Annotated in this window: 54 protein-coding genes (1 of these 54 only partly in view); 35 read left to right on the top strand and 19 right to left on the bottom strand. The window is 67.2% G+C overall.

The window, feature by feature from the left end; all coding sequences use genetic code 11:
• Positions 1–919 carry the 3' portion of a LacI family DNA-binding transcriptional regulator gene (locus BACI349Y_RS19570; protein ID WP_159634876.1) on the top strand. The gene continues 125 nt to the left of window position 1, outside the view, so the window shows 919 of its 1,044 coding nt (coding positions 126–1,044); its start codon lies beyond the left edge, outside the window; the stop codon is at positions 917–919.
• Positions 920–948: 29 nt separating this feature from the next.
• Here BACI349Y_RS19570 and BACI349Y_RS19565 read toward each other — a convergent pair whose 3' ends face one another.
• Positions 949–2,058, bottom strand: coding sequence for a LacI family DNA-binding transcriptional regulator (locus BACI349Y_RS19565; protein ID WP_159634873.1), 1,110 nt, complete (start codon positions 2,056–2,058; stop codon positions 949–951).
• A gap of 173 nt (positions 2,059–2,231) precedes the next feature.
• On the opposite strand from BACI349Y_RS19565, the gene BACI349Y_RS19560 reads away from it, so the two are divergent.
• The 5 genes from BACI349Y_RS19560 to BACI349Y_RS19540 all read left to right on the top strand — a co-directional run bounded on the left by BACI349Y_RS19560 (position 2,232) and on the right by BACI349Y_RS19540 (position 6,999).
• Entirely contained in the window at positions 2,232–3,095 is an 864-nt protein-coding gene (locus BACI349Y_RS19560) for an ABC transporter substrate-binding protein (RefSeq protein ID WP_159634870.1), read from the top strand.
• Between the two features lie 97 nt (positions 3,096–3,192).
• A complete protein-coding gene (locus tag BACI349Y_RS19555; RefSeq protein ID WP_159634867.1) occupies positions 3,193–3,981 on the top strand; it encodes an amino acid ABC transporter permease in 789 nt (262 codons plus the stop codon).
• Positions 3,978–4,757, top strand: coding sequence for an amino acid ABC transporter ATP-binding protein (locus BACI349Y_RS19550; protein ID WP_159634864.1), 780 nt, complete (start codon positions 3,978–3,980; stop codon positions 4,755–4,757). The genes BACI349Y_RS19555 and BACI349Y_RS19550 overlap by 4 nt, the downstream gene beginning before the upstream one ends.
• Positions 4,757–5,800: a Gfo/Idh/MocA family protein gene (locus tag BACI349Y_RS19545; RefSeq protein ID WP_159634861.1), complete on the top strand. Its 1,044-nt coding sequence runs from the start codon at positions 4,757–4,759 to the stop codon at positions 5,798–5,800. The genes BACI349Y_RS19550 and BACI349Y_RS19545 overlap by 1 nt, the downstream gene beginning before the upstream one ends.
• A gap of 77 nt (positions 5,801–5,877) precedes the next feature.
• Positions 5,878–6,999 (top strand): NAD(P)/FAD-dependent oxidoreductase, encoded by a 1,122-nt coding sequence (locus BACI349Y_RS19540; protein WP_159634858.1) that lies wholly within the window; start codon positions 5,878–5,880, stop codon positions 6,997–6,999.
• A 61-nt stretch (positions 7,000–7,060) separates the two neighbouring features.
• On the opposite strand, the gene BACI349Y_RS19535 is transcribed toward BACI349Y_RS19540, so the two are convergent.
• On the bottom strand, positions 7,061–8,512 hold the full coding sequence (locus BACI349Y_RS19535; protein ID WP_159635970.1) for a SulP family inorganic anion transporter: 1,452 nt from the start codon (positions 8,510–8,512) through the stop codon (positions 7,061–7,063).
• Between the two features lie 231 nt (positions 8,513–8,743).
• Between BACI349Y_RS19535 and BACI349Y_RS19530 the strand changes: the two genes are divergently transcribed.
• Positions 8,744–9,145, top strand: a complete 402-nt coding sequence (locus BACI349Y_RS19530) for a MerR family transcriptional regulator (protein WP_201302543.1) — start codon at positions 8,744–8,746, stop codon at positions 9,143–9,145.
• Positions 9,146–9,294: 149 nt separating this feature from the next.
• Entirely contained in the window at positions 9,295–10,920 is a 1,626-nt protein-coding gene (mptB, locus tag BACI349Y_RS19525) for a polyprenol phosphomannose-dependent alpha 1,6 mannosyltransferase MptB (RefSeq protein WP_159634852.1), read from the top strand.
• 24 nt (positions 10,921–10,944) lie between these two features.
• Here mptB and BACI349Y_RS19520 read toward each other — a convergent pair whose 3' ends face one another.
• Positions 10,945–12,201 carry a glycosyltransferase 87 family protein gene (locus BACI349Y_RS19520; protein ID WP_159634849.1) on the bottom strand — a complete coding sequence of 419 codons (1,257 nt, stop codon included), beginning with the start codon at positions 12,199–12,201 and terminating at the stop codon, positions 10,945–10,947.
• Positions 12,202–12,229: 28 nt separating this feature from the next.
• On the bottom strand, positions 12,230–13,519 hold the full coding sequence (locus tag BACI349Y_RS19515) for a glycosyltransferase family 87 protein (RefSeq protein WP_201302542.1): 1,290 nt from the start codon (positions 13,517–13,519) through the stop codon (positions 12,230–12,232).
• A 356-nt stretch (positions 13,520–13,875) separates the two neighbouring features.
• Between BACI349Y_RS19515 and BACI349Y_RS19510 the strand changes: the two genes are divergently transcribed.
• Positions 13,876–14,079 (top strand): hypothetical protein, encoded by a 204-nt coding sequence (locus BACI349Y_RS19510; RefSeq protein ID WP_159634846.1) that lies wholly within the window; start codon positions 13,876–13,878, stop codon positions 14,077–14,079.
• A gap of 143 nt (positions 14,080–14,222) precedes the next feature.
• On the opposite strand, the gene BACI349Y_RS19505 is transcribed toward BACI349Y_RS19510, so the two are convergent.
• Positions 14,223–14,483: a DUF3072 domain-containing protein gene (locus BACI349Y_RS19505; protein WP_159634843.1), complete on the bottom strand. Its 261-nt coding sequence runs from the start codon at positions 14,481–14,483 to the stop codon at positions 14,223–14,225.
• 138 nt (positions 14,484–14,621) lie between these two features.
• On the opposite strand from BACI349Y_RS19505, the gene BACI349Y_RS19500 reads away from it, so the two are divergent.
• From BACI349Y_RS19500 to BACI349Y_RS19485, 4 genes are all read left to right on the top strand, one after another.
• Positions 14,622–15,494 (top strand): NAD(P)-dependent oxidoreductase, encoded by an 873-nt coding sequence (locus tag BACI349Y_RS19500; protein ID WP_159634840.1) that lies wholly within the window; start codon positions 14,622–14,624, stop codon positions 15,492–15,494.
• 188 nt (positions 15,495–15,682) lie between these two features.
• Positions 15,683–17,059, top strand: a complete 1,377-nt coding sequence (locus BACI349Y_RS19495; RefSeq protein WP_159634837.1) for an MFS transporter — start codon at positions 15,683–15,685, stop codon at positions 17,057–17,059.
• 147 nt (positions 17,060–17,206) lie between these two features.
• A complete protein-coding gene (locus tag BACI349Y_RS19490) occupies positions 17,207–17,869 on the top strand; it encodes a GntR family transcriptional regulator (protein ID WP_159634834.1) in 663 nt (220 codons plus the stop codon).
• Positions 17,866–19,035, top strand: coding sequence for an MFS transporter (locus BACI349Y_RS19485; protein ID WP_159634831.1), 1,170 nt, complete (start codon positions 17,866–17,868; stop codon positions 19,033–19,035). The genes BACI349Y_RS19490 and BACI349Y_RS19485 overlap by 4 nt, the downstream gene beginning before the upstream one ends.
• Before the next feature lie 157 nt (positions 19,036–19,192).
• Here BACI349Y_RS19485 and BACI349Y_RS19480 read toward each other — a convergent pair whose 3' ends face one another.
• Positions 19,193–19,993, bottom strand: coding sequence for an IclR family transcriptional regulator (locus BACI349Y_RS19480; RefSeq protein WP_159634828.1), 801 nt, complete (start codon positions 19,991–19,993; stop codon positions 19,193–19,195).
• A gap of 120 nt (positions 19,994–20,113) precedes the next feature.
• Here BACI349Y_RS19480 and BACI349Y_RS19475 point away from each other — a divergent pair, with 120 nt between their 5' ends.
• From BACI349Y_RS19475 to BACI349Y_RS19390, 18 genes are all read left to right on the top strand, one after another.
• The gene (locus tag BACI349Y_RS19475; protein ID WP_159634825.1) at positions 20,114–20,617 is read left to right on the top strand and encodes a tripartite tricarboxylate transporter TctB family protein; all 504 of its coding nucleotides are present in this window, start codon (positions 20,114–20,116) and stop codon (positions 20,615–20,617) included.
• Between the two features lie 2 nt (positions 20,618–20,619).
• Positions 20,620–22,122 (top strand): tripartite tricarboxylate transporter permease, encoded by a 1,503-nt coding sequence (locus tag BACI349Y_RS19470; RefSeq protein ID WP_159634822.1) that lies wholly within the window; start codon positions 20,620–20,622, stop codon positions 22,120–22,122.
• 49 nt (positions 22,123–22,171) lie between these two features.
• Positions 22,172–23,179 carry a tripartite tricarboxylate transporter substrate binding protein gene (locus BACI349Y_RS19465; RefSeq protein ID WP_159634819.1) on the top strand — a complete coding sequence of 336 codons (1,008 nt, stop codon included), beginning with the start codon at positions 22,172–22,174 and terminating at the stop codon, positions 23,177–23,179.
• A gap of 26 nt (positions 23,180–23,205) precedes the next feature.
• Positions 23,206–23,832, top strand: coding sequence for a methyltransferase (locus BACI349Y_RS19460; RefSeq protein ID WP_159634816.1), 627 nt, complete (start codon positions 23,206–23,208; stop codon positions 23,830–23,832).
• Between the two features lie 45 nt (positions 23,833–23,877).
• On the top strand, positions 23,878–24,657 hold the full coding sequence (locus BACI349Y_RS19455) for an NAD(P)-dependent oxidoreductase (protein ID WP_159634813.1): 780 nt from the start codon (positions 23,878–23,880) through the stop codon (positions 24,655–24,657).
• A gap of 79 nt (positions 24,658–24,736) precedes the next feature.
• Positions 24,737–26,074 (top strand): TRAP transporter large permease subunit, encoded by a 1,338-nt coding sequence (locus BACI349Y_RS19450; protein WP_159634810.1) that lies wholly within the window; start codon positions 24,737–24,739, stop codon positions 26,072–26,074.
• Positions 26,075–26,083: 9 nt separating this feature from the next.
• Positions 26,084–26,341 (top strand): hypothetical protein, encoded by a 258-nt coding sequence (locus BACI349Y_RS19445; protein ID WP_159634807.1) that lies wholly within the window; start codon positions 26,084–26,086, stop codon positions 26,339–26,341.
• Positions 26,338–27,318 (top strand): cyclase family protein, encoded by a 981-nt coding sequence (locus tag BACI349Y_RS19440; protein WP_159634804.1) that lies wholly within the window; start codon positions 26,338–26,340, stop codon positions 27,316–27,318. The genes BACI349Y_RS19445 and BACI349Y_RS19440 overlap by 4 nt, the downstream gene beginning before the upstream one ends.
• Positions 27,319–27,514: 196 nt before the next feature.
• Positions 27,515–28,204, top strand: coding sequence for an HD domain-containing protein (locus BACI349Y_RS19435; RefSeq protein ID WP_159634801.1), 690 nt, complete (start codon positions 27,515–27,517; stop codon positions 28,202–28,204).
• Positions 28,205–28,300: 96 nt separating this feature from the next.
• On the top strand, positions 28,301–29,095 hold the full coding sequence (locus BACI349Y_RS19430) for an IclR family transcriptional regulator (protein WP_159634798.1): 795 nt from the start codon (positions 28,301–28,303) through the stop codon (positions 29,093–29,095).
• 121 nt (positions 29,096–29,216) lie between these two features.
• The gene (locus BACI349Y_RS19425; protein WP_159634795.1) at positions 29,217–30,494 is read left to right on the top strand and encodes a cytochrome P450; all 1,278 of its coding nucleotides are present in this window, start codon (positions 29,217–29,219) and stop codon (positions 30,492–30,494) included.
• A 5-nt stretch (positions 30,495–30,499) separates the two neighbouring features.
• Complete coding sequence (locus tag BACI349Y_RS19420) at positions 30,500–31,579, top strand: PEP/pyruvate-binding domain-containing protein (protein ID WP_159634789.1); 1,080 nt, start codon at positions 30,500–30,502, stop codon at positions 31,577–31,579.
• Between the two features lie 61 nt (positions 31,580–31,640).
• Positions 31,641–33,509: a PEP-utilizing enzyme gene (locus tag BACI349Y_RS19415; RefSeq protein WP_159634786.1), complete on the top strand. Its 1,869-nt coding sequence runs from the start codon at positions 31,641–31,643 to the stop codon at positions 33,507–33,509.
• A 37-nt stretch (positions 33,510–33,546) separates the two neighbouring features.
• Entirely contained in the window at positions 33,547–34,290 is a 744-nt protein-coding gene (locus tag BACI349Y_RS19410) for an SDR family NAD(P)-dependent oxidoreductase (protein ID WP_159634783.1), read from the top strand.
• 49 nt (positions 34,291–34,339) lie between these two features.
• Positions 34,340–34,660 (top strand): 2Fe-2S iron-sulfur cluster-binding protein, encoded by a 321-nt coding sequence (locus tag BACI349Y_RS19405; protein WP_110542213.1) that lies wholly within the window; start codon positions 34,340–34,342, stop codon positions 34,658–34,660.
• A gap of 2 nt (positions 34,661–34,662) precedes the next feature.
• Positions 34,663–35,964 (top strand): NAD(P)/FAD-dependent oxidoreductase, encoded by a 1,302-nt coding sequence (locus BACI349Y_RS19400; protein WP_159634780.1) that lies wholly within the window; start codon positions 34,663–34,665, stop codon positions 35,962–35,964.
• Between the two features lie 30 nt (positions 35,965–35,994).
• On the top strand, positions 35,995–36,774 hold the full coding sequence (locus BACI349Y_RS19395; RefSeq protein ID WP_159634777.1) for an HD domain-containing protein: 780 nt from the start codon (positions 35,995–35,997) through the stop codon (positions 36,772–36,774).
• Complete coding sequence (locus BACI349Y_RS19390; RefSeq protein ID WP_159634774.1) at positions 36,771–38,300, top strand: aldehyde dehydrogenase family protein; 1,530 nt, start codon at positions 36,771–36,773, stop codon at positions 38,298–38,300. Before BACI349Y_RS19395 ends, BACI349Y_RS19390 begins: the two co-directional genes overlap by 4 nt.
• A 153-nt stretch (positions 38,301–38,453) precedes the next feature.
• Here the strand turns inward: BACI349Y_RS19390 and BACI349Y_RS19385 are convergent, their stop codons facing one another.
• Positions 38,454–39,026, bottom strand: coding sequence for an MOSC domain-containing protein (locus tag BACI349Y_RS19385; RefSeq protein WP_159634771.1), 573 nt, complete (start codon positions 39,024–39,026; stop codon positions 38,454–38,456).
• A 60-nt stretch (positions 39,027–39,086) separates the two neighbouring features.
• Here BACI349Y_RS19385 and BACI349Y_RS19380 point away from each other — a divergent pair, with 60 nt between their 5' ends.
• The gene (locus BACI349Y_RS19380) at positions 39,087–40,061 is read left to right on the top strand and encodes an alpha/beta hydrolase (RefSeq protein WP_159634768.1); all 975 of its coding nucleotides are present in this window, start codon (positions 39,087–39,089) and stop codon (positions 40,059–40,061) included.
• Positions 40,062–40,077: 16 nt separating this feature from the next.
• Here the strand turns inward: BACI349Y_RS19380 and BACI349Y_RS19375 are convergent, their stop codons facing one another.
• The 3 genes from BACI349Y_RS19375 to BACI349Y_RS19365 all read right to left on the bottom strand — a co-directional run bounded on the left by BACI349Y_RS19375 (position 40,078) and on the right by BACI349Y_RS19365 (position 43,424).
• Positions 40,078–42,447, bottom strand: coding sequence for an ATP-binding cassette domain-containing protein (locus BACI349Y_RS19375; protein WP_201302541.1), 2,370 nt, complete (start codon positions 42,445–42,447; stop codon positions 40,078–40,080).
• 111 nt (positions 42,448–42,558) lie between these two features.
• Positions 42,559–42,978: a VOC family protein gene (locus tag BACI349Y_RS19370; RefSeq protein WP_159634762.1), complete on the bottom strand. Its 420-nt coding sequence runs from the start codon at positions 42,976–42,978 to the stop codon at positions 42,559–42,561.
• The gene (locus tag BACI349Y_RS19365; RefSeq protein ID WP_159634759.1) at positions 42,975–43,424 is read right to left on the bottom strand and encodes a helix-turn-helix transcriptional regulator; all 450 of its coding nucleotides are present in this window, start codon (positions 43,422–43,424) and stop codon (positions 42,975–42,977) included. Before BACI349Y_RS19365 ends, BACI349Y_RS19370 begins: the two co-directional genes overlap by 4 nt.
• A gap of 257 nt (positions 43,425–43,681) precedes the next feature.
• Between BACI349Y_RS19365 and BACI349Y_RS19360 the strand changes: the two genes are divergently transcribed.
• Both BACI349Y_RS19360 and BACI349Y_RS19355 read left to right on the top strand, forming a co-directional pair.
• A complete protein-coding gene (locus BACI349Y_RS19360; RefSeq protein WP_159634756.1) occupies positions 43,682–44,071 on the top strand; it encodes a CBU_0592 family membrane protein in 390 nt (129 codons plus the stop codon).
• Positions 44,072–44,204: 133 nt separating this feature from the next.
• Entirely contained in the window at positions 44,205–45,227 is a 1,023-nt protein-coding gene (locus BACI349Y_RS19355; RefSeq protein ID WP_159634753.1) for a sugar phosphate isomerase/epimerase family protein, read from the top strand.
• A gap of 21 nt (positions 45,228–45,248) precedes the next feature.
• Here the strand turns inward: BACI349Y_RS19355 and BACI349Y_RS19350 are convergent, their stop codons facing one another.
• From BACI349Y_RS19350 to BACI349Y_RS19325, 6 genes are all read right to left on the bottom strand, one after another.
• Positions 45,249–45,884, bottom strand: a complete 636-nt coding sequence (locus BACI349Y_RS19350; RefSeq protein ID WP_159634750.1) for a PAS and ANTAR domain-containing protein — start codon at positions 45,882–45,884, stop codon at positions 45,249–45,251.
• A 175-nt stretch (positions 45,885–46,059) separates the two neighbouring features.
• Positions 46,060–46,983 (bottom strand): NAD(P)-dependent oxidoreductase, encoded by a 924-nt coding sequence (locus BACI349Y_RS19345; RefSeq protein WP_268891554.1) that lies wholly within the window; start codon positions 46,981–46,983, stop codon positions 46,060–46,062.
• Positions 46,980–48,329 carry an MFS transporter gene (locus tag BACI349Y_RS19340; RefSeq protein WP_159634747.1) on the bottom strand — a complete coding sequence of 450 codons (1,350 nt, stop codon included), beginning with the start codon at positions 48,327–48,329 and terminating at the stop codon, positions 46,980–46,982. Before BACI349Y_RS19340 ends, BACI349Y_RS19345 begins: the two co-directional genes overlap by 4 nt.
• Positions 48,330–48,487: 158 nt before the next feature.
• On the bottom strand, positions 48,488–49,285 hold the full coding sequence (locus BACI349Y_RS19335) for an IclR family transcriptional regulator (protein WP_159634744.1): 798 nt from the start codon (positions 49,283–49,285) through the stop codon (positions 48,488–48,490).
• A 91-nt stretch (positions 49,286–49,376) separates the two neighbouring features.
• Positions 49,377–50,114, bottom strand: a complete 738-nt coding sequence (locus tag BACI349Y_RS19330; RefSeq protein ID WP_159634741.1) for a fumarylacetoacetate hydrolase family protein — start codon at positions 50,112–50,114, stop codon at positions 49,377–49,379.
• A 13-nt stretch (positions 50,115–50,127) separates the two neighbouring features.
• The gene (locus BACI349Y_RS19325) at positions 50,128–51,180 is read right to left on the bottom strand and encodes a D-2-hydroxyacid dehydrogenase (protein ID WP_159634738.1); all 1,053 of its coding nucleotides are present in this window, start codon (positions 51,178–51,180) and stop codon (positions 50,128–50,130) included.
• A 197-nt stretch (positions 51,181–51,377) separates the two neighbouring features.
• Here BACI349Y_RS19325 and BACI349Y_RS19320 point away from each other — a divergent pair, with 197 nt between their 5' ends.
• A complete protein-coding gene (locus BACI349Y_RS19320; RefSeq protein ID WP_159634735.1) occupies positions 51,378–52,283 on the top strand; it encodes an MBL fold metallo-hydrolase in 906 nt (301 codons plus the stop codon).
• 9 nt (positions 52,284–52,292) lie between these two features.
• On the opposite strand, the gene BACI349Y_RS19315 is transcribed toward BACI349Y_RS19320, so the two are convergent.
• Genes BACI349Y_RS19315 through BACI349Y_RS19305 form a run of 3 tightly spaced genes read right to left on the bottom strand, consistent with a single transcriptional unit; the run spans position 52,293 to position 55,410 of the window.
• The gene (locus tag BACI349Y_RS19315) at positions 52,293–53,273 is read right to left on the bottom strand and encodes a homoserine dehydrogenase (protein WP_159634732.1); all 981 of its coding nucleotides are present in this window, start codon (positions 53,271–53,273) and stop codon (positions 52,293–52,295) included.
• A 6-nt stretch (positions 53,274–53,279) separates the two neighbouring features.
• Positions 53,280–54,386, bottom strand: coding sequence for a GTP pyrophosphokinase (locus BACI349Y_RS19310; RefSeq protein WP_159634729.1), 1,107 nt, complete (start codon positions 54,384–54,386; stop codon positions 53,280–53,282).
• Positions 54,387–54,420: 34 nt separating this feature from the next.
• Positions 54,421–55,410 (bottom strand): LacI family DNA-binding transcriptional regulator, encoded by a 990-nt coding sequence (locus BACI349Y_RS19305; protein ID WP_442858430.1) that lies wholly within the window; start codon positions 55,408–55,410, stop codon positions 54,421–54,423.
• Between the last annotated feature and the right edge of the window lie 176 nt (positions 55,411–55,586).

Here is a 55,586-nt window from a genome sequence, read left to right as displayed (position 1 = left end):
GGCGCGGATCCTCGCGGTACTGGAGCAGGCGGGGTACCAATCGCCCGTGCAGCGCCGCGCAGCCGCGGAAAGTTCCACCGTGGTGGAAGTGGTCATCGACGTCCTTGATTCCGCCTACACCATCCAGGTCCTGAACGGCATCCTGCAGTTCGCGGCCGGCGCCGACGTCGAAATCCTCGTGAGTGTGACCGGCCAGTCCACCGTTGGGCCGCACAGCCCCGAACGCCGCGCCCAGCGCATCCTGGAAGAGGGCAGGGCGGGAATGATCGTGGTCACCTCAGCCTTCAGCGAGGCCCAGCTGAATGCGTTCCGGCGCCGCCAGATTCCGGTGGTGGTCATCGACCCGCTCAATCCGCCCTCCGCTGACGTGGTCAGCGTCGGCGCGACGAACTGGGCCGGCGGCAAGGCGGCCACCGAGCATCTGTTGGGGCTGGGGCACCGCCGCATCGCCTACATCGGCGGGATCGAGAGAGCTGAATGCAACCAGGCGCGGCTTCACGGTTACATGGCCGCCCTGATGGCTGCCGGCGTGCCGGTGGACCCCCGGTACATTGTCTCCGGGGGCCGGTTCCGGACCGAGAGCGGGGTCAGGGGACTCAAAGCACTGCTGCAGCTTGATGAACTTCCCACCGCCATTTTTGCCGGAAGCGACGCGATCGCCCTGGGCGTCCTGAGTGAGGCGCGGCACCACGGGATCAGGGTTCCCGAGGACATCAGCCTCATCGGTTTCGACGGCACCAACCAGGGCGAGCAGTCCGTCCCTTCCTTGAGCTCGGTGGCCCAGCCCCTTGAGGAGATGGGACGGGCTGCCCTGAGGTCGCTGCTGCGCCAGGCGCGCGGTGAGGTCCTCGATTCGCACCGGGTGGAGCTGGCCACCCACGTGATTGTCCGCGAGTCCACCGCCCCTCCCGCCGCCTGAGTGAGTGCGGGGGCGGGGCGCCCGGGGCGTCAGGCGGGCTTCCCCGCCAGCTGTTCGCGCCCGGGTTTCCCGGTAGTGGCCGGGCGCGGCCCCACTGACCCACGCCGCACCAGGGTTGCCGTGAACTGTGCGGGAGCGGCGGGCGGGAGCCCCTCCATTTGCCGGATCAGCGCCTTCGCTGCCGCCACTCCCATGTTGTAGACGGGCTGGGCGATGACTGTGAGGGGCGGGGTTGTCAGCCTGGTCCACGCAAAGTCGTCGTACATCAGGAATGAAACATCCGCTGGAATGGACAGGCCCAGTTCCTGGATCGCTTCCACAACGCTGAGGGCGATGAGGCCGTCGGACGCCACCGCGGCCGTGGCCCGGTCCGGACCCCTGAGCACTTCCCGGGTAATGCTGCGGATGGAGTCTTCATCGCCCGCGTTCAACCGGACCAGGTCCTCCGGAAAAGCCAGCCCGGATTCCAGGAAGGCCTCCCGCATGCCTTCGATACGGTCGGCAATCTGTGAGGACTCCAGCGTCATTCCGGGGGTGTACGGGGCATTAGTCCTCAACGTGGAAATGAAGGCGATCCGGCGGTGGCCCGCATCCAGCAGGTACCGCGTAGCCTCGCGCGAAATCCGTGCCATGTCCACGGCCATGGTCTCAACCGGCATGTCCCCGGCAGTGCGGTCGATGAAGACCATGGGCCGGCCTGACCGGTGCACCTCCTGGAGGTGTCCGGTGTCCACCGAGGACGCAGGAGCGACGATCAGCCCGTCCACGCGCTTGTCCAGCAGCACCCGCACTGCGTCCACTTCCGCCTCGCGGTCCTCGTCCGTATTGACCAGGATGACGTTGTAGCCGGCCTTCTTTGCCGTGTCCGTGATGCCCCGGGTCGCCAGTCCGAAGTGGGGGTTTTCGATGTCACCCACCACCACGCCGATGGTGTGCGATTTGCCCGTGTTCATGCTGCGCGCAAGCTCATTGGGCCGGTAGGAAAGGGCCTCCGCCGCGGCCTGGACGCGCTCGCGGACGTCGTCGCTGACGGCGCCGTAATTGCCCAACGCGCGGGCTGCCTGGGCCTTGGAGACCTGGGCTGCCTTTGCGACGTCTGCTACGGTGACGTCCCGCCGCCGTGCTCCTTCAGCGCTCATCTTCACCTTTCGAAGAGGCTGTTGACGCCCCCTGTGACTTCCGCTACATTTCTATCCATCGATGTGAGTCCGGTCTCAATCCTAAGGTGTGAGACCGGACTCAACAAGAGCATCGGCGACTTTCTTCGGCGGCCCTGACAGCACCGCCTCCCTCCCAACGATTGGACAATGCTGTGAAGAAAAAGAACCTCCGCCCGGCCGGAATCGCCGCCGCAGCACTGGCTGCGGTCCTGGCGCTCTCCGGCTGCAACTCCACCTCCGCCGCTTCCACCACTGAGAACAACCCTTACGGCCTGATCCAGCCGGGCACCATCCGCGTGGCCAGCCTGGGCGACTCCAAGCCGTACACCTTCGCCGACGCGTCCGGTAATTTCACCGGCTTCGACGTCGAACTGTTCAAGGATGTGGCCCACCGGGCCGGTGTGGACAACGTGGTCTTCACCGGACAGGACTTTTCCGGCCTCCTGGCCGCAGTGGCCAATGGGCAGTTCGACGCCGGTGTGGCCGCGATCGGCATCACGGACAAGCGGAAGGAAACCGTGGACTTCTCGGACGGCTACCTGGCCGGCTACCTGACGGTGATCACCACCAAGACGTCGGGCATCACAAGCGCTGAGGGCCTGGCCGGCAAGCGCCTGGGCGTGGTCCAGGGAACCCTGCAGGAAGCGTACGCCGTCAAGAACTTCACCTCGGCCAGCCTGGTCCGCTTCCCGGACAACAACACCGCCATCGCGGCCGTGAACAGCGGCAGCGTGGACGCCCACTTCCTGGATTACGAGGCAGCGAAGGCCTACGAGGACCAGCACGGCCTGGTCAGCGCCGCGGACATCCCGTCCTTCGACGCTCCGGCCGGGTTCGCCGTCGCCAAGGGCAAGACCGCCTTCAAGGAAGCCCTGAACAAGGGCTTGGCCGCAGCCATGGAGGACGGCACCTGGAAGAAGCTCTACCAGAAATGGTTCCCGGGCTCCCCGATGCCCAAGCAGTACCTGCCCAAGGCCGAACAGGCCGCCTCCGCCTCACCCGCGCCCAGCAAGTAGCCCGCGCGCACCAGCCCTCCGGCTTCACTGCCGGGGCGGGCCCCGCTGGCCGCGGCCCGCCCCGGCACCTCCACCCAATCTACGTCTGAGAGCAACCATGGACTGGTTCAACACCATCATCCGTACTTTCTTCGACTTCGGCGCTATGGCCGAGGTCCTGCCCCAACTGTTGGCGGTCGGCCTGCTGAACACGCTGATCATCTCCATCGCCGCCACCGTCCTTGGCACGGTGCTGGGGATGGTGGTGGCCGTAATGGGCATCTCACCCTCGAAATGGCTGCGGGTTCCGGCCCGGATCTACACGGACCTTTTCCGGGGCCTGCCGGCCATCCTGACCATCCTGCTGATCGGCCAGGGCTTCGCCCGGCTCAGCCAGTCGATCTTCGGGCCGTCCCCTTACCCGCTGGGCATCATCGCGCTGAGCCTGATCGCCAGCGCCTACATCGGGGAGATCTTCCGCGCCGGCATCCTCAGCGTGGACAAGGGCCAGGGCGAGGCCTGCCGCGCCCTGGGGATGAGCTACGCCAAGTCCATGGCCCTGGTGGTGGTGCCCCAGGGCGTACGCCGGGTGCTTCCGGCCCTGGTGAACCAGTTCATCGCGATCGTCAAGGACTCCTCCCTGGTGTACTTCCTGGGCCTGCTGGTCACTGAACGCGAACTCTTCCGCGTGGGCCAGGACGCCGCCGTGCTCTCCGGCAACCTCTCACCCCTGGTCGCGGCAGGCCTGTTCTACCTGGTCATCACCGTCCCGCTGACGCACCTGGTAAACCACTTCGACAACAAGTTCCGCACCGGACGCCGCCGGGCCGCGCCACCCACCAGCGGGCTGAAGGAAGTCAAGGAACTCGACGCGGCCTCGCCGCTCACCACCGGGAGCAATACATGAACACCCCCACCACCACCAAAAACACCACCGGGCAGGAAGTCCCGACATTCCACGGTTCCAGCCTGGAACTGCGCAACCTGACCATGGCCTACGGCGAGATCGAGGTCCTGCGCAACGTCAGCCTCGCCGTTGCACCGGGCACCACTACCTGCATAATCGGCCCCTCCGGCTCCGGCAAATCAACCCTTTTGCGCGGCATCAACCGGCTGCATGAACCCAAAAGCGGTGACGTGCTCCTGGCCGGGGACAGCATCCTCGGCACCAACCCGGACACCCTGCGCACCCGCATCGGCATGGTCTTCCAGCACTTCAACCTCTTCCCGGACCACACAGCCGAAGAGAACGTTGCCCTGGCACTCTGGGCCGTGAAGGGCATGCCCAAGGCCCAGGCCGCGGCCAAAGCCCGCCAGCGCCTTGCCGAAGTAGGCCTCGCTGAACGCGCCGACCACCGCCCCCGCGACCTCTCCGGCGGCCAGCAACAACGCGTCGCCATCGCCCGCGCCCTGGCCATGGAACCCGAAGTCATGCTCTTCGACGAAGCTACCAGCGCCCTGGACCCCGAACTGGTCAAGGGCGTCCTGAACCTCATGGCGGGCCTGGGCCGCCGCGGCATGACCATGCTGGTGGTCACCCACGAAATGGGCTTCGCCCGCAAAGTCGCCGACCAGGTGGTCTTCATGGACGAAGGTGAAGTGGTCGAAGCAGGAACCCCCACCCAACTCTTCGACAACCCCCGCAGCGAACGCCTCCAGCGCTTCCTCTCCGAGGTGCTCTAATGGGTACGGTTCCCGCTGCACCCATCCGGACCGCCGTCGTCGGCTTCGGCATCTCGGGCAAGGTGTTCCATGCCCCGCTGGTCACGGCCAACCCGGATTTCTCGCTCGACGTGATCGTCACGGCCCAGCCCGGGCGCGCGGCCGAGGCGACGCGCCTCTACCCACGGGCACGGATCGTTGGAACTCCAGAAGAGCTTTTCGCCCTGTCCGCGGACCTGGACCTGGTCATCCTGGGCACCCCGCCGCACACCCACTTCGGACTGGCCGCGACGGCCATCGCTCATGGCCTGCACGTGGTGGTGGACAAGCCGTTCGTGCCCACGTCCGCCCTGGGTGGGGAACTGCTCAGCAGGGCGGACGACGGCGGGGTGCGGCTTACGGTGTTCCAGAACCGCCGGTGGGATGCAGACTTCCTTACCCTCCGGAAGATCCTGGCCTCGGGAGCGCTGGGGCAGGTCAGCAGCTTCGAATCACGGTTCGAGTGGTGGCGGCCGGAAGGGTTTGGGAACTGGCGGGACACCGTGTCCCTTGCCGAGGGCGGCGGCATCCTGCACGACCTGGGAGCCCACCTGATCGACCAGGCCATCCAGTTGTTTGGCCCGGTGGAACGGAGCTACGGCGAGACGGCCAACCGCGGGAAACATCCGGACGCTGCCGACACTGAGGCCTTCGTGTCACTGCTGCATGCCTCCGGAGTACGCTCCCGGCTGTGGATGAACGGCATGGCCGCCCAGGCGGGCGCCCGCTTCCACGTCCTCGGCTCCGCGGCCGGATACACCAAGTGGGGTCTTGACGGCCAGGAACCTGCGCTCGTAGCGGGTATGCCGCCGTCGGATCCGGCATATGGCCTCGATCCCCAGGAGTCTTGGGGGCTCCTGGGCATCGATGGTGCAACGTCCCCCGTTCCTGCCGAACGCGGCGCCTACCCGCAGTTTTACGTGCAACTGGCCGCAGCCCTGCACGGGGAGGGGTCGCTGCCCGTCGACCCCGCCGGCCCCCTCGAAGTACTGAAAGTCATCGAGGGGATCCACGCCCTGGCCTGAGGCTCCCCCCAACTCTTCTCCATGACGCACCGTTCGCGTCCAACCCAGAACCACGAATTCCACAGAAAGGGACACCAATGTCCTCTGCCACAGCCACCAAGCGCGTCGCCATTATCGGCGGCGGAATCCTGGGCGTTTCCACCGCCGTGCACCTGCTCCGCGAAGGCGCCTCCGTGATCCTGCTGACCGAGCGCGGCCTGGCCAGCGAAGCCAGCGGCCGTTCCCTGTCCTGGCTCAACTCAGCGGGCGAACGGTCCACCCCGTACCACCAGCTGCGGGTTGCCGGCGTGGACCGCTACCGCACGCTCTTCGCCTCGGACCCCAAGCGGGAGTGGCTCCAGTTCGGAGGCGGACTCATGTGGAACGCGGACGGGCAGGCTGAAACGACCGAGGCGCGGCACGCTTACGAGAAGTCCATCGGTTACGACTCCAAACTGCTGGCTCCGGAAGAGATTGCAACAGCCACCCCCGGTATCGATTCCAGTGCCGTACCGGACAACGCCATCTTCAACCCCGGCGAAGGCTGGGTCAGCCTTCCGGACCTGATCGACTTCCTGATGGAGGAGTTCCACTCCCGTGGCGGCGAACTGGTCCTCAATGCCGGCAAGGCCTCCGTCATGGTGAAGGGCGGCCGCACCACCGGCGTGGAGACTTCGTCCGGTGGGACCTACCCGGCCGACGCCGTCCTGGTGGCGTGCGGGGCAGCGACGCCCGCCGTCGTCCAGCCCCTGGGCGTGCACATCCCCAATGGTTCGCCGGTGTCCATGCTGGTGGTGACCAAACAGGTGCAGCACGACGTCACCGCCGTGATGAATACCCCGCGCGCCGCGCTCCGGCCCAACCCCGGCGGCACGTTCGCGCTGGACCACGACTGGTACGAGGAACACATCACCGAGCACGCGGACGGTTCCTTCACCGTCCCGGAAGAAGTGGTGCAGGAACTGGCTGATGAAGCCTCCAGGCTGGTTGCCGGCAATCCGGAACTCAAGCCGGCCTCCTGGAAGATGGGCTACAAGCCGATCCCCGGTGACGGCGAACCCGTCCTGGGCGAACTCGGCCAGGTGCCGGGCTGCTTCGTTGCCTTCACGCACTCCGGTGCCACCCTGGGCCTTATCGCCGGCGAACTTCTTGCCGGTGAAATCCTGACGGGCCGGAAGCATCCGATGCTGGCGACGTTCCGGCCGGGGCGGTTCTCCTAGGTCATGCGCGGAGGAGCGGGACCGCAGACGTGCGGCCCCGCTCCTGGACGCGCGCCGAAAGTCAGGCGCCCAAATGGCCGGTGAGGCGCCGGTGGAAGCCGGTGCTGCGCTCATCCAGGCCCTCAATGGCCACCGCGGCGCCGTGGTGCCCGTACTTGGTTTCGATGGAGTCCAGGGCCGCCACTGTTGACGCGTCCCAGATCTGGGCGCGGCTAAGGTCGATGGTCACCGAGGCGGGATCGTCGGCGTACGCGAAATGCTCCACGAGGTCATTGCTGCTGCCGAAGAACAGCGGCCCCACCACCTCGTAACGCACGCTTCCGCCGTCGTCCGCCAGGTTCCGCTCGACGGTGATGACGTGGGCCACCCGGCGGGCGAACAGCACCATCGCCAGGATGACGCCCACCAGCACTCCGTAGGCCAGGTTGCCGGTGAACACCACCACGGCGACTGTGACGCCCATGACGATCGTCTCCGGCAGCGGCATCCGCTTGAGGGTGGACGGCTTGACGCTGTGCCAGTCCACCGTGGTGACCGCCACGACCATCATCACCGCGGCCAGGGCCACCATGGGGATCTGCCCCATGATCGGGCTCAGCCCCGTCACCAAGGCCAGCAGGAACACCCCGGCCACAACAGTTGAGATGCGGGTCCGGGCCTGGCCGGTCTTCACATTGAGGACGGTCTGGCCGATCATGGCGCAGCCGGCGATGCCGCCGTAGAACCCGGCAAGGATGTTCGAGACGCCCAGGCCCCAAGACTCGCGGCCCTTGTGCGAGGGCGTCTCAGTGATGTCATCGACCAGTTTCGCCGTGAGGAGGGTTTCCATGAGGCCGACGAACGCCACGCTCAGCGCCGTGGGCAGGACCAGCTTGAAGGTCTCAACATCAAACGGAACCAGGAACGGGGTGAATCCCGGCATCTGGCCGGTCAGGGGCCCCTCGTCGGCGACGTTGGGAACAGCAAGGCCCGCAAGGATGGCGATCGCCGTGACGACGACGATGGCCACCAGCGGTGACGGGACCACCTTGGTGAAGCGGGGGAGGACGAAAATAATGGCCAGCGTCAGGGCAAACAGGACGTAGGCGAGCCAGGGGACATTGAGGACATGGGGCACCTGCGCCATGAAAATCAGCACACCCAGGGCGTTGACGAACCCGATCATCACGGATCGCGGGATGAACCGCATCAGGCGGGCAAGCCCGGCCAGGCCAAAGACCACCTGGATCACCCCTGCAAGCAGCACCGTGGGCAGGACGTACTGGACACCGTGCTCGTGCACCAGCGGTGCGATGACCAGGGCCACGGAGCCCGCAGCCGCCGTCACGACGCCGGGCCGTCCGCCAAGGATGGACATCGCCAGGGCAAGCACGATGGAGGCGACAAGGCTGACCATCGGATCCACCCCGGCCACGATCGAGAACGAAATGACCTCCGGGACGAGCGCGAGGGTGGTGACCATGCCGGCGAGGACTTCGCGGGTCAGCTGCCGCGGAGAGCGCAGGGCGGCCATGACGGTGTTCGGCTGCCGGGTGGGGCGGGGGCGGTCGGCGACGGCCAAGGAGCGGCTCCAGGGACTTGGCTCTCAGGAAAGAGCGGGTGGGCAACGTTGTGCGCGCCACGGTGCGCAAGGGTCCAGCCCTGCCATGGAAGACAATTGGGGTGGAGAGAAAAGGCGCCGGTGACTGCCGGCTGCGCATGCAACACTACCCTAACGTGAGGGTTGAGCCGGATGGGTGACGTGATGGTGAAAGAGATGACCGCCGAAGAAGTGGTGGCCACAATGCATATCGGCGAACTCGCGGACCGTTCGCAGATGTCCCTGCGCACCATCCGCCACTACGACGAGGTGGGCCTGCTCAAACCGTCCGGCCGCACCGACGGCGGATTCCGCCTCTACACCGAGCGCGATTTCGCGCGCCTGCTGCTGATCCGCAGGATGAAACCGCTGGGGTTCACGCTCGAAGCCATGGCCGGGCTCCTGAAGGTCATTGACGCCCTGGAGGCGGCCGCGCCGGGCGAGGATGTTACGGCCATCAGGACTGAGTTGAACGGTTTCATTGAAGAAGCAGCGCGGCGCCGTGCGAAGTTGGAGGAACAACTCGGCATGGCAGACGAGTTCCTGGCGCTGCTGCGCGCTCGGTAGGGGACCCGCCGCTGTTGCCAAACTGTGCCTTGCCGCGCGGCCATGGCCCCGGGGCAGCAGTAAGCACGGCTGATAAAATGACCGGGTTGCAGGGCGGCCCAGAGAGCCGGTGCAACCAGTGCCGTAACAAAGTAGGGGACCACACAATCATGACGGCAGGCGGGTCACACCTTGAGACGTCGGAGAGCCGGCCGGGCAAACCGGTCGACGCCTCCGCGCCCGCCAGGGGCCGCGCCTACCTCGCCACCATCGAAGGTTTCATCGGCGCCCTCATGATGTTTGTCGGCTCCATCGGCACGGGCTGGATCGCCAACGGCTCGCCCATGATCCGCCAGCCGGTGGTCATCGCGCTCCGCACCGAGGGGTGGGGTGTTGCCGTATCCACCGTGCTGCTGACAGCCGGCGCCATGCTCCTGATGCGCTCCTGGCTGAGGCTGGGCCAGCGCCTGGGGGACTGGGGGCAGTCCTCGCTGCGGTCCGTGGTGGTGGCCATCTCCGCCTGGTCCCTGCCGCTGCTGTTCTGCGTCCCGGTCTTTTCCCGCGACGTCTACGCCTATACCGGCCAGGGCCGCCTGGTCCAGGAGGGCCAGAACCCGTATGAGGTGGGCATTTCCACCCTCAACAACTGGTTTTCGCTGGGCGCCGACCCCGCCTGGGCCGAGAACCGGACCCCCTACGGGCCGTACTTCCTGTGGCTGGCGCGCGCCGTCGTGGGGCTGACCGGCGCCCAGCCCGACGCGTCAGTCCTGCTCTTCAGGCTCCTGGCCGGCGTCGGCGTCCTGCTCTGCGTCATCTACGTCCCCAAGCTGGCCGAACTGCACGGCATCAACGGTGCTCGGGCCCTCTGGATCTCCGTGGCCAACCCGTTGTTCCTCATCAGCTTCATCGCCAGTGCCCACAACGACGCACTCATGGTGGGGCTCGCCGTCGCCGGTGTCTACCTGGCCGCCACCCGCCGCTACCTGCCGGGCATCCTCCTGGTCACCGCCTCCATCGGCATCAAGCCCATCACCGTGCTGCTGCTGCCGTTCATCGGGGTCATGTGGGCGGGCCCCTCTGCTTCGTGGCCGCGCAAGTTCCTGATGTGGGGCGCGACGGCGGGCATCAGCTTTGGCGTGCTGGCCCTCAGCGGCATCCCCTACAACCTGGGCATCGGCTGGACCTGGGCCATCATGGACCCCACCCCCGGCTACACGGGGTACTCGCCGTCGGGCTTCCTGGGCCAGCAGGTGGAGATGCTCGCCAACGCCCTGGGCCTGCCCGGGGGAACGCTGGCCACCTGGCTGAGGACGGCCATGAAGTGGGCCGCCATCGCCCTGGTCCTGCTGCTGATGTTCCGCGGCGACTACTCCCGTGCGGTGCGCCGGATGGCCCTGGCGTTCACCGCCGTGGTGATGCTCTCACCCATCATCCAGCCCTGGTACATCCTGTGGTTCCTGCCGTTCCTGGCCGTCACCGGCATCCGGGACGACTGGCAGATCCGCTCGCTGTACGTGGGCGTGACGTTCTTCGTGGTGTTCGGCGCGCAGGACCAGCTCTCGGTCTGGTCCTTCGTGGAACTGCCCATCGACGCGTCTTCCCTGGCGTTCTTCACCGCCCTGGCCTTCACGTTCTACCTGCTGGTGCTGGACGTCCACACCCGGAAACTGCTCATCGAGGGAAAGCCCCTGGACCTGGCCCGGCGCGGGTGGCAGTGGGCTTTGGAACGGCGGGCGGTACGCCGCACCCGCGCACCCCAGGCCCCAGCCGCCGTCGACCGGTCCGAAAGCCGCTAGCCGGGCGGCCGGCCACATAAAAAGCTAGGCTTCCGCCGGCACCCGCGTGGAGGTCTTGCGGCCCAGTTCCGCCGTGCGCTTCACCGACCACCACAGCAGCACCACCAGGAGCACGTTACGGGTGGTGAGGATGGCCGCCATGACCGGGTGGGCGTGGATCAGGGGCGTGTAGAACAGCGGGTAGATCACGAACGTTGTCATGGCAATGCCCATCAGCAGGGCCGCGGGCACCTTCCAGCGCTCCCAGTCGTGGGCCAGGCCGGCGATGATCACCGGGGCCAGCCAGATGATGAACTGCGGCGAGCCCACCTTGTTGAAGACGATGAACGCGGTGACCATCATGAGGGAGCCCTCAAGGAACAGTTCCTCGCGCTCGGCGCCCCGCCGCATGGCACGCACCAGCAGGATGGCGGCGGTCACGGCGGCGAGGACCAGCAGCGGCTGCATCAGGAACGCTGCGGTACTGGCTCCGGGGCCGTAGACCTCGGTGGAGTTGATGGCCGTGTTGTCCGCCATTTTGGAGCCGGCGATGTGGAAGACGCTCAGCCAGACCCACGGTGTGGAGAAGGTGGCCTCGAGCTGCATGCCGCGCTCGCCCTGGTTGAGCAGGAAGTCCATGATGTGCGGCAGCCCGCCGGTCAGCCAGGTCCCCAGTCCAACGACGGCGGTCACGGCGGCACCGGCGAGCACCACCTGGACCCGCTTGTGGCTCGCGATGACGATGGGTACCAGCACGGCTGCAGGCCACACCTTGATCCAGGTGGCCACGCTGAGCAGGACGCCCGCCACCACGGGCCGGTCAGCCGCGTAGAGCAGCGCGATCAGCACGATCGGTGCGGTGATGCCTTCCACCCGGGCGAAGCTCAGGTAGCCCATGAAGACGGTGAAAAACAGCCACCACCAGGCCGGCGCAACGCCCGTCACCTTCCGCGGGCCGCGGGTGAGGTAGAGCAGGCCGACGGCGTTGAGCGCCGTGATGATCAGGAACCACACCAGGAGGTAGAGGCTTGGCCCGGCGATGTTCGCCAGGAAGATGGGGATCTGCGCCAGCACGGGGTAGACCCAGGGGCTGATCTTCCCGGTCAGGTCCGCCGGGTTGTACCCGGCCATGGCCCACTGCCGGTACTGCTCGGTGTCGCTGAACGTATCGCCGTTCAGGAAGAAGGACGCCATCCAGCCCAGGAAGTACAAGTGGACGACGGCGAAGCCCCACCACACGCTGGACGGACGGGCGAACCAGTCCACCACCTTGGCTGGCAGGACTTTGCTGCGGACCGTCACCAAACGGTCAAAGAACCTTGTGGAAATCTCAGGTCTCCTTGAGCGCGGGGGCGGGTGCGGCGGTCTTCTTGCCCAGTGAGTACAGGCGCCGGACGCTCCACAGGAACAGGACCACCAGCAGGATGTTGCGGATGGTCAGCACCAGTGCCATCCACGGGTTGTTGTGGCTGAGGGCGTCGTAGAAGAGGGGGTAGATGAAGTAGGTGGCCACGGCGATGGCGATCAGCATCAGTGCCGGGACGCGCCATTCGCGCCAGCTGTGCGCCAGGCCGACGGCGACGGCGGGGCCCAGCCACACCATGAACTGGGGCGAGCCCACCTTGTTGAACACCACGAAGGCGGCGGCCAGGGCGAGGGCGCCGGCCAGAAGCAGCTCGGTCCGGTCCACGCCGCCGGCCACCTTGTGCTGCTTGCCGTTGTGGAGCGCCCAGAAGGCCAGGCCTGCCACCAGCAGGGCGGCCAGGACCAGGAGCGGCTGCATCAGCACGGACATGGTGGCGGTGCCGGGGCCGTCCACCTGCATGGAGTTGATGTCCGTGTTCATGTACATCCGGGAGCCGCCCACGTTCAGGACGGAAAGCCAGAGCCACGGGGTGGTGAAGGTGGCCTCGAGCTGCATGCCGCGGTCGCCCTGCTGGGTGAGGAAGTTCAGGAGCTTGGGGACGCTGCCCAGGGCTGCCGCCAGCGCAACGACGCCCGCCGTCGTCGCGATTCCTGCCAGCACCACCAGCAGGCGGTTCTTCACGACGGCGAACAGGGCCAGCATGATGGCCGCCGGCCAGACCTTCACCCAGGTGCCGATGGCCAGCAGGACCGAGGCGATGAACGGGCGCTGGACGCCGTATGCCAGGGCCACGAGGACCAGCGGGGCGGTGAGGCCGTCAACGCGGGCGAAGCCGAGCCAGCCCATGAGGAACGTGAAGGCCAGCCACCACCAGCCCGCGGGGATGGCGTTGGCGTTGCGGCCGCGCCCGGTGAGTTTCAGCAGCGCCCAGCCATTGAGGACGGTTGTCATGAGGACCCAGAGGAAGAAGAACGGTCCAGGGCCTGCGAGGCCCGCAATAGCCATGGGGATCAGGGCCAGGATGGGATAAACCCAGGGGCTGGGGCCGCCCCGGAGGTTGGCGTCGTTGAAGCCGGCCATGGCCCAGTCGCGGTAGATGAAGGTGTCGCTGAACGCCTCGCCGCGCAGGGAGAGCGAAGCTGCGAAGACCAGGAAGACCAAATGGACCACGATGAAGCCGCCCAGCAGTCCGCGCCCGGAGTTCAGGCCGCTCCGCACGGGCGCGGGGAGGATGACATTGCGGATCCTGGTCAGATTGCCGAAGAGAGCGTCGGTGGAAATGGCGGAATCCTTGTCAGGTCGTTGCACAGTCAGCGGTCGCGCAATAATGGCTCGGGTGGGCCGCGAGGCGGGTTTCGGAGGCAGATGGAAGCCCCGGAAAACGGCTCCCACTCCCTTTCAACTCTAATTGACAGCGCCCTGCGGCCAGTAATTGTCAGGACAAAGGGTGGCGCCCAAGGCGCTGACCTGCGTCATTTATCTAAAGTTGCTGGCACATTTTTGCTCAGGCACCATGGGTCGAGGCGCGAAAGCGCCAACCGCCTATGCAGCCAGGGGGAGCGCTGGGCGGGGTATGCCCACCCATCCCCTGAAAGACACAGGCAACATCCATGAACTTCCCCCTGACCCTCACCGTCTCCGACCGCCACAGCATGGACACCGAGCTGGACGCCGCGGTCGCAGCTGCTAAGGCCCATGCACTGATCGGCCGCCGCCACGGCATCCTGGTGACCCGCCATGGCGCCGACAAGTTCACGGTGGACCTCAGCGACGCCGTCCCCTTCGGCCTCACCCGCGAACACCAGGCCTGGTAGGCCCCTTCAGCCGGCGGCTGACACAGCCGGCCCCCTGGCACAAAGCCGGTCGTCGAACTTACCCTGCCCCTGACGGCGGCGCCCGCTTGCCGCGTCTAGCTGCCGGCGCTGCCGTCAGTGCCGGCGTCGCCCGCTTGCCGCGTCTAGCTGCCGGCGCTGCTGTCCCCGCCGCCGCCCACGCGGTTGCTGCGCTGCTGCAGCCGGTCGATGTGCTTTGACGCCTCCGCCTTGCTCAGGTCAGCGGGAAGTTCCTCCCCCGCCTCGCGTGCAAGGGTATCGAGGTAGCTGCGCTGGGCTGCCGTCATGGGCTCGTCCCCGGTCACCCAGTCTTCCGGGTCCCTGTTGAGCCCTGCGTTAGGTTCGGGTTCCGGGCTGCCGATCGTTTCCTGGTTGCTGTCGCTCATGGGTACGAGTCTAGGCCGGGGCGCAGACATTCCACTGGAGCGTGCGCTCTGGAGTGCCTCCGCTTGAATAAGTCGGGGAATCATGGAGACGTTGAGTAGGTAGACGCCGGACATCAACGCAGCCAGGAGAATGACTCGATGGATACCAAGCTCAAAGTCGCAGTGCTCGGGACGGGAATCATGGGAGCGGCCATGGCCCGGAACCTCGTGCGGGCCGGTCACGAGGTTTCCGTGTGGAACCGGGATGCGGCCAAAACGGAACCCCTGGCTGCTGACGGCGCCCGGCGTGCCGCCAGTCCCGCCGACGCCGTGGAAGCGGCCGACGTGGTCCTGACCATGCTCTATGACGCCGCCGCGGTGGAAGAAGTGGTCCGGGCTGCAGCCCCGGGCTTCCGGCCAGGCACGGCCTGGATCCAGTCCACCACCGTGGGTGTGCAGGACGCGCCCGCTGTGGCCAAACTGGCCGCGGAGCTCGGCCTGGACCTGGTGGAGGCGCCCGTGTCAGGCACCCGCGCGCCCGCGGAAGCCGGCCAGCTCCTGGTGCTGGCCGCCGGGCCTGACGCTGTGCGCCGGCGGGTGGCACCGGTGCTGGATGCTATTGGCGCCCGAACCGTCTGGACGGGGCAGGACCCCGCTGAAGGGTCCGCCGCGCGGCTCAAACTTGTGGTGAACAGCTGGGTCATTGCCGCCTCCAACGCCGCCGGCGAGGTGGTTGCCCTTGCCCAGGCGCTCGGGGTCGATCCGCAGCAGTTCCTCAACGTAATCGACGGCGGCGGACTGGACCTTCCTTACCTGCGGACCAAGATGGGGCTCATCCTGGATGAGGGACTCGAGCCTGCGTCCTTCGCCGTGGACACCGCCTGCAAGGATGCACACCTGATCGTCGATGCCGCCGCTGAGCAGGGCCTCAAGCTCGACGGCGCCGAAGCGTTCGCCGCCCGGCTGGACCGGGTGGCAGAACAGGGCCGCGCCAAGCAGGACATGGCTGCGGCGTACTACGCCAGCAGGTAGCAGCCGGGGCTCCCAGAGCAGGCTGGATAGCGCTTGCCCGTTGACGTAATGCACGTCACCTTCTATATTGGATGAATCGATTCAAGAGCTGCCGCCCAAGCCCGTCCCCCGTGGGTTTCTGCGCAGACACCGCCCCAACTGTTTCCAGGGGTTTCGGTTCCTTGCCAATGAAGACGAAGGACAAGCACATGAGCACCACCCCAACCCGCGTGGCCCCTTCCAGTCCAGCTGCTGGGGCGGGTCTGCGGGATCCCAAGAAGGCGGCAATGAGCGGCTGGATCGGAAGTGCCCTTGAGTACTACGACTTCGCGCTGTACTCGCTGGCTGCCACGCTGATCTTCCCGACCATCTTCTTTCCCGCGGAAAACCCGACCGTTGGGATCATTGCCTCCCTTGCAACCTATGCGGTGGGATACGTCTCCCGCCCGGTAGGCGCCGTCGTCCTCGGTGCTTACGGGGACCGGCGCGGACGCAAGAAGGTGCTCGTCTTCGCCATGCTGCTCATGGGCTTTGCCACCTTCGCCGTCGGGCTCCTGCCCACGTACGGGCAGGTGGGCCTCCTCGCCCCCGCCCTCCTGGTGATCCTCCGCCTGATCCAGGGCTTCGCGGTGGCCGGCGAACTGGGCGGCGCCAGCGCGATGATCGTCGAACACTCGCCGGATGCCCGGCGCGGCTTCTTCGCCAGCTTCAGCCTCCAGGGCACCCAGGTGGGGTCGATCCTGGCCGCCGCCGTCCTGCTGCCGCTCGCCGCCCTCCTTCCGGCTGACCAGTTCGGCTCCTGGGGCTGGCGCATCCCGTTCCTGCTCAGTGCCGTCGTCATCTTTGCCGGCTACCTCATCCGCCGCCGCGTGACCGAGCCTCCCGCCTACGCCGCGCAGCCCGGGACCGCCGGGGCCGCGCAGCGCTTTCCACTCGCCGAGCTCCTGCGCACCCGGCCGGGCGCACTGCTCCGCTGCATCCTCATGACCTTCACCAATGTCATCGGCATGGCCACCCTGATCTTCGGCGTCTCCTTTGCCACCCAGAAGGGCTACGGCAACGGGTTCTCCAGCAGCGAGTTCCTGTGGGTGACGCTGGTGGCCAATATCGCGGCCGTGGCCACCATTCCGGTGTTCGGCGCGCTCTCGGACAGGATCGGCCGGCGGATGCTGATGGCGGCCGGCGGCGTCACCGGCGGCGTCCTGGTGACCGGATACCTCTGGGCGATCGAGCAGGGGAGCCTGCCACTGGTCTTCGTCTGCGTGGTGATCGTGCAGGGCATCTTCTTCCAGATGTGGAACGCCACATTCGCCACGTTCTTCCAGGAGCAGTTCCCCATGCGGATCCGGGTGACCGGCTTCGCTGTTTCGCAGAACATCGGGCTCATGATCGTGTCGTTCTTCCCGAGCATTTTCACCGCGATCGCCCCTCCCGGTTCCGCGAACATCCCGCTGACCATCGGACTGACTACGCTCGGCATCTGCCTGGTCTCGGCCGTGGCCACCCTGATGTGCTCCGACACCAGGGGTACGTCCCTGGAGGACCTGGAAACGCAAAAGACCGGACGAGCCGCAGACCGCGCTTAGGTCCGCCGTCAACCAGTCAGAAGGAGGGGCAGCGCGTGCTGCCCCTCCTTCTTCGTGGGCCGGCCTGTGCCCCGGGCAGGGCGGCATGCACGCAATGACGATTTGTATAGATGTATACAAGTATGATGACTGGCGGAGGTACAAACGATGCCAGAATCACCCGCCCGGAACACCGGCGCTCACTTTGTCTACCAGGAACTCAAGCGCCGCATCCTCAGCCTTGAGCTGAAACCGGGGGAGCGCATCTTCGAACCGGCGATGGCATCGGCGCTGCAGGTGAGCCGCACGCCGCTGCGTGAGGCCATCCGGCGCCTCATCTCGGAAAGCCTGCTGGAACAGCAGCCCACAGGCGGGGTGCTGGTGCCGGCCCTTGACGAAGCTGCCATTTCGGAGCTCTACGAGGTCCGCGCGGCAATGGAATCCCTGATGGCCCGCAACGCCTGCCTGAAAGCGACGCCTGCTGACATCGAAGCCCTGCACGGCATCCTTGAACGCAACGCCGCCATGGTGACGTTCGCCGACGACGCCATGCAGCAGGGCATGGCGCTGCACTCAAAAATCGCCGCGATCGCCGGAAACTCCTGGGCCCGCCGCTTCCACGGCCAGATCTCGAGCCATATGGAGCGGTACCGGCACTTCACCAACAGCACCCAGGAGCGCCGGGACCAGGCCCTGGCCCAGCACCGGACCTTGGTGGATGCGGTGGCCGGGGGCGATCCGGACAAGGCTGCCGCCATCGCTTTCGAGCACGTGATGGGCGCCCGGGACGCCGCGGTGAGGGCCATCTCCGGCGCCACAACCAGCGCATGATCGGTGAACTCGGACGGCTCACGTCCACGGCCCTGCTGGTCCATTCCGCACTCATCCAGGCCGTCACCTTCCTGGTCCGCCCCGCCGCCACCTACCGTGCGCTCGAGCTCGATGTCCCCGGCTTCGCCCTGGGCCTGCTCGCCGCCAGCTACGCCGTCTTTCCGCTGCTGCTTGCCGTGCCCACGGGTGGCCTGGTGGACCGCCTGGGTGAGCGCCGGCTCATGGCGATCGGGTCCGCCGTCGTCCTCTCCTGCTCTGCCTTCCTGCTGCTGTGGGGATCCTCGATCGTGGCCCTGGTCATCGGAACCGCGCTGCTGGGGGCCGGGCAACTGGCGTGCGTCGTGGGGCAGCAGGCGGTGGTGGCCAACAATGCCGCTTCGTCCCGGATGGACTCCGCGTTCGGATACCTGACCTTTGCCGCGTCCCTGGGGCAGGCCCTGGGGCCGTTGGCGATTTCCCTGGTGGGCGGCGCATCCATCCGTCCCGACACCCAGGCGATCTTCCTTCTTTCGGTCGTCATGAGCCTGGTGCTGTTCGCCACCACCTTTGTTGTCCCGGCCCACGTCAGCGCCGGGAAAAGGCAGGCCGTTTCCGCCGGGACGGGCAGTGCGGTATCGCTGCTGAAGTCACCCGGCGTGGCCCGGGCCCTCGCCACCAGCGCCACCGTCCTGGCCGTGGTGGACCTGACCATGGTCTACCTGCCGGCCCTCGGCGCCGACCGTGGACTCACCGCGGCAACCGTGGGCGCCATGCTGACCGTCCGCGCCGTCTTCTCCATGGTGTCGCGGCTCCTGCTGGGCCGGGTGTCCCGGAGGATTGGCCGGATGCGGCTGCTGGTGGTGAGTCTGGCCCTGTCCACCGCGGCGCTGGCAGCCGCAGCCATTCCCATGCCGGCGTGGCTGCTCTTTGGTGTTATGGCCGTGCTGGGGCTGGGGCTGGGCATCGGCCAGCCACTGACCATGTCCTGGCTTTCGGCGCAGGCGCCGGCCGGGCAGCGGGGGCGGGCGCTGGCCCTGCGGCTCGCCGGCAACCGGGTGGGACAGGTGGTCCTCCCCAGCGCCATCGGCGTCGTTGCCGCCGGGCTGGGTGCGGGCGGCGTGTTCCTGGCGTCAGCCGTCGTGGTGGGAGGGACGCTCCTGCTGCTTCGCGGGGTGCAGCTGGACTGACAGCTGCTGCCCAGCGTCACGCCGGGCAGGCTTTCAGGCAGCGCACGACGGCGGGTCCCCGGGTTTCCGGGGATTCCCCGTCCCAGGTGGGCCGAAAGCGTGCCATGCGTGACGCCGTCGTCCGCCTTTTTGTCGCGGTAGGCGGTTGCGGCGAGGGTCAGTAGACGGAGCCCTCCAGCAGCTCGGAGAGCCGGCCGGCCGCACGGCGCAGTTCCGGAACCCCGGCTTTCAGGGTAGCCTCGCTGGCTGCTTCCACCGGGCTGGTGAGCGAGATCGATTCGGTGGGCCGGCCCGTCCGGTTGGGCACGGCCATGGCCACCGACAGGACGCCGGTGGCACGCTCATCGGCGGAGAACGCATAGTCGGTTCCAGGTTCCGGGAGCCGCGCACGCAGTTCCTTCGCTGTCAGCTCCGCGTCTTCCTGGCCGGCCGCAACGGCCGCCGCCACCGCCTGCTGAAGTTCGTCATCGGACGCCGATGCGAGCAGGATCTTTCCTGCGGCGCCGAGCGTCAGCGGCAGTCGCTTACCCAGCGGCAGGTCGTAGCGCAGCGGTGCCTCGCCGTCCACGCGCGCCACCAGGATTCGCTCGAACCCAAGCCGCGAATACAGCGACGCCGTCAGCCCGGTCTGCGATGCCACCTGCTGCAGGACGGGGCGGGCAGCGACCACCAGGGGATCGTTCTCCAGGAAGCTCCGTGCGGCGGGCAGGACGGCCGGGCCGATCCGGTAGGACTTGTCCGTCTGGCTCACCATCCCGAAATCCTGCAGCACCCGGAGGATCCTCAGCGTGGTGGGCAGGCTCATGCCGCAGTTCCGCGCCAGGTCACTGAGCCGCTGCGGCCGTTCGGCCCGCTGCAGTTCGGCGAAGACCTCCATGGCCCTCGAGAGGGAGCGCATGTTCGAGGACTTGGGGCCCTCTTCTGCCGCGCCGGCCGTGGTGGAAGTCGTCGTTGCCATTCTTTCATTCTATGTAAGTTTCTTGCGCTTGACAGTACCTGTGTCTCCTGTCACTATTTCTCAGTACGCAATATAGTTTCATTCTATGAAATGCAATGACGCGCTGTGAAAAGGAAACTCATGACAACGGAGTCAGTCACGACAAAAGCAGGGAGCACCGTCCGGGTCGCGTCCGGTGTGCTGGCGGGGATCGGCGCCTTCGCCGCCGTCGGCATCTATGTCCTGGTCAGCTCGGCCAGCCTGGGGTTGTGGACGTCGCTGGGCCCTGGCGCCGGAATGTTCCCCTTCGCGATGGGGGCTCTCCTGGTGGCAATGTCGGCCGTCTGGCTCCTCCAGGAACTCCGCCGGCCCAGCGCCAGGGGCGAGGGTGTGGACAAAGAGGTGGTCATCTCCGTCGTGGCCAGCCTGGTCATCCTGGCGTCCGTGATGGACCTGCTGGGCTTCCAGCTGAGCATGTTCGCGTTCCTGCTCTACCACCTGAAAATCCGGGGACGCCGGGCCTGGGTGCCCTCACTGATCATCGCCCTGGCGGGAAGCGTCGGCGCTTTCTACGCCTTCAACTACGGCCTGAACGTGGCCCTTCCCGTATCGGCATTTACTCCGCTGAACCTGATCGGACTCTAGGCATGGAAACCCTCAACGAACTGGTCGGCGGCTTTGCCACCGCCATGACCTGGCAAAACCTGCTGTTTGCCTTCCTCGGCTGCCTGCTCGGCACCATCATCGGCGTCCTGCCCGGCGTCGGACCCGTCGCGGGCGTGGCCCTGCTGATCCCGCTGACGCTCAACCTCGACCCGGCCGGGTCCATCATCATGCTGTGTGCCATCTTCTACGGCACCCAGTACGGCGGAACCATCACCAGCGTCCTGCTGAACACTCCCGGCGAAGCCTCCTCGGCCATCACCACCATCGACGGCTATGCCATGACAAAAATGGGAAGGGCCGGTGCGGCGCTGACGCTGGCCGCCGTCGGCTCCTTCATCGGCGGCACCATCGCCACCGTCGGCCTGGTCGCCGCCGCGAAACCGCTCGGCGAGATGGGCCTGCTGGTGGGGCCGCCCGAGTTCTTCGCGCTCATGGTGGTGGGCATCTCGCTGCTGGTCGCCCTGGCCGGAAAGTCCATGGTCAAGGCCCTGATCTCCGGCGCCCTGGGCCTGCTGATCTCCATGGTGGGCATCGATCCCGTGGCCGGAGCACCGCGCTTCACCTTTGGCATTGACAACCTGATGGACGGGGTCAGCTTCGTTGCCGTCATCGTCGGCGTCTTCGGGCTCTCCGAAATCCTCTCCTTCCGCCGGAACGAGCCCACCCCGGTGGTGCATGCGCCAGGTTTCCGGCAGCTGTTCCCGTCCAGGACGGAATGGCGCCGCAGTGCACCCGCCATGGCCCGCGGGACCGGCGTCGGTTTCGGACTGGGCCTCATTCCCGGCATGACCGGCTCCGTGTCCTCGCTCCTTTCCTACGCCACGGAAAAGAGGTTCTCGCGGTTTCGCCACCAACTCGGCAAGGGCGCCGTCGAAGGCGTGGCCGGTCCGGAGACCGCCAACAATGCCCACGCCAACGCTGCCCTCATCCCGCTGTTCACCCTGGGCATCCCCGCCTCGCCCACCATCGCCGTGCTGATGGGCGCATTCCTGCAGCAGGGCCTCACCCCGGGACCCAGCCTGTTCACCGAACACTCGGAGATCGCCTGGGCCATCATCGCCAGCCTCTTCATCGGAAACGTCCTCCTGCTGCTCCTGAACGTCCCGCTCGTGGGGCTGTGGACCTCCATCCTGCGCGTGCCCACCCCCATCCTGACCGCAGTGATCCTCGTGTTCATGGTCATCGGGGCGTACACCATCAACTTCAGCGTCTTCGACGTCTACGTCATGATCGGCTTCGGCCTCCTGGGCCTGGCACTGCGGAACCTCGACATTCCGCTGGCCCCGATGGTGCTCACCCTGGTCCTCGGGCCGCTGATGGAACGCTCGCTGCGCGAATCGCTGGAAATATCCCAAGGCGACTTCACCGTCTTCACCAGCCGTCCCATCTCCGCCGTGCTGATCGGCCTTGGCCTGCTCATCATCTGCAGCCCCCTGCTCAAGCTCCGCAAACCCAAGGCCCTCATGGAGGACCCGGAAGCCTGATTCCCCACCACTACGCGCATTTCCCGCACCACTTCAAAGGAGAAGAACCATGTCACGCAAGAAGATCATTGCTGCCGTCGCAGCTGCGTCCCTGCTCGCCCTCACCGGCTGCGGCGCCAACGCCGGAGCCGGCAACTCCGCCGCAGCCGCCGGCGACTTCCCCAAGAAGGGCAAGTCAATCGACCTGATTGTCGCCTTCTCGTCGGGCGGCGCCGTGGACACCGCCGCCAGGCTCATCCAGCCGGTCCTCGAAAAGGAGCTCGGCACCAACGTCGAGGTCATCAACAAGCCCGGTGCCGGCGGCCAGATCGGTTACACGGCCCTGACCGGCGCCAAGCCGGACGGCTACACCATCGGCGCCACCGGATCCCCCTCGGTGGTGGTCTCACCCCTGGACCCGGCCCGCGGCGCGAAGTACACCAGGGACAGCTTCCAGCCGCTGGGCCGGCAGGTCATCGACCCCACCGTCATCGCCGTCCAGCCGGACAGCCCGTACCAGACCCTGAAAGAGCTGCTGGAAGCGGTCAAGGCCAAGCCGAAGTCACTCACCGCCAGCACCACCGGGATCCAGACCGGCGAACACTTCGCCCTGGCCCAGATCCAGGAAAGCACCGGCTCGGAGTTCGCGCCGGTCCACTTCTCCGAGGGCGCCTCCCAGGCCACCACCGCATTCCTGGGCAAGCACGTGGACGTCCTGGTGGCCAACGTCAGCGACGTGAACGACCTCAGCAAGCAGGGCAAGGCACGGGTGCTGGGCGTCATGTCCGGGGACCGCGCCCCCTCGCTGCCGGAGATCCCCACGTTCAAGGAATCCGGCTACGACCTGACCGCCGGCACCGCCCGCGGATACTCCGCGCCCGCCGGGCTCCCGGCTGACGTGGCCAAGAAGCTCGAAGCCGCCATCGAGAAGGCCATCGAGGACCCGGCCGTGGTGCAGAAGATGAAGGACCTGGGCCTGCAGACCAGCTACCTCAACGGCACCGACTACCAGAAGTTCTGGGCAGGCCAGGAAGACGACTTCAAGAAGGTCCTCCCGCTGGTCCAGAAAAAAGACTGACCCCTCCACCCCTAAAGGAACCGACCATGACAACTCCAGCCCTTGATACCAGCGCCGACTTTGCCCGCCCCGACCAGGGAACCGTGGACCGGCTCGCCAAGCTGCCCGCCGCCAATATCGGTGACGCCATGGACCGGCTCGGCGTCGCGGACTCCGCCATCCAGGCCGTGTGGCCCGGTGCGAAGCTCGCCGGACCGGCGTTCACCGTGTGGACCCGTCCCGGCGACAACAAGGGAATCCATGCCGCCCTGCAGCTGGCCCGTCCGGGAGACGTCATTGTGGTCGCCGGCGGCGCCGATGAATCCCGCGCCCTCCTGGGTGAACTGATCGGGGAGCGCGCCATCAACCTCGGCGTCGCGGGCTTCGCGCTGGACGGAGCAGCGCGCGACGCCGAGGCGCTGGGTGAGATCGGCATGCCCGTCTTCGCCCGGGCTACTTCGCCCGCCGGCCCCTACAAGGACGGCCCGTTCAGGCTGGGAACCGCCGTAGCCTTCGGCGGCGTCCCCGTCCTGCCCGGCGATGTCATTGTCGGTGACTCCGACGGCGTGGTGGTTGTCCCCCGGGAGCAGGCCGCCGCCGTCGCCGAAGCCGCCGAAGCGGTGTTCGCGGATGAAACCGGCCGCCGCCAGGCCATCGTCGCCGCCCGCAACTGAACCGCACCACCACCAGAACGTCACCAGAAGGAACAGAGCAAAACCATGACAGCTTGCACCGTCATTGGCCTCGGCGAAGCCGGAGCCACCTATGCCGCAGCGCTCGCAGCTGCGGGCCACCAGGTCACCGGGTTCGACCCCGTGGCCCCCACCACCCCGGAAGGCGTCACTCGGATGGCCACGGCGGCCGAAGCGTGTGCCGGGGCAGACATCGTCCTGGTGATGACCGGTGCGGCAGCTGCCCGTAAGGTGGCGCAGGAATGCCTGCCGGTCCTGGGTGACGGCAGCGTCTACGCCGACTTCACATCCTCCTCCCCGGGCGTCATGCAGGAACTCGGACAGCTGCCCAGCAAGGCCGGCTTTGCCGACGTCGCCATCCTTGGCCCCGTCTCCGCGCTGGGGGAAAAGACGCCGCTGATGGTGAGCGGCCCCGGCGCCCAGGCTGTTGCCGGCCTGCTGCGTCCCCTCGGCGTGCAGGTGGAAATCGCCGACGGCGAGCCTGGGGCTGCGATGGCCCACAAACTGCTGCGCAGCGTCCTCATGAAGGGCCTGGCGTCCGTGGTGGTGGAAGCGGTCACGGCCGGCAAGGCAGCCGGCCTGGAGGACTGGATCCGCGGCCAGATCGCGAACCAACTGGCAGGGGACGGCCAGGCTGTCATCGACAGGTTCCTCACCGGAAGCGCCAAGCACGCCGTCCGCCGCTCCAAGGAAATGCAGGACACCGCCAGCTACCTCTCGGACCTCGGTGTCCCGGCCGAGATGACCACCGCCTCCGCCGCAGCCCTCGCCCGGATGGCCCAGAACGCGGAACCGGCCTTGCGCTGACCGCGCAGCAGGGCACAATCAGGAACGGGAAATACGTGATTTCAACAGCAACCGGCATTCCGCCGTTAGGAGCAGCAGCATGATCGGCATCTGGGCACTGGGCGCCTACCTTGCCGTGATCCTGCTTTGGACGACTGCAATCAAGCGCAGCGTGGGGGAGGCCATGATCCGGGGCTTCCTGGTGGTCCTGCCGTTTACCGGGGCCGCCGCGGCACAGGTGGGTTGGTCAGCGTTCTACTCGGCAGCGACCGACGAGATTGTCTACGCCACCATGGCATTCGTCTTCATGGGCTACCTGTTGGATAAGGGCGGCGTGCTGGACCGGTTGATCGACCTGCTGAACTCGCTGATCGGCGGGGTGAAGGGCGGTCCGGCGTGGGTCTCCACCGTGGCCTCGGCAGGCCTGGGCGGAGTGGTCCACAACCAGGCGGCCATCGCCGCGACGGTGGGCTCGGTGACCATTCCCTGGATGGAAAAGTCCAGGCTCGACAAGCCTGCTGCCGCAACCCTCGTGGCCGGGAACGCCGGCATGGGCATCACCTTTCCGTTCAGTGCCTCCATGTTCGTCCTGGTCGGTTCCGCCACGGTGGGGCCTCTGCTGGACATCAACGCCCTGGTCCTTCCCCTGCTGTTCGGCGGCCTGTGGTGTTTCCTGCACCGGCTCATCGTCACCTGGCTGCTCATCAGGAAGAGCGGGATGGCGCCGCTCGACGCCGCCCACCGCCTGCCTTTACGGGCTGCGTTCCGCCAGGGGTGGGCCACGCTCCTGCTGTTCGTCGTCGTCGCCATTCCCTTGGTCATCACCTCAGGCTTCCTGACCTCGGCGCTCTCCGACTGGACCGGTGGGGATGTCAGCAAGTCCGTCAGCGTGATCGTGTGGATCCCGGTGGTCCTCCTCATGACGGGTGCCCTGCTGGGCCGGAAGAAACTGCCCCGCACCGGCCGCGACTGGGGAAACCTGCTGCACGGTTCGGCCCCGCGGTTCGGCATCGTGGGCGTTACAGTTCTCTTCGCCTTCGCCGGAGCCAATGCCCTCGCCGCCACGGGCCTTCCCAAGCAGATGACCGCCCTGCTGAACGGCATGAACCTTCCCCTCTGGCTGCTCGCCATCCTGATCGGGCTGATCGTCATCGCGGTCGCGGCCCCGCTGTCCGCCACGGCCACCATGGCCGCCGTCGGTACGGTCGGCGTCGCAGCCCTCGTTGCGGCCGGTGTGCCGGCCACCACCGCTGCCGTGGCTGTCCTGGTGTTTTCCTCCTGCGAGGCGGCGGTCCCACCCGGCGGGGCACCGCTCTATGTTGCCTGCGGCATTGCGGACGTCAACCCCATCAAGACTTTCGCCCGCCTGCTCACCCACTATGCGCTGCCCCTGCTGGTCATCGGCGTGCTGATCATCCTCGGCGTCCTGCCGATCTAAGGAACCACCATGAACACAACCCGCAGGATCACCGGAACCGTCTTCACCTTCACCCTAGGAGCCCTCCTCATCGGCGGCGTCCTGTTCGTTGCCGGGCAGGCCGCGGGCCTCGTGGCCGGGCAAAACGGCTGGCTCGAGTTCTTCAACAACGTCATCAAACCGCCCCTCTGCATTGCCGCATCGGTGTGCGCGGTGGCCGGCTTCCTGCTCAGCTACAGGCGGCCCGGGAAAGAGGCCGGGCAGAAACAGGAAGCCACCACCCGATGACTGCCCACGGAACGTTTCCCACTTACGCGGAACTCCTGGCGAGGGAGGGCGACCTGGCGGGAACATCCTGGGGCCTCTTTCCGGAGCCCGACAGGGGTACACCGTCCTTCATCACCCCCGCGGCCGTCCTGGAAGCCAGGAACAGCATCCGGACCGGCACCGTGTTCGGCCTGGACTATCCCGCCGACGCCTTTGATCCGGGGATGTCGCTCAAGCGCGGAGCACCCCGGCACACCATCTACTCCTCCCATCCCGCCCACCGCGATGACTACCTTGACGGCTATTACCTCCAGGGGTCGACGCAGATTGACGGGCTCCGGCACCGCCGGGCCGATGACGTGGGGTTCTACAACGGCGTCCCGGACCACCGGGTCACCGAAGGCACCCCGGACCTGGGGGTCCAGGAATGGGCCGAACACCCCATCGCCGGCCGGGGCGTCCTGGTGGACCTCGACGGCTTCCGGAACGGCATGGGCCAGCCCATCGACCACGCAGCCGGGGAACCGCTGGGCTTCGACCTGATCCACGCGGCCATGGAGTCCCAGTCCCTGGCCACCCGTCCCGGCGACACTCTCATGCTCCACACCGGGTGGTGCGAATGGTTCCTCGCCCTGGACCCGGAGGCGAAACAACGGCTCCGTGAGAGCCGGAAGGCAACAGGCGTGGCGCAGTCGCAGGAGTTCGTGGCGTGGGCGTGGGACAGTCAGTTTGCCGTGATCGCCGCCGACAACTTTGCCTTCGAATGCCTCCCCGCGGTCCCGGGAAGCCCCTACCGGGAGTCCGCGGTCAACGACCACGGCATGATGCACCAGCAGCTCCTGGCCAAGCTCGGCATGCCCCTGGGTGAGCTCTGGCGGCTCGGCCCGCTGGCTCGGCACATGCGCAGCACGGGCAGGTGGGACGCGTTCATCAGCATCAAGCCGCTGAACATCACCGGGGGCACCGGCTCCCCGGCCAACGCCACCGCCATCATGTGAGCTGAAGGCACGCCCGCGTCACGCCGGGCAGGCTTTCAGGCAGCGCACGACGGCGGGATCCCGGGTTTCCGGGGCTTCCCTGTCCCAGGTGGGCCGAAAGCGTGCCATGCGTGACGCCGTCGTCCGCCCACCGTCCGGTTCCACTGGGCAGAAGCCGCCCGTTGCCCGCGGGCCCGTTGCCAGGCAGGCTGTAGGAATGACGAAGCTGCAGCCCGCCGCCAACCACTCAGGCCTCGACGCCGCCGCTGTTGCCTCCGGGATCGAGCCGCGCCCGGCCGGGGTCATCGGGCTGGACCCGGTGCTGGCAGGGATCTGGGACCTCGCCGCACCGTACCTTCAGGTCCGGGACAACGACGCCCACACCCTCTATGCCTTCGGCCTGGCCCGCGCCCTGCTGGACGCCCACCCGGAAGCGGACGCCGCGGTGGTGCTTCCAGCCATCCTGCTGCACGACACCGGCTGGTCACAGGTCGCGCCCGGTGACGTCCTCGCCGCCATTGCACCGGGCGGCGGCAGGCCAGACCTGGTGCTGCTGCACGAAAAGGAGGGGGCGCGCCTGGCCGCGGACATCCTCGCCGAGTGCCGTTACGACCACACCAGGATCCCCGCCATCCTGGACATCATCGACGGCCACGATTCCCGGCGGGAGGCCCTCTCCATCGAGGACGCGATCGTCAAGGACGCGGACAAGACCTGGCGCCTCAGCCCGCACGGCCTCGACACCGTCATGGACTGGTTCGGGCTGGACCGCGGGCAGGCCCTGCGGCTGTGCTCCCAGCGCGTGCACGGCCATCTGTTCACCGCGGAGGCGCAGGCCGTGGCGCGGTCACTGTCGGCACTGGAATCGGTCACCCTCTGGCCGCAGCGGCAACGCCTGCTTGGCTGACCTGGAAACCGGCGCGGCCCGGAGGCGTTCCCGCGCTTAGACTCTTTCCGGACGCTGCCGGCACCCTGGGCCCAGCGCCAGGAGCGAGGAGGCCCCATGGCCGGCGGCAGCCGCGACCCCGGACGGACAGTGACGTCCAAAGTGCTGTCCATCCTGGAAGCCTTCGAGACGTCCCGGGGCGCCCTGAGCCTGACCGATATCGCGGACAAATCCGGGCTCCCCCTCAGCACCGCGCACCGCCTGGTGAACGAACTGACCGACTGGGGATTCCTGTCGCGGGAACCGAACGGCCGCTACCAGCTGGGCATCCGGCTGTGGGAGCTGGCGCAGAACACCGGCCGCCAGCTGCGCGATGCCGCCCACCCCTACATCCAGGACCTGTTCTCACTGACCGGCGAGACCGCACACCTGGCCATCCGTGCCGGCAATGAGGTCCTCTACATCGACCGGGTCTACGGCTCCAAGCGTGTGCCCCGCGCATCCCGGGTGGGCGGCCGCCTTCCCATGCACGCCACCGCCGTCGGGAAAGTCATCCTGGCGTTCGAAGACGACTGGGTGCGCGACGCCTACCTTCACCGGGACCTGGAACGCGCCACCGCCCACACCCACATCGATCCGCAGAAATTCACCGCCGAGCTGGCGGACATCCACGCGCAGGGCTACGCCACCACCCTCGAGGAAGTGCGGCTTGGCTCGTGCTCCATTGCTGTCCCGGTGTTCCATACCGGCCGGATCGGCGCCGCGATCGGCCTGGTGCTGCCCACCGCCCAGGCATCCACCATGACCAGGTACCTTCCCGTCCTCAAGGGCATCTCAGCCCAAATCGAAAAGGCCACCGCGCGGATCCCCCTGGAGACATTGATCGGCGTCCACAAAGCCCCGCGCTTCTGACGTTCGCTTCCGTCCAGTGGAAGCCGGCGCTGTCCCCGCCCGGTGATGTGGACCACACTGGTCACTAAGAAACCCCCGCCGCCCCGAGGCGCCGGGCGGAGCCAAGTCACCAGGAGTCAACATGTCATCGTCGACAGAAACGGCTGGCCGTTGTCCTTTCGGGTACGGCGCCGAAGCCCCCGCCGGGCACCACGGCTACGAACCCTTCCAGATGAAGGATCCCTTCACCGCCTACGCAGAGCTCCGGGCCGAGCAGCCCGTGATGTTCGATGAGCGCACAGGCCTGTACGTCGTCTCCCGGTACGACGACATCAAAGCCGTCTTCGAGGACTGGGAAACGTTCTCCAGCGAAAACGCCCAGGCCCCGGTCCGGGAACGCGGACCCGCTGCGAAAAAGATCATGGAAGAGGGCGGCTTCACCGCCTACTCCGGCCTGTCCGCGCGCCGTCCGCCGGAGCACACCCGCATCCGCGCCGTAGTGCAGAAAGCCTTCACGCCCCGCCGCTACAAGGCGCTGGAACCGTTCATCCGGCAGAACGTGGTGGACCTGCTCGAAAAGATGCTGTCCCGCGGAGAGCGCCGCGGGGATCTGGTCAAGGACCTGGCCTACGACGTTCCCACCATCACCATCCTCACCCTGATCGGGGCGGACGTTTCCCAGGTGGACACGTTCAAGCGCTGGTCCGACTCCCGCGCGGCCATGACCTGGGGCGACCTCAGCGACGAACAGCAGATCCCGCACGCCCACAACCTGGTGGAGTACTGGCAGGAATGCCTGCGACTGGTCCGCCTGGCCCACGAACAGGGCGGCGACAACCTCACCGCAGACTTGGTCAAGGCCCAGCAGGACGGCGCCGAAATCTCGGACCACGAGATCGCCTCGGTCCTCTACAGCCTGCTCTTCGCCGGGCACGAGACCACCACCACCCTCATCTCCAACGCCCTGCGCGAGCTCCTGGCCCGTCCGGAGCAGTGGCAGCAGCTGGTGGCGGATCCCAAGAAGATCCCCGCCGCCATCGACGAGGTCCTCCGCTACGCCGGCTCCATCGTCGGGTGGCGCCGCAAGGCCCTCAAGGACACCGAGGTGGGCGGCGTGCCGATCGAAAAGGGCTCGCAGCTGCTGCTCCTGATGGGATCCGCCAACCGCGACGAAACCAAGTTCACCGACGGCGAGGACTTCGACATCACCCGGCCGAACGCCCGCGAGCACCTCTCCTTCGGGTTCGGCATCCACTACTGCCTGGGCAACATGCTCGCCAAGCTGCAGGCGAAAATCGCGCTCGAGGAGGTGGCCCGGCTCGCCCCCGGGCTGCAGCTCGACGCCCCCGGGGACATCGCCTTCCGCGAAAACCTCTCCTTCCGTGTTCCCGAGACCGTTCCTGTCACCTGGAAGGCCTAAGCACCATGCACAGCAACGATTACGTCCAGTTCTTCGACGGCGGCATCGAGCCGAAGCTTGAAAACCTCGGCGGCAAGGGAGCGTCCCTGGTCACCATGACCTCCGCCGGCATGCCCGTTCCGCCCGGCTTCGTCGTCACCACCGCGCAGTTCGATGCCTTCATGGACGAAGCCGGCATCACGGCAAAGATCCACGAACTGCTGGCCGGGCTGGACCCTGAGGACACCCGGCAGGTGGACCAGGTGTCCGCGTCCATCCGCGAGGACATCTGCTCCCGCCCCGTCCCTGAAGAACTGCGCAGCATGACCATCGCCGCCTACGAATCCCTGATGGGACGCTTCGACGCCCCCGTCCCCGTGGCAGTGCGCTCCAGCGCCACCGCCGAGGACCTGCCGGACGCCTCCTTCGCCGGGCAGCAGGACACCTACCTCTGGCTGGACGGCGTCAAGGCAGTCACCGACCACATCCGCCAGTGCTGGGCTTCGCTCTACACCTCCCGCGCCATCATCTACCGGCTCAAGAACAGCATCCCCAACGAAGGCCTGTCCATGGCCGTGGTGGTGCAGAAGATGGTCAATTCCAAGGTTTCCGGCGTGGCCATCACCATGGACCCCACCAACGGCGACCGGTCCAAGATCACCATCGATTCCTCCTACGGCGTGGGCGAGATGGTGGTCTCCGGCCAGGTCACCCCGGACAACATCGTGCTGGACAAGGTGACCCTCGCCGTCGTCACCGAACACCTGGGCGACAAGCACGCCGAGCTGGTCCCGGACGCCGGCGCCAAGGGCCTGGTGGAACGCGAGGTCGACGACGAACGCCGGGGCCGCCGCAGCCTCACCGACGCCGAGCTCACCGCCGTCGCCCAGATGGCCAAGCGGGCCGAGAAGCACTACAAGTGCCCGCAGGACATTGAGTGGGCCCTCGACGCGGACCTCCCCGACGGCGAAAACCTGCTCCTCCTGCAGTCCCGGCCGGAAACGGTCCACTCCTCGAAGCCTGCCGCGGTGACCGCGCCCCAGCCGGTCGTCACCGGCGGCTACTTCAGCGGCTTGAGCACCCCCGCGCTCAAGCCGACTGCCTGACCCCCGTCCGAGGCTTCACCCCCACCAAGGCTCACCGCCGAGCCCTCCTGAAAGGACCGCCATGTCCATGAAGTCGTTCCCCAAGCCCTCCGAACTGCCGGTTCCCGCCGGGGCCGAAGGCTGGGAAAAGATCTACCCCTACTACCTGGTGTTCCAGGACAAGCTCAAGGAGCAGGAGGACGCCAAGTTCTGGTTCTGCGACAGCCAGCACTGGCCCACTGTGTTCAAGCCCTTCGAGACCATCGGCGGCGAATTCGCGGTCAAGTGCCTGGGCCAGTACAACGCCAGGCACCTCATGATCCCCAACGCCAACGGCATCGAGTTCCGCATCCACCTGGGCTACCTCTACATGTCCCCCATTCCCGTCCCGGAGGACCAGATCGCCGCCCGCGTGCCGCTGTTCGAGCAGCGCGTCGGCCACTACTTCCAGAACTGGGAGCAGCTGCTCAAGGACTGGCACGTCAAGGTCAAGGGCACCATCGCCGAGATGGAAGCCATCTCTTTCGCCAAGCTGCCGGACATGGTCCCGCTCGAGGACATCACCTCCGGCAAGGGCAAGGACGGTTCCGAGAAGCTTCTGGAAAGCTACGACCGGCTCATCCAGCTGGCCTACCAGAACTGGCAGTACCACTTCGAGTTCCTCAACCTGGGCTACATCGCCTACCTGGACTTCTTCAACTTCTGCAAGCAGGTCTTCCCCAACATCCCGGACCAGTCGATCGCCAGCATGGTCCAGGGCGTGGACATGGAACTGTTCCGGCCCGATGACGAGCTCAAGCAGCTCGCCAAGCTCGCCGTCGAGCTGGGCCTGCAGCCCCACTTCGGAAACACGGACGACGTCGAGGCTACTTTGGGTGCCGTCGCCGCCGCACCGGGCGGGGACCGCTGGCTGGCCCAGTATGAAGGTGCCAAGGACCCGTGGTTCAACTTCACCGTGGGCAACGGCTTCTACGGCCACGACAAGTACTGGAACGTGAACCAGGAAATCCCGCTGGGCTACATCGCCGACTACATCCGGCGCGTGGACGAGGGCCAGGAGATCATGCGCCCCGTTGAGGCGCTCATCGCCGAACGCGACCGCATCATCGAGGAATACCGGGACCTCCTCGAAGGCGACAACCAGGCCGTCTTCGACGCCAAGCGCGGCCTCGCAGCCACCGCCTACCCCTACGTGGAGAACCACAACTTCTACATCGAGCACTGGACCATGGGCGTCTTCTGGCGCAAGATCCGCGAACTCTCCCGCATGATGCATGCCGAGGGTTTCTGGACCCAGCCGGACGACCTGCTCTACCTGGGCCGCAACGAGGTTCGCGACGCCCTCTTCGACCTCGTCACCGGCTGGGGCGTGGGTGCCAAGCCCATCGGCCCCGACTACTGGCCCGAGGAAATCGAACGCCGCCGCGGCATCGTGGACGCCCTCAAGACCGCCCGCCCCGCGCCTGCACTGAACACCCCGCCGGCGTCCATCACCGAACCCTTCACCCGGATGCTCTGGGGCATCACCACCGAACAGGTCCAGCAGTGGCTGGGAGCCGGTGAAGAAGTGGAAGGCGGCGGACTGCGCGGCATGGCTGCCTCGCCCGGCGTGGTGGAAGGCCTGGCCCGCGTGGTCACCGACGCCGACCAGCTCTCCGAGGTGCAGCAGGGCGAAATCCTGGTGGCCACCGTGACGGCGCCGTCCTGGGGCCCCATCTTCGGCAAGATCAGCGCCACGGTCACGGACATCGGCGGCATGATGAGCCACGCCGCGATCGTGTGCCGGGAGTACGGCCTGCCCGCGGTTACCGGAACGGGCTCCGGGTCCACCACCATCAAGACCGGCCAGCGGCTGCGTGTGGACGGCACCAAGGGCACGGTCCAGATCCTGGACGCCGAGGACGACCTTGTGGTTGCCGGACCCGGCGCCCACAGCCATAGCCATGTCTGATCTGGACATGCCCTCAGGAGAATATTCCACTGAGGGCATGAATGATAGAACGGTCCTCATCACGGGAGCCGCCGGCGGGCTGGGAAGGGCGTTCGCGCTTGGCTTCGCCGGCCGCGGCTACCGGGTGGCGGTGGCCGACATCAACCTTGAAGGTGCTGAGCAGACCGCCAAGCTGGTCCGGGAAGCCGGTGCCCGCGCCGCTGCCTTCGCCGCCGACGTGACCGACCTGGACTCCACGGAGCAGCTCGCCGCGAGCTGCGCGGAGTTCGGAAACGGGCGCATCGACGTCGTCCTCAACAATGCGGCGGTCTACGCGGGGGTGACCCGCAGCCGCTTCGAGGACATCGATCCGGCCGAGTGGGACCTGGTGATGAACGTCAACCTTAAGGGGCCCTGGCTGGTGACCCGAGCCGCGAGCCCCTACCTGGCCGAGGGCGGGCGCGTCATCAACCTCTCCAGCGCCACGATCTTCAGCGGCTCCGAGCAATGGGCGCACTACGTCGCCTCCAAGGGCGGGGTGGTGGCACTCACCCGGGTCATGGCCAAGGAACTGGGCCGGCGGGGGATCACGGTGAACGCCATCGCCCCGGGCTTCACGCTCACGGAAGCCAGCTACGGACTCATGGAGAACGCCGAGAACTACGGGGTGGACCGCGGGGCCATCAAACGCGCCAGCCAGCCCGAGGACATCGTGGGCGCCGCCCTGTTCCTCGCCGGGCCCGACAGCTCCTATTACACCGGCCAGACCATGGTGGTGGACGGCGGCCGGCAGTTCATCTGACCGGCCACCCCCGCCACCACCCAACCAACTTCAACCAAGGAGGACCACAATGCCAACGGTTCACTTCACCGACGCAGAAGGCACCGTCCGGGACGTCGAAGGCAATGCAGGCGATTCGGTCATGGAAACCGCGGTGCGCAACGGCGTCCCCGGCATCGTGGCCGAATGCGGCGGCTCGCTGTCCTGCGCCACCTGCCACGTCTTCGTCCGCGAGGACTGCGCCTCGCAGCTGCCCGCCATGGAGGATATGGAGGACGAGATGCTCTACGGCACCGCCGTGGACCGTGAGGACAACTCCCGGCTGTCCTGCCAGCTCCGCCTGACGGAGGAGCTCGAACTGTTCGTCACCACCCCCGAAACCCAGGTGTAGCCATGGGAACGCAGGCAGTGGAGCAGGAAGCCGGAACGGCCACGGTCCCCACCAGGACCGGGCTCCTGATCATCGGCGCCAGCCAGTCCGGCGTGCAGCTGGCCGTATCGCTCCGGGCGCTCGGCTTCGACGAACACATCACCCTGCTGGGAGACGAGGACCACCGGCCCTACCAGCGGCCGGCGCTGTCCAAGGAGTTCCTGCAGGGCACCGTGGAAAGCGAATCCCTCATCTTCCGGTCCAACGACTACTGGGCCGAGCACAACGTGGACCTGGTCAAAGGCGAATACATCGTCCGGATCGACAAGGAAGCGGACGGCTCCGGAGTGGCGCATGCGTCCTCGGGCCGGGAGTTTCCGTTCAAGCGGCTGGCCCTGACCGTGGGCGCCCGCGCCCGGAAACTGGAGATCGAGGGCAGCGGCCTGGACGGGGTGCTTTACCTCCGCAACGCCGACGACGCCCTGGCCCTGAAGGCAAAAGTGGGCGACGCCACGGATGTGGTGGTGATCGGCGGCGGGTTCATCGGCCTCGAGGCCGCGTCCAGCCTGCAGAAGATGGGGAAAAATGTCACCGTGCTCGAGTTCGGGCCGCGGCTGGTGGGCAGGGCCGTGGGGGAGGAGACCGCCGAGTACTTCCTGCAGGCCCACCGGTCACGCGGCCTGGATATCCGCCTCAACACCAGTGCGGCGCGCTTCACCGCTGACGACGGCGGCACCCGGGTTGCCGCCGTCGAACTCCAGGACGGGACGGTAGTGCCGGCACAGATCGTCCTGGTCGGCATCGGCGTCATCCCCAACACCCAGCTGGCGGAACAGCTGGGCCTGACCGTGGACAACGGCGTGGTGGTGGACCGGTTCGCGCTGGCGTCCGACGGCACCACGGTGGCCGTGGGGGACGTCGCCAACATGCCCAACCCCGTTCCCGGCTCCGAGCCCGGGGAACGGATCCGGCTGGAAAGTGTCAACAACGCCATCGAGCACGCCAAGGTGGCCGCGTATTCGCTGACCGGGCGCCGCGAGGAGTACGCCGGCATCCCGTGGTTCTGGTCCAACCAGGCGGACCTCAAGCTGCAGATCGCCGGCCTGTGCAACGGCTACGACCGGACCGTAGTCCGGAACGACCGGGAACGCGGAAAATTCAGCGTCCTCTACTACCGCCAGGGCCGCATCATCGCCGCGGACTGCGTCAACGCGCCGCTGGACTTCATGGCCGTCAAGAACGCACTCGCCAAGGGCCTCAACATTCCGGCCGAGGCCGCCGCGGACCCCGGCACCCAACTCAAGACCATCACCACGGACAGCTAGCCGCCAGGCCAGCCAACCCGAAGGAGCATTATGAGCACCCCCAAGACGCCGTTTGCCCCGGCGGAGCCCGGCATTGCCGCCGGCAGCGCCCCCGGTGCCCCCGGCACCGCACCGGACACGGGCGACGCCCTGGCCGATGCCTTCGCCGCCGAATACAGCGTCCGCCCCATCCCCGCCGCAGGACCCGTGGACACCACCCCCATTGCCGGCACCCCCGCGGCCCTGGACTCGCTCGACGCGCTCTGGAAGGCCGTGGTCCACGAGACCCGGACCCGCGGCAACGACATCCACCTGCCCATCTCCCTTGCGTTCGCCGAACGGCTGTGCCGCGCCTACCCGGACGCGGATGCAGACCTGGTGCGGGTGGCCACGCTGCTGCATGACACCGGCTGGGCCCACGTGGATGAATCCCGGATCCTCTCGGAAGGGTTCACGGGGGACTGGCGCAAGGCAACCATCCGCTATGAGCACGAAAAGCAGGGCTGCGACGTGGCCCGCCGGGTCCTTCCCGGCCTGGGCTATGCCCCCGGGTTCGTGGAGCAGGTCTGCGCAATCATTGACGGCCACGACACCCGGCCCGTGGCCCGCTCCCTCGAGGACGCGCTGATGCGTGACGCCGACAGGCTGTGGCGGTTCGACCACGCCGGCATCGCCCTCGCCTCCTCCTGGTTCGGGATGGATCCCGCCACCTACACGGACCGGCTGGCCGCCGAAATCATCCCCGAGCTCATCACCGGGGCCGCCCTCGAGATGGCCACCGCGGACCTTGCCCGGTCCAACGCGCTGCTGAAGACGGCGGTGATCCGATGACCTCCGCCACGCATGACGCACCGGCCGGCGCACCGGCCCTGGCCACGCGGTCCGGCCTGGCCCTGCCGCACACCCACGTGGACACCATCTACGTCGACGGCGCCTGGCAGCGGTCCCGGGGCACCGGCCGGAACCCGGTCACCGACCCCACCACCGGCAAAGTCTGGGGCTCGGTGCCGGACGGCACGCCGGAGGACGTGGACGCCGCCGTCGGCTCCGCCCAGAAGGCTTTTGACGGCGAATGGCCCCGGCTGGCGCCGTCCGAGCGGGCCGCCTACCTGCTCCGGATCGCCGATGAAGTGGAGAAGCGCGCCGAGGACCTCTCCCTGATCAACTCGCGGGAGAACGGATCCCCGGTGGCCGAATCCGCAGGCGCCGCCGCCAACGCCGCCGGGATCCTGCGCTACTTCGCCACCCTGGCCGGATATCTGGAACAGGAGGACATCCGTCCCTTCCCCCGCGGCGGCGGCGAATCCGTGGTGCGTCGCGATCCCCTGGGCGTCTGCGCCCTGATCGCCCCGTGGAACTTCCCCATCAACCTGGTAATGATCAAGCTGGCACCGGCGCTGCTGGCCGGCTGCACCGTGGTGATCAAACCGGCATCGCCTACCCCGCTGTCCATCCGGGTGATTATCGACGCCATCGCCGCAGCAGGCGTCCCCGCCGGCGTCGTCAACCTGGTCACCGGCTCCGGCCGGCTGGGCGACGTCCTGGTCAAGCACCCCGGGGTGGCGAAGGTGGCATTCACGGGCTCGACGCCGGTGGGCCGGAAAATCGCCGCCGCCTGCGGTGAGCTGCTGCGTCCGGTAACCCTGGAGCTGGGTGGCAAGTCCAGCGCCATCGTGCTGCCGGACGCGGACCTGGACGCCATGTCCCGGGTGCTGATCAAGTCCTCCATGCGGAACACCGGGCAGACCTGCTACATCTCCACCCGCATCCTGGCCCCGGCCAGCCGGTACGACGAGGTGGTGGACATGGTCACGGCCACCATCGCCGCCGGGAAGCAGGGCGACCCCCTGGATCCGGACACGGTGTTTGGCCCCTGCGCCACCGAGGCGCAGTACCGGACGGTCATGGAATACGTCGAGTCCGGGCTGGCTGAAGGCGCCCGCGCCACCACCGGAGGACGCGCTGCGTCGCTGGCCGGAGGGCTGGAGGACGGCTACTTCATTGAGCCCACGGTGTTCGCCGACGTCACCCCGGACATGCGGATAGCCCGCGAGGAGATCTTCGGTCCGGTGATTACCATCCTCAAATACAACGACGCCGGCGGCAGCGTCGAGGAGGCAGTGGCACTGGCGAACAACACCGAATTCGGCCTGGGCGGCCTGGTGTTCGGCCGGGACGAGGACGCCGCGCTCGCCGTGGCGGACCGCATGGACACGGGATCGGTGGGACTGAACTTCTTCGCCTCCAACCACTCCGCCCCGTTCGGCGGCCGGCACGACTCCGGGCTGGGCACCGAGTACGGGATCGAGGGCCTCAACGCCTACCTGAGCTACAAGTCGATCCACCGGAAAAGGTAGGCCGCGGCAGGCGTCACGCGAGGCAGGCTTTCAGGCAGCGCACGACGGCGGAGGCCCGGGTTTCCGGGGCTTCCCCGCCCAAAGTGGGCCGAAAGCGTGCCGTGCGTGACGCCGTCGTCCGTCTTGCCAGCGCGTCTTGCAGGGCAGGGCCTGCTAGGGCAGCCGCGACGGCCGCAGGACGCTGGCCTCGCCTGCCTTGGCAGGGTCCAGCGGCACCGGGCTGACCAGCACGGCAGGACCCCGGTGCAGGAAGCCGCTGGAGACGGCGCGGCAGCGGATGCCGCCGCGGCCGCGCATGGCCGGGTGGGCGCCGGGGGCGAGCATTTCATTCATCCACGCGCAGGGCTGGGCGTGCCGGCCGCCGTGCAGGGTCACCGCGGAGCCGCCGGATTCCAGCACGAAGTCCTGTGCCAGCAGCGGCGGCAGCTGGGCTCCGCGCAGGATCACGTTCCGGCGGGTCAGCAGCGGATCCAGTGGCGCCGCGCGCAGTTCGGCGGCGATGGCCTCAAGGGATTCGACGGCGAACAGGGTCACCGCAGCATCCATGTGCGCGGCCTTCCCGAAGAAGCGGTCGCCCACGATGCCCTTGCCGGCCACCACCTCAGCATGCGGAGCATCAGCGGTAGGGACATCGGCGGCGCCGTCACGGGCGCGGCCAAAGTACGCGTGCGCGGGGGAGACCAGCAGGTGCAGGATCTCGACGTCGTACCGGAACATTTCGGGCATACGGCCAGCGTAGGCCAGCCGGCATTGAAATCCTGCCGCCGGATGGAAGGATCAGGAACCATGAAGACCTCACCTGCCGGCCAGGCCAGCGCGCCGCCCAGGAAACGTTCGGCCCTGTTCTGGGCATCAGTGGCTTGCGCTGCCGCGCTGATGGGGGTCGCCCTGTGGATGCTGGCAGGCAACCCCGCCGTCCTGGGCGGCCATCCGCTGCTGCCGGGCATCCTGCTGGCCGCAGCTGCCACTGGTGCCGGCTGGGCAGTCCTGCTCTGGCGCCGCCGCGATGTCCCGCGGCCCCGCGCGCGTGTGCGCGCCATCGGCGCGTGGGCCGGCAGGCTGGCCGTCCTGGCGGTTGCCGCCGGGCTCGCCTGGCTCAACCCCTTCGCCTACCAGCCGGGGCCGACGGCGGAGGCCGGGCCGGCGTCGGACCTCACCGTCAGCGAAACCAGCACCGCCATCACCATGTCACCCGAGGGAGCCAGGACCCCCAGGGGGCTGGTCTTCTACCCGGGCGCGCGCGTGGACGCCCGGGCCTACCAGGACGTCCTGGCTCCCGTGGTCGGTGCCGGGTACCGGGTGGTCATCCTGAAGGAACCGCTCGGGCTCAGCCTGCTGGACGGCAACCAGGCCCGCAGCGCCATCGAGGACAACCCGGACATCACCACGTGGACGGTGGGCGGCCACTCCCTGGGCGGGGTGTCCGCATCGTCATTCGCCCTGGCGAACACCGACATCACCGGCCTGGTGCTGTACGCCTCCTACCCGGTGGAATCGCTGCGGGGACGGACCGGCCTTTCCGTCCTGTCCGTCTCCGGGACCAAGGACGGGCTCAGCACGCCGGACAAGATCCAGGCCTCCCGGGAACTCCTGCCCCCGGATACTGAGTTCGCCGCCGTCCAGGGCGGAGTGCACGCGTTCTTCGGCGACTACGGTGATCAACCCGGCGACGGCAAGCCCGGCACCAGCCGGAGCACCGCCCAGCAGCAGATTGGCACCGCCACCGTCAGCTTCCTGGGCCAGCTGCCGGGCGGACGCTAAGCACGGTCCAGCGGCTTCAGGCCCCGACGTACGCCGCCAGATGCTGGCCGGTGAGCGTGGCCCGGCCGGCCACCAGGTCAGCCGGGGTGCCCTCGAAGACGATCCTGCCGCCGTCGTGCCCTGCTCCCGGACCGATGTCGATGATCCAGTCACCGTGCGCCATCACCGCCTGGTGGTGCTCAATGACGATCACGGATTTTCCGGAATCAACCAGCCGGTCCAGCAGCCCCAGCAGCTGTTCGACGTCCGCCAGGTGCAGCCCCACCGTGGGCTCATCCAGGATGTAGACGTCCCCGGACTCCGCCATCTGGGTGGCCAGCTTGAGCCGCTGGCGCTCGCCGCCGGACAGCGTGGTCAGCGGCTGGCCCAGGGAAATGTAGCCCAGGCCCACGTCCGCCAGGCGTTCCAGGACCTTGTGCGCGGCGGGCGTTTTGGCCTCGCCCTCGGCAAAATACGCCAGTGCCGCATCCACCGACATGTCCAGGACATCCGCAATGTTCTGGCCGCCCAGGGTGTATTCGAGGACGGCGGGCTGGAAGCGGCGTCCCTCGCAGTCCTCGCAGGTGGACTCCACGGTGGCCATGACGCCCAGCTCGGTAAAGATGACGCCGGCCCCGTTGCAGGTGGGGCAGGCGCCCTCGGAGTTGGAGCTGAAGAGCGCCGGCTTCACGCCGTTGGCCTTGGCGAACGCCTTCCGGATGGGCTCCAGCAGGCCCGTGTAGGTGGCCGGATTGCTCCGCCGGGACCCTTTGATGGCACCCTGGTCGATGACGACCACCCCTTCGCGCTTTGCCAGCGAGCCGTGGATCAGGGAGCTCTTGCCGGACCCGGCCACGCCCGTCACCACGCAGAGCACACCGAGCGGCACATCGACGTCGACGTCCTGCAGGTTGTTCGTTGAGGCGCCGCGGACCTCGAGTGCGCCGGCGGCCTTCCGGAAGGAGTCCTTCAGGCGGGCGCGGTCGTCCAGGTGCCGGCCGGTGATGGTGCCGCTGGAACGCAGCCCGTCCACATCGCCTTCGTAGACAATCTCGCCGCCGGCGGTCCCTGCCTTGGGGCCGAGGTCGACGACGTGGTCGGCGATGGCGATCATCTCCGGTTTGTGCTCTACCACCAGGACGGTGTTGCCTTTGTCCCGCAGCTGCAGCAGGAGCGTGTTCATCCGCTCGATGTCATGCGGGTGCAGGCCGATGCTGGGTTCATCGAAAACATAGGTGACATCCGTGAGGGAGGAGCCCAGGTGGCGGATCATCTTGGTCCGCTGCGCCTCACCTCCGGAGAGGGTGCCCGCCGGGCGGTCCAGGGAGAGGTAGCCGAGGCCGATCTCGGCGAACGAATCCAGCAGGTCGCGCAGCCCGGCGAGCAGCGGCCGCACGGAGGGCTCGTCCAGCCCGCGGATCCACTGTGCCAGGTCGCTGATCTGCATGGTGCACAGCTCGGCGATGTTCTTGCCGTTGATTTTCGACCCCAGCACTTCCGGGGTCAGGCGTGTCCCGCCGCAGTCCGGGCAGGTGGCGAAGGTGACGGCGCGCTCCACGAACCGCTTCACGTGCGGCTGCATGGCCTCCACGTCCTTGGAGAGCATGGACTTCTGGATCTTGGGGATGACCCCTTCGAACGTGAGGTTGACGCCTTCCACCTTGATCTTGGTGGGCTCGGCGTACAGCATCGTGTCCAGCTGCTTCGCCGTGAACGTGGCGATCGGTTTGTCCATGGGCAGGCCCATGCCCTCGAACAGGCGGCCGTACCAGCCATCCATGGAGTAGCCGGGAACGGTCAGCGCGCCTTCGGACAGGGACTTCGACTCGTCATAAAGGGCGGTCCGGTCGATGTCGCTGACGTTCCCCATGCCCTCGCAGCGCGGGCACATGCCGCCCAGATAGGTCACCTGGCGCACCACGTTCTTCTCCACCCGGCCGCCTTTCTCGGTGCTCATGATGCCGCTGGCCTTGCGGGTGGGCACGTTGAAGGAGAAGGCCGTGGGCGGGCCGACGTAGGGCTTGCCCAGCCTGCTGAACAGGATCCGCAGCATGGCGTTGGCGTCGGTGGCCGTGCCTACGGTGGAGCGCGGGTTGGCGCCCATCCGCTCCTGGTCCACGATGATCGCCGTGGTCAGGCCCTCCAACCGGTCCACGTCGGGCCGGGCCAGGCTGGGCATGAACCCCTGAACGAAGGCGCTGTAGGTTTCGTTGATCATCCGCTGCGACTCGGCGGCGATGGTGGCGAACACCAGCGAGCTCTTGCCGGAGCCGGAAACACCCGTAAACGCGGTCAGCCGGCGCTTGGGCAGCTCCAGGCTCACGTCCTTCAGGTTGTTCTCCCGGGCGCCTTGGACCCGGATCAGGTCGTGGCTGTCGGCAACGTGCGCCGCCTGCCTGGTTTCCATGTCTGCTTCCGTGCTCAAGGTGTCCCCCTCTTCCTGGAGCGGCGCCCAAGCGGAGCTGCGCTGGCAGCCCCGTTCCGGCGTCGTCCGTTATATACGTGCTTGTTTATATGCCTAGGGCTGCTGGTTGATGCGGACCGTGTTGCCGGCCGGGTCGCGGAAGGCGCAGTCGCGGATGCCGTACGGCTGGTCGATGGGTTCCTGGACCACGTCGGCCCCGGTTGCCTCCACCTTGGCGAACGCGGCGTCCACGTCGGGGGAGGAGAGGACGATGGTGGCGTAGGTGCCTTTGGCCATCATCTCGGTGATGGTGCGGCGCTCGTCCTCGGTGATGCCCGGGTCCACTGCCGGCGGGTGCAGGACGATGGAGACGTCCTTCTGGCCGGCGGGGCCCACGGTGATCCACCGCATGGTGCCTCGGCCCACGTCGTTGCGGATTTCGAAGCCGAGCGCGTCCCGGTAAAAGGCGAGGGACGCGTCCGGATCGGTGGCGGGAAGGAAGGTGGAAGAAATGTTGATGTCCATGGCAGTCATGCTAGTGACGGCTCACGGGCCGGCGCTTCTCGATTCCTGACCGGTCTGGTGACCTGTTTCGCTACGCAGGCCGGGATCCCCGCCGTCGACTCCGCTGCCTCCTGCTTGTAGACGCTCGGCGGCATGCCCACCAGTTCGCTGAAGCGGGTGCTGAAGGTGCCCAGCGAGGAACAGCCGACGGCGAAGCACACCTCGGTGACGGTGAGGTCGCCTTTGCGGAGCAGCGCCATGGCCCGTTCGATCCTGCGGGTCATGAGGTAGCTGTACGGGGATTCGCCGTAGGCCAGCTTGAAGCGGCGGCTGAAATGGCCGGCCGACATATGGACATCCCTGGCAAGGGATTCGACGTCCAGCGGCTGGGCATATTCGCGGTCCATCCGGTCTTTGACGCGCCTCAGCTGGGTGAGTTCACGGAGGTAGGGATCGGGTGCAGGACTGCTGGTCACAGCTTCGATCGTGCTACGCCGCGCGGGCCTTGTCCAGACGTGGGGAGTATCACGTATCGGCAGTAATTTGGGCGTCCGCGCGCGGGATATGATTATGCCGCCGGCCAGCGTAAGAGGTCCTCGCCCGAACAGGGCTCGAGTCAACGCAGAGCTGGATGATGCAGGTTCCCACGGAACGGCATCCGGCGAAACCCAACCTTGAACCACCTCTTGAGCCCTGCCCTGATACTGCGCAGGCACCACCTTGGAAGGACGCCATGGAACTGCTGTGGGAAATTGCCAGCTGGGCAGGCGCGGTTGCGATTCTCAGTGCATACCTGTCTGTTTCCATGGGGTGGCTGAAGGCCGGCAAGGGCTTCCAGACCGCCAACCTCTTTGGCTCTGTCGCCTTCATCATCAATGGAACCCTGCACGGCGCCTGGCCGTCAGTGGTCACCAATGTTGCCTGGTTCCTGATCTCTGCGGTGGCGCTGGTCCGCATGCGTCCGGAGGAAGCGGCCGCCGAGCCGGTTGAAGCCGCGCATGTCCAGTACCCGGGCGTTCCGGACTCCACCGGCCAGCTGGCCGTCGTTGAGGCGTTCACCGATGCCCTGCCCGTCGTCGGTTCCGCACCCGTCCTGGCGGATGGTCCGCGGCTGGCCGTCTAGGCCAACGACGGCGGTCCGCGCCGCAGGCGCCTTAGGGCTCCCGCCCAAAAGACCTATTGACAGGACAAACTGTCTCTCATACCTTGTTAGAGCGCTCCATTATCAGGAGTGGCCTTTCAAAGGAGAGAACCCCATGAGGCTTGGTGTCTACAACGCGATCCTGCATGACCGTCCACTGCCCGAGGCGCTGACGGTCATCGCCAACCTGGGCCTGACGGGAATCGAGATCAATACCGGCGGCTTCCTTCCCCCGGTGCACGTTCCCACCTTTGACCAGATCCTGGAAAGTGACGCGGCGCGTGATGACTACCTGGCGCTATTTGAAGGGACCGGCGTTTCCATTGCGGGCCTGAACTGCAACGGCAACCCGTTGCACCCCAATCCGGAGATCGGGGAGAAGCATGCCGGGGACATCCGCCGCTCCATCAGGCTGGCGCACCGGCTGGGCCAGACCCGCGTGGTCACCATGTCCGGTCTGCCCGGCGGCGAGCCCGGGGCGACCGTTCCCAACTGGATCGTCAACGCCTGGAACTCGGCCGCACTGGACGTCCTGGACTACCAGTGGGAGATTGCGGCGGAGTTCTGGAAAGAGATCGACCAGCTGGCGCGCGAGCTCGAGGTCAAGGTGGCCCTTGAACTGCACCCGCAGAACCTGGTGTTCAACACCGCCGACGTCCGGAAGCTGATCGGGCTCACGGGCGCCACGCATGTGGGTGTGGAACTGGACGCCAGCCACCTCTTCTGGCAGCAGATGGACCCGGTGGCAGTGGTCCGCGAACTGGGCCCCCTGGTATTCCAGGCTGCCGCGAAGGACGTCCGCATCAACAAAGAAAATGCCGAACTGTACGGGGTACTGGACAACAGCTTCCGCCGGCTGTCCCCGGACGAGAACCGTACCAACCTGGGCGGTGACGAATGGGCCAACGAATGGCCACGGAACTCCGCCTGGGACTTCGTGGCCCTGGGCCGCGGCCATGACACCGCCTACTGGACGGAGTTCCTGCGCGCCCTGCACGAAGTGGACCCGGAGATGCTGGTCAACATCGAGCACGAGGACGTTTCACTCGGCCGGATCGAGGGCCTTCAGGTAGCTGCGAAAGTCCTGCGTGACGCGGACGCGGCACTGCGGGAGTCGCTGGCCTCCACTTCAGCGTAGAAGGCCTGTTCTTCCCTGCGGTTACAGCAGGGGATGGCTTTGCGCGTCCGGATCGCCGGCGCGGACGGTGGCACGGTCCACGATGTCCTGGGCAACAGCGTAGACCTTGCGGTTTGTGTCCTGGCTCAGCTGGCTGATGAGCTCGTAGGCCTGGTCGGCGGTGACACCGGTGCGGCCCATCAGGACGCCCTTGGCCTGTTCAATGACCGCCCGGTTGAGCGCCGACGCCGCCACCGCCTCGGTGGCGAGCTGGTGCCGGTCCGTGTGGATTGACGTCGTGAGGTCCACCACCACGCCCCAGACTCCGATCGGGGTGTCTCCGTCCATGATGTAGTCGGCGGAGTAGAGCAGCTTGTGCTGGTGGTCCTTGCGGTCCCGGATGGACAGGTACATGGATGACGGTCCGCCCTGGGTGGACACATGGTCCCAGTAGGCCTGCACCCTTGGCCGGTCTTCGGGCTCGACGTGGGGAAGCACCATCTCCATGGTCGGGACCACCTCGCCCCGTTCGTACCCGTAGATGCGGTACAGCCCGTCCGACCAGCGGAAGACCCCGTCCGCGAAGTAGTACTCAACGAATCCGGTGGGGCAGTTGAGGAAATCCGTGTGCTGGACGTTACCCTGCGCGGAATCTGGGTGCCTGCTGCTTGGTTTCAATAAAGGGCCGTTCGACGTGCTGTAGCCCGGCTCCCCTGCGCCCGGGCCTGAAAACACCAGAATATAGCAGGGTTTAAACGGCCGTCCCGCTTTCGAACCCGTGGACCGGTGCCGGAATGGCCCACTTTGGGGCCACTAACGACGGCGGGACCCCGGCATTCCGGGGTCCCGCAGCTCAATGCCGGCCCAGGGTGGCGATCGCCTGCCGCACCACGGCCAGGTCCAGATCGCCAAGGCCCTGCGCCACCAGTTCCGCGTACAGGTCGACGCCGGCGGAAGCCATGGGTGTGGCGGTGCGGGCAGTTGCGGCGCTTTCCAGCACGAAGGACAGGTCCTTGTGCATGAACTTCGCCGGCCCTGTCGGCGTGTAATCCTTTGCCGCGAGCCGGGGGCCCACCACCTCCAGCACCCTGCTGGCGGCGAGGCCGCCGGACAGGACCTCAAAGAGGGCTTCCACATCCAGCCCGGAGCGTTCCGCAAGCTCGGCAGCCTCGGCGAGTGCCGCCGTCGTGGTTCCCACGATCAGTTGGTTGCACGCCTTGGCCAGCGAGCCGGCACCCAGGTCACCCAGCCGGCGGACGGAGGTCCCCATTGCCTCCAAAGCCGGGAGGGCCCGGCTGAAGTCTTCCGGGGAACCGCCGGCCATGATGGCGAGGGTTCCCCGCTGCGCGCCGACCGTGCCGCCGCTGACCGGGGCATCAAGCACCGAGGCGCTTCCGCCGCTGGCATCCGCAACGGCGAGCCCGAAGGCCCGCACCGCAACCGGCGACACGCTGCTCATCACCACAACGAGTGTTCCCGGTGCGGGCGGCGCCGCCCGCCACGCCTCCAGGAGCCCCGCCGCAGCCTCTTCAATGAAGGGGAGATCGGGGAGCATGAAGATGATGACGGGCTCGTCCCGAAGGTCCGCAACGTGGCTGGCGGCGTTCCCGCCCAGCGCCTCGAGATCGCGGACGGCGCCGGGGGAGCGGTTCCAGCCCGTGACGTTCCACCCTGCCGTGAGCAGGTTGGCGGCCATCGGCGCTCCCATCAGCCCCAGCCCGACGAACCCCGCACTTTTGGGCGCAGGGTCCGTGGGGGCGGCGTTGCCGATGGTCACTTGGCATCCTCCACGAGCACCAGGTCGCGGCCGTTGGTTTCCGGGGTGAAGAAGGTGGTGGCGAACGAGATAGCCGCCAGGACCAGCGAGTAGAGCGCGGGTACCAGCCAGGAGTGGTTGGTGGCCGCCAGCAGCGCGACGCCGATCATCGGGGCGAAGCCGCCGGCGAGCACGGCCGAAAGTTCACGGCTCAGGGCCACGCCGGTGAAGCGGTGCTGCGAGCCGAAGAGTTCCGGGAGCAGGGCGCACTGCGGGCCAAGCATGGACTGCACGCCCAGGGCGATGCCCACCACCATGACCACCCAGACCAGGGCCACGTTGCCGAGCGTCACCAGGTAGAACGCCGGCAGGGCGATGACGGCCTGGAAGAGCGCGCCGTAGCGGTACACGGGAACCCGGCCAAAGCGGTCGGACAGGGCGCCGAAGGCAACAACCAGCACCGCTGCGAAGCCCGCGGCGATCAGCAGGCCGGTGGGGCCGATGAACTTGTCGCCGGGGAAGACGCCGGCCGGCATGCTGATGAAGGACACCAGCAGCGCGGAGTAGATGGACGAGTTGCCGTTTTCCCCCATGCGGAGGCCAATGCCCACCAGCACGTTCTTCTTGGAGTGCTTCCAGATCTGGCCCACCGGGTTCTTGACCACGGCCTTGTGCTTCTCCAGTTCCTGGAAGACCGGGGTCTCCTTGAGTCGGAGGCGGATGAAGACGGCAATCGCGATCAGGATGATGCTGGCCAGGAACGGAACGCGCCAGAGCCAGCCCTGCAGGACCTGCTTGTCCGCCAGGGCCATCAGGGCAAAGGTGCCGGCGCCCAGGAGGGTGCCCAGCTGGATGCCCACGAACGGCAGCGAAGCGAAGAAACCACGACGGCGGCGCGGGGCCACCTCGGAGATGAGGGTGGTGGCACCTGCCTGCTCGGCGCCGGCGCCCAGGCCCTGGAGGATGCGCAGCGTCACCAGGAGCACCGCCCCCAGCATTCCCGCCTGGTCGAAGGTGGGCAGGAGGCCGATGGCGCAGCTGGAGAGGCCCATCAGGCCGATGGTCAGGATGAGCACCATCTTGCGGCCGAAGCGGTCGCCGATGTGGCCGAAGACCACGCCGCCGAAGGGCCGTGCCGCGAATCCGACGCCGTACGTGGCGAAGGAGGCGATAACGGCTCCGCTCTCGCCCAGCGGGGCGAAGAACAGTGGTCCGAAGATCAGGGCCGAGGCCAGGCCGTAGATGTAGAAGTCGTAGTACTCCAGGGCGGACCCTACGGAGCTGGCAAGTGTTGCCCTTCGCAGCTGGTCCGGATCGACGACGGCGCCGTCCGTGGTGGCCTGCGGTGAGTTAGTACGAGTTGTCACGAAAACTCCCTCTAATGCACTCCAGGCCCCCGTTGGCCTGGTGGGATAGCGGCAACACCTGTTGTGTCGATCACTATGCTGAACACAATACAGCAAGCTGAACAGCTGGCAACAGTTTTTGGTTTTGAGTTACGGAAAGCCGCTGGGCCGGCCCGGGCCTAGCCCATCGGGTTGCCCAAGGAGTGGGCCAGTTCCTGCAGTTCCTTGACCATTTGGGAGCCCTGCTCCGGCGTGTAAGTGGCCTTGAGGGCTGTCACGGACAGGCCCAGGCTGGGACCGTGGGCGCCGCGGGTGGGGACAGAGACGGCGAGGCACACCACGCCGGTGGTGGATTCCTCGTCCTCGAAGGCAAAGCCCTGCTCGCGGATCTCCTTCAGCTGCGCCTTCAGTTCCGCGCCGGTGCGCAGGGATTTGGGGGTGAGCACCGGCAGTTCGGCGTCATCCGGGAACATTTCCTCCAGGTCATGGTCACGCAGCCGCGCGATCAGGGCCTTGCCCACGGCGCACAGGGACACCGGCATCTTGTCGCCGATGTTGGACGTGAGCCGCACGGCGGGGTGGCCCTCATACCGGGCCAGGTAAATGACGTTGGTGCCATCCAGCATGGCGATCCGCACCGTTTCGCGGGACAGGACGGAGGCCTGCTCGCAGTAGCGGTAGAACTCCTGCACCTCATCCATCCGGCCGAGATACGCGGCGCCCAGTTCCACCAGCTTGCGGCCCAGCGTGAACTCCGAGCCCTGCCGGCTGATCAGGCGGGCCTCCTCCAGCGCCAGCAGGAGGTTGGAGGTGGAGGACTTGGGGATTCCCACTTCGCGCGAGAGGTCACTCAGGGTGAGGCGGCCGGTGGCCGAGGCGGCAAGGGCATCCAGGACGGCTGCTGCCCGGGTGACGGCCGGCGCCGGCGAGGTGGCTCCCGCTTTGTCGGATGAAGCGGGGATGTGGGAATCGGCCATGATTCTCCTTAGGTCGCCAGGGCAGACTGCGGTTCCGTTCAGTCAACTGAACGCAATCCATCATAAGGGCCGCGTCGGCACCCTCCTCCCGTCAGGCCACGAGGCTGCTCAGGGTGCCGATGCCCTCCACGACGATGTCCACCCGGTCCCCGGGCTCGACGGGCACCACTGTGGCGGGTGCACCGGTCATCACCACATCCCCGGGTTCCAGGGTGAGCCAGGAAGTGACGTACACAAGGCAGTCCACCACTGTGGAGGGGAGGTTGAAGGTCCCGGAGGCGGCCTTCGCTGCTCCGTTAACGTAAACGTCGATGGACACCTTTTCGGGATCCGGGAGTTGGGTTTCTATCCACGGGCCCAGGGGCGTGTAGTTGACGCCTGACTTGCCTTGGAAATTCCGCTCGTCCACCGCGTTCTGGTCCACGTTGGTGACGTCGTTGACGCACGTGTAGCCCAGGACGTGCTCCAGGGCGTTCTCCACGGTCAGGCTGGCGGCTGTCCTGCCGATCACGACGGCGAGTTCACCCTCGGCATTGACCGTGCCTTTGCCGCGGACCGCGGTGATGGTGTCGCCGGGTCCGGCGACGGTGTGGACGGACTTGTGCCACGCCTGGATGGGCAGTGGGTGGTCGTTCAGGGTCCTGTTGTGGCCAATGCCCAGGACGACGGCGGGCGTCACCGGGGCGAGGAATGTTGCCTCGCTGTGGGTGGTGGCGCCGCCGGTGTAACGGAGGGTTTCCTCAAAGGGGTCGATGATGTGATGCCAGGTGCCGTCGCTTTCAACGGCGTGCTGCGGGCCTGCTGCTGTTTGGATTCTGGCGATGCGCACTTCTCTGCCCGTCCTAGTAGAAGTGGACCGTGTCCACGAGGTGGGGGAGGTCCCCGCCGTCGAGGAACGTCCGGAGGTTGCTGCAGAACCGTTCGGTGATGAGGCGGTTCTCGGCGGCGCTGAGGGCTGAGGTGTGCGGCGAGACCATGACCTTGGGATGGTTCCACAGGGGGCTGTCCTGCGGCAGTGGTTCCACGGCGAAGACGTCAAGGCAGGCGTAGCCCACCTGGCCGTTGTCCAGGGCCTCCAGCAGCGCCTCCTCGTCCACCACGGTTCCGCGGCCCACGTTGACGAAGGTGGTCCCGGGCTTCATGGCGGCGAACAGGTCCCGGTTGAACAGCTTTTCCGTGTAGGCGGTGCCGGGCAGGGTGTTGACGACGGCGTCTGCCGTGGCCAGGAGGGCGGGAAGCCCGGCGTTGTCCACCACCTGGTCGATTCCGTCGATGGGCTCCACGGTCCGCTTGGTGCCGCTGACCTTCATCCCCAGTGCCCGTGCGATCCGGGCGGTTTCCAGTCCGATTTCGCCGAGGCCGCTGATGACCAGGTTGGATCCATTGACCAGCCGGGTGGGGACCCGGAGGCTGGGCCAGGCCTTTGCAGCCTGGTCCTGGGCAAGTTCGGCGCTGCGCTTGAAGCCGTTGAGGATTCCCATCGCTGCGAACTCCGCGAGGGGCAGGGCGTGGACTCCGGCGGAGGTGGTGATCTTGAACTTCTGCAGGACGTCCTGGCTCAGGCCCGATGCCTTGACCGCTCCGCCCGCCCCGGCCGCCATCGCGTGGACCCACTCCAGCCGTGGGTTTTCCCGGGCGATGCGCGCCAGGCCGTCAGGACTCTCGTTCGGAAAGCCGTACAGCACGTCGGCACTGTTGAGCATTGCCCAGTAGCGCTCTTCCTGTTCAGCCGTCCGTTTGAAGGCCGGATCCCCTGCGTGGTCGGCCGGGAAGCGCTCCGGGGGCAGGAGGCCGGGCTCGTAAAGGACAGTGACGGTGGGGTCAACGGCGCGGATCTGGTCCACAAGCTCTGCTTCGAGCGGGACAGCGATGGCCACGGTCTTGGTGGAAGTCATGCGTACAGCATACTGGGTGATGTTCGACATATTGAACAGCGGGCGACACATGGTTCTTTTACTGCGATTAGTTTTTCAACGAATGACATTAGCCTGCTCCCCCCGACGCTTCCTGGCTGATTCTTGGAAGTCATCGGGTTTGCCTGCAGTCAGGTGGGTCCGCGACGTCACTGTCACAACGTCTTAGGGAGCACGTTTTGGATTCAAAGGACCATGAAGACAGGCTTGTCATGCTGGGGGTCAACGGCGGACCTGTCATCGCGCCCGGCGAGGCCCAGCCGGCACTCGCGCTTGTAGTCAACAATGCTGTCTACCTGGTGGATTGTGGGCTGGACAGTTCACGGCAGTTGGTCCACTCGGGGCTCGGCTTCGGCCCGGTTCGGAGCGTCTTTATTACCCACCATCACTTCGATCACACTTCGGGGCTGCCGGGGCTGCTGCTCCACGGGTGGACGGCCCGCCCGCCGCTGTCGTTCCTTGACCTGTGGGGACCGCCCGGGACCAAAGCCAAGGCAAGGAACCTCCTGGCCGGCTTCGAGGACGATATCTCCCTGTACCAGGCGGGTGGCGGTTTTGGCCCGTTTCCGGCGGTCGAAGGCCACGACGTCGAACTGCCTGCTGATGGCACCATCACTCCCGTCATGGAGGATGAGAACGTGGTGGTGGCCGCAACCAGGGTGTTCCACGGCCCGGAAGTGGCGGACTCCTATGCGTACCGGTTCACCATTAAATGCACGGGCAAGGTGGTGGTCTTTTCCGGCGACACTGCCGCCCATGATGCAAACCTGATTGCCCTCGCCAAGGACTGCGACGTTCTGGTCCATGAGACACAGGACAACTCCGCGGTTGAGAGAATCGCTGCCGGTCTTCCCGGGCCGCAGGCCGCCGAATTGACCAAGCACTTGTTCGAAGCGCATTCCAGCGTCCTTGAACTGCCGGCCATAGCCGCAGCTGCAGGGGCGGGGAAGCTCGTCCTGAGCCATTACACCCCCACCGTTCAGCCTCCGGAGGTGTGGCTGGCCATGGTGCTGCCTGCGGCCGAAAAAGCGGGATACACGGGAGAGATTGTCGCCCCCGCGGCTTTGGACGTAATTCCCCTGTGACCTGCTGGTTTACCGGAACCCGGAGGTATTTGACCCGGACAGGTTGAGTACGTCCTTCAGCATCGCCAGTGCCGCCCCCTTCGGGCTGGAGCGGCCGCCCTGGACGGTGATGTCCCCGGCGTCCGGGCACCTGAAGACCATGGCCTTCTCCGGTCCAGCAATGGCGAAAAGCGGGTCCCCCGGTGCCACGGCTTCCAAGCGGACCGTGACCATCATGGGCCGCTCCAGGGAGGCGGACGCCACGGCGCGTAAACGCAAGCCTTGCCCGGAGGCCTCCAGTGCCCTGGCGGCCGTGGAGGAGTCGATGGGCTCCGCCTCCACCGCAATGGTGGACACGTCCCAGTTCCAGAGAAGCCCGGCGATAAGCCGCACCTTCGTGGCCGCATCCTTCCCGGACAGGTCCGCGGAAGGGTCTGCCTCCGCGATGCCGCGGCGCTGCGCCTCCCGGACCGCGGACTCCAGCCCGGCACCGCCGGCAAGCTCATCCAAAATGAACGTGGATGTGCCGTTGGGGCAGGCCCGGAAAACGTTGCAGCCCATGCCCCGAAGGGCGACGCGGGCCATGTCCGCGGTGGGAAGCGCGGCGCCGGTGGCCCCCGAGATACGGATGCGGCTCCCGCCCTCGCTGGCGGCACGTTCGAGGTCCCGCCAGTGGCTGAGGATGTGGCTTTTGGTTGCTGTCACTACATCCACCCCACTCCGGAGCGCAGCAACCGCCTCCTCCAGGGCGCGCGCGTGGGCCTCCGGCGACGATGGCAGGGCCTGGACCAGGACAGTGGCGGCGGTCCGGGACAGCGTTTCCTCAATGGGCCCGGTTTGGTCCCATGACGAACGGGCGGGCACAGCGGAACCCGGCGCAAGGAAGGCTTCGGTCCCGTGACCGCGGATGGCAGCAAGCTGCAACAGGGGACCCTGCTCCAGAAAAGCATCGACAAAGGCGCGGCCCACGGCACCGAAGCCGGACAGGACCAGCCGCACAGGTTCTACCAACCGCCCCTACTTCTTCGTCATCCTGTACCGCTCAATCTGCCGCAGCCGCCGCAGGAGGCTGTCGCGCCGCGGGTGCGGGACGGCGTCGGGATCTTCTGCGGTGAGGTCGATGTGCTTGGTGCCGTACTGCCAGAGGAGGAGGTCATCCAGGAGCCGGTCCGGGCCGGGGGAGTAGCGGTGGTCCAGGGCCTTGCGGACTTCCGTGATCTGGTTGGCGCTGAGCAGTCCGGCCAGTTGCATGGTCTGGTTGAGCCCATGCGCGGCGAGAAGCTCGGCAGCCCAGCCCCAGTCATCGTCCACCTTGCGGTCCACGTGCGGGAGCAGGGTCCGCCAGACGTCCCGGATCCGGTTGGGCGTCAGCGGGGCCGCACCCTCGCCGTCCATGTCCCAGTAGCCGCGGACTTCCTCGTAGCTTTCGTGAAGGTCCGAGAAAGCAGTTTCCACGGTTTCCAGCATGGCCGCCGTGGCCGTGAACTGCCGGTCGAAGTGCGGCGTCCAGGCGCGGGGGTCCTCGGCCTTGAACCGGATATCGTGCTCAATCTCGCTCCACGCGTGCGCGAAAATGGTGCGGATCTGGCACTCGAAAAAGTAGCTGCCGTTGGGCTGCAGGTCCGGGTTGAAGACCTGCTGGTACTCCTTGACGGCTTCATTCTGGATGGTGCGCAGGATCAGGTGCCGGCTGGAATACCCGTAGGTGCCGGACTCGATGGAGCCGATGTCCTTTTCCCGGTCGCCGCGGCAGTCGAAAAGCTGCCGCTGGCGCTTGATGACATTGGCCACCGCGGCATTCTCCGCCGGCAGCTTGGTGATCACCCGGATGCCCACCATGTCATTGAGCGTGCGGAACGGGTCCGGAAACTTCAGGAGCCTCCGCCCGCCCGGTTCCAGCGGCTCCTCGGTGCGCGAGATCTTTTCCTTGAAGGATTCCACAGTCTTGGTGCGGCCGGTAACGAACAGCGGGTTAACCTCGCTGTCCTTCAGCATGTCCCGCAAAACAAGCAGGACATCACGGGTAACCAGCTTCAGGGCAGGCCGGACGCGCTCATAGATCTCCACGTTGTGCTGCACCGACTCACGCAGCGGTGCGTCCAGACTTTCCCAGTTACTCGGCATGGTCCCAGCTTACGGCCGGGGTCCGACAGGAAGCCTACGTTGCGGCGGCCGACGTGGAGCCGCGCACCACCAGCGAGGTCTCCAGGGTGACGCCGCCGGACCCCGGCGACTTCCCCTCCATGAGTCCGCGCAGCTGCTCCCCGGCCTTCTGGCCCAGGGCAGTGGCAGGCAGGTGCACACTGGTCAGGCCCGGATTGCTGGTGGCCGAATAGGGCAGGTCGTCGAACCCGGCCACGGCCAGCTCCTCCGGGATCCGGATCCCTGCCACGCGCGCTTCCTGCAGCACCCCGTACGCGTGGGTGTCGGTGGCGCAGGCGACGGCGGTTACTCCCGCGCGCTGCCAGTCCGGCCACGCTTCGGCGAACGCGCCCGCCGCGGCACCGACGTCGATGGTGGTGCTGATAATGCGCTCCGGGCTCACGGTGATGCCGCGCGAGGCGGCCTCCTCCAGGAACGCCGCGCGCCGGACCGCGAACGTCTCGGTGCCGGTCACGCTGTCCACGTAGGCAGCTTCCCTGTGCCCGGCGTCGGCCAGGTGCGCCGCCAGCTGGCGTGCCCCGCTGGCCACATCCAGGTTCACGGAGGGCGCGTAGGACTCGAGTCCCGGCGCATCAAGCAGGACAAGGGGCGACGGCGACGCGAGGTCTTCGAGGAACCCGGCGTTGGGTGCGTCCACCAGCAGCCCTGCCGGCCGCAGGGACATCAGGCGCCGGACGTCGTCGGCCTCCGGAAATTCGCCGGCCTCCGTGACGGACAGCAGCAGCTGGTACTGCGGGCCCAGCGACTCCCGCACCCCGGCGATCACCTTGGCGAAGAACGGGTTGGAGATGTCCGGCGCCACCAGGATCACAATCGAGCTGACGCCCTTGGCCAGGGAACTGCCGATCCCGTCCACCACGTACCCCAGCTCCGCAATGGCCTCCCGCACCCGGGAAATGTTGTCCTCGGCCACGCGCCCGGCGGTCTTGCCATTGGCCACCAGCGACACCGTGGCCACCGAAACGCCGGCCCGCGCAGCGACCATCGCCGCCGTCACCCGCCGCGGCCGTGGCCGTTGCTGCTGCACCTGTTCCCCGGAATCCATACTTTGATCGTAGTAGTCCCCGGCGCGGACGGATTGCGGGCTCTGCAGGCCTCCACGACCAGGCGGGCTGGCTTCCTTGTCCCACATGGCATCAAGCGTTTGACGTTCGGCAATGC

This window comes from Arthrobacter sp. 8AJ (assembly GCF_902506025.1).
GTDB lineage: Bacteria > Actinomycetota > Actinomycetes > Actinomycetales > Micrococcaceae > Arthrobacter.
This window is presented reverse-complemented; position numbering and strand designations above follow the sequence as displayed.

Coding starts and splice junctions, on each gene's coding strand:
- BACI349Y_RS19565 (WP_159634873.1), bottom strand. CDS start 2,058: ATGAGCGCTGAAGGAGCACGGCGGCGGGACGTCACCGTAGCAGACGTC.
- BACI349Y_RS19555 (WP_159634867.1), top strand. CDS start 3,193: ATGGACTGGTTCAACACCATCATCCGTACTTTCTTCGACTTCGGCGCT.
- BACI349Y_RS19550 (WP_159634864.1), top strand. CDS start 3,978: ATGAACACCCCCACCACCACCAAAAACACCACCGGGCAGGAAGTCCCG.
- BACI349Y_RS19545 (WP_159634861.1), top strand. CDS start 4,757: ATGGGTACGGTTCCCGCTGCACCCATCCGGACCGCCGTCGTCGGCTTC.
- BACI349Y_RS19540 (WP_159634858.1), top strand. CDS start 5,878: ATGTCCTCTGCCACAGCCACCAAGCGCGTCGCCATTATCGGCGGCGGA.
- BACI349Y_RS19535 (WP_159635970.1), bottom strand. CDS start 8,512: ATGGCCGCCCTGCGCTCTCCGCGGCAGCTGACCCGCGAAGTCCTCGCC.
- BACI349Y_RS19530 (WP_201302543.1), top strand. CDS start 8,744: ATGGTGAAAGAGATGACCGCCGAAGAAGTGGTGGCCACAATGCATATC.
- mptB (WP_159634852.1), top strand. CDS start 9,295: ATGACGGCAGGCGGGTCACACCTTGAGACGTCGGAGAGCCGGCCGGGC.
- BACI349Y_RS19510 (WP_159634846.1), top strand. CDS start 13,876: ATGAACTTCCCCCTGACCCTCACCGTCTCCGACCGCCACAGCATGGAC.
- BACI349Y_RS19505 (WP_159634843.1), bottom strand. CDS start 14,483: ATGAGCGACAGCAACCAGGAAACGATCGGCAGCCCGGAACCCGAACCT.
- BACI349Y_RS19500 (WP_159634840.1), top strand. CDS start 14,622: ATGGATACCAAGCTCAAAGTCGCAGTGCTCGGGACGGGAATCATGGGA.
- BACI349Y_RS19495 (WP_159634837.1), top strand. CDS start 15,683: ATGAGCACCACCCCAACCCGCGTGGCCCCTTCCAGTCCAGCTGCTGGG.
- BACI349Y_RS19490 (WP_159634834.1), top strand. CDS start 17,207: ATGCCAGAATCACCCGCCCGGAACACCGGCGCTCACTTTGTCTACCAG.
- BACI349Y_RS19485 (WP_159634831.1), top strand. CDS start 17,866: ATGATCGGTGAACTCGGACGGCTCACGTCCACGGCCCTGCTGGTCCAT.
- BACI349Y_RS19480 (WP_159634828.1), bottom strand. CDS start 19,993: ATGGCAACGACGACTTCCACCACGGCCGGCGCGGCAGAAGAGGGCCCC.
- BACI349Y_RS19475 (WP_159634825.1), top strand. CDS start 20,114: ATGACAACGGAGTCAGTCACGACAAAAGCAGGGAGCACCGTCCGGGTC.
- BACI349Y_RS19470 (WP_159634822.1), top strand. CDS start 20,620: ATGGAAACCCTCAACGAACTGGTCGGCGGCTTTGCCACCGCCATGACC.
- BACI349Y_RS19465 (WP_159634819.1), top strand. CDS start 22,172: ATGTCACGCAAGAAGATCATTGCTGCCGTCGCAGCTGCGTCCCTGCTC.
- BACI349Y_RS19460 (WP_159634816.1), top strand. CDS start 23,206: ATGACAACTCCAGCCCTTGATACCAGCGCCGACTTTGCCCGCCCCGAC.
- BACI349Y_RS19455 (WP_159634813.1), top strand. CDS start 23,878: ATGACAGCTTGCACCGTCATTGGCCTCGGCGAAGCCGGAGCCACCTAT.
- BACI349Y_RS19450 (WP_159634810.1), top strand. CDS start 24,737: ATGATCGGCATCTGGGCACTGGGCGCCTACCTTGCCGTGATCCTGCTT.
- BACI349Y_RS19445 (WP_159634807.1), top strand. CDS start 26,084: ATGAACACAACCCGCAGGATCACCGGAACCGTCTTCACCTTCACCCTA.
- BACI349Y_RS19440 (WP_159634804.1), top strand. CDS start 26,338: ATGACTGCCCACGGAACGTTTCCCACTTACGCGGAACTCCTGGCGAGG.
- BACI349Y_RS19435 (WP_159634801.1), top strand. CDS start 27,515: ATGACGAAGCTGCAGCCCGCCGCCAACCACTCAGGCCTCGACGCCGCC.
- BACI349Y_RS19430 (WP_159634798.1), top strand. CDS start 28,301: ATGGCCGGCGGCAGCCGCGACCCCGGACGGACAGTGACGTCCAAAGTG.
- BACI349Y_RS19425 (WP_159634795.1), top strand. CDS start 29,217: ATGTCATCGTCGACAGAAACGGCTGGCCGTTGTCCTTTCGGGTACGGC.
- BACI349Y_RS19420 (WP_159634789.1), top strand. CDS start 30,500: ATGCACAGCAACGATTACGTCCAGTTCTTCGACGGCGGCATCGAGCCG.
- BACI349Y_RS19415 (WP_159634786.1), top strand. CDS start 31,641: ATGTCCATGAAGTCGTTCCCCAAGCCCTCCGAACTGCCGGTTCCCGCC.
- BACI349Y_RS19410 (WP_159634783.1), top strand. CDS start 33,547: ATGAATGATAGAACGGTCCTCATCACGGGAGCCGCCGGCGGGCTGGGA.
- BACI349Y_RS19405 (WP_110542213.1), top strand. CDS start 34,340: ATGCCAACGGTTCACTTCACCGACGCAGAAGGCACCGTCCGGGACGTC.
- BACI349Y_RS19400 (WP_159634780.1), top strand. CDS start 34,663: ATGGGAACGCAGGCAGTGGAGCAGGAAGCCGGAACGGCCACGGTCCCC.
- BACI349Y_RS19395 (WP_159634777.1), top strand. CDS start 35,995: ATGAGCACCCCCAAGACGCCGTTTGCCCCGGCGGAGCCCGGCATTGCC.
- BACI349Y_RS19390 (WP_159634774.1), top strand. CDS start 36,771: ATGACCTCCGCCACGCATGACGCACCGGCCGGCGCACCGGCCCTGGCC.
- BACI349Y_RS19385 (WP_159634771.1), bottom strand. CDS start 39,026: ATGCCCGAAATGTTCCGGTACGACGTCGAGATCCTGCACCTGCTGGTC.
- BACI349Y_RS19380 (WP_159634768.1), top strand. CDS start 39,087: ATGAAGACCTCACCTGCCGGCCAGGCCAGCGCGCCGCCCAGGAAACGT.
- BACI349Y_RS19375 (WP_201302541.1), bottom strand. CDS start 42,447: ATGGAAACCAGGCAGGCGGCGCACGTTGCCGACAGCCACGACCTGATC.
- BACI349Y_RS19370 (WP_159634762.1), bottom strand. CDS start 42,978: ATGACTGCCATGGACATCAACATTTCTTCCACCTTCCTTCCCGCCACC.
- BACI349Y_RS19360 (WP_159634756.1), top strand. CDS start 43,682: ATGGAACTGCTGTGGGAAATTGCCAGCTGGGCAGGCGCGGTTGCGATT.
- BACI349Y_RS19355 (WP_159634753.1), top strand. CDS start 44,205: ATGAGGCTTGGTGTCTACAACGCGATCCTGCATGACCGTCCACTGCCC.
- BACI349Y_RS19335 (WP_159634744.1), bottom strand. CDS start 49,285: ATGGCCGATTCCCACATCCCCGCTTCATCCGACAAAGCGGGAGCCACC.
- BACI349Y_RS19325 (WP_159634738.1), bottom strand. CDS start 51,180: ATGACTTCCACCAAGACCGTGGCCATCGCTGTCCCGCTCGAAGCAGAG.
- BACI349Y_RS19310 (WP_159634729.1), bottom strand. CDS start 54,386: ATGCCGAGTAACTGGGAAAGTCTGGACGCACCGCTGCGTGAGTCGGTG.
- BACI349Y_RS19305 (WP_442858430.1), bottom strand. CDS start 55,410: ATGGTCGCTGCGCGGGCCGGCGTTTCGGTGGCCACGGTGTCGCTGGTG.